The sequence below is a fragment of the Corynebacterium sp. BF-R-2 genome (assembly GCF_024586525.1).
GTDB classification, from domain to species: domain Bacteria; phylum Actinomycetota; class Actinomycetes; order Mycobacteriales; family Mycobacteriaceae; genus Corynebacterium; species Corynebacterium singulare.
This window is the reverse complement of record NZ_JAMFTP010000007.1, coordinates 87,817-145,487: the sequence shown is the minus strand read 5'-3', so window position 1 is coordinate 145,487 and position 57,671 is coordinate 87,817. Positions and strand designations below refer to the sequence as shown.

The 57,671-nt window shown below is 58.9% G+C and carries 45 protein-coding genes, 1 tRNA gene and 3 pseudogenes (1 of these 49 running past the window's edge); 25 read left to right on the top strand and 24 right to left on the bottom strand.

The window, feature by feature from the left end; translation table 11 throughout:
- On the bottom strand, window positions 1-705 hold the start of the coding sequence (locus M5J09_RS06510; RefSeq protein ID WP_257157333.1) for an ATP-binding protein. It extends 1,026 nt beyond the left edge of the window; only the first 705 of its 1,731 coding nucleotides appear in the window; its start codon is at window positions 703-705; its stop codon lies beyond the left edge, outside the window.
- Window positions 706-1,096: 391 nt separating this feature from the next.
- Between M5J09_RS06510 and M5J09_RS06505 the strand changes: the two genes are divergently transcribed.
- The gene (locus M5J09_RS06505; protein WP_257157332.1) at window positions 1,097-1,909 is read left to right on the top strand and encodes an HAD family phosphatase; all 813 of its coding nucleotides are present in this window, start codon (window positions 1,097-1,099) and stop codon (window positions 1,907-1,909) included.
- A gap of 15 nt (window positions 1,910-1,924) precedes the next feature.
- On the opposite strand, the gene M5J09_RS06500 is transcribed toward M5J09_RS06505, so the two are convergent.
- Window positions 1,925-2,614, bottom strand: coding sequence for an oxidoreductase (locus M5J09_RS06500; RefSeq protein WP_239180252.1), 690 nt, complete (start codon window positions 2,612-2,614; stop codon window positions 1,925-1,927).
- A 105-nt stretch (window positions 2,615-2,719) separates the two neighbouring features.
- Here M5J09_RS06500 and M5J09_RS06495 point away from each other — a divergent pair, with 105 nt between their 5' ends.
- The 6 genes from M5J09_RS06495 to M5J09_RS06470 all read left to right on the top strand — a co-directional run bounded on the left by M5J09_RS06495 (window position 2,720) and on the right by M5J09_RS06470 (window position 9,816).
- Window positions 2,720-3,214 carry a phage holin family protein gene (locus M5J09_RS06495; protein WP_257157331.1) on the top strand — a complete coding sequence of 165 codons (495 nt, stop codon included), beginning with the start codon at window positions 2,720-2,722 and terminating at the stop codon, window positions 3,212-3,214.
- A gap of 90 nt (window positions 3,215-3,304) precedes the next feature.
- Complete coding sequence (locus tag M5J09_RS06490) at window positions 3,305-4,207, top strand: alpha/beta fold hydrolase (protein WP_257157330.1); 903 nt, start codon at window positions 3,305-3,307, stop codon at window positions 4,205-4,207.
- Between the two features lie 222 nt (window positions 4,208-4,429).
- Window positions 4,430-6,025, top strand: coding sequence for an ABC transporter substrate-binding protein (locus M5J09_RS06485; protein ID WP_257157329.1), 1,596 nt, complete (start codon window positions 4,430-4,432; stop codon window positions 6,023-6,025).
- Window positions 6,026-6,228: 203 nt separating this feature from the next.
- A complete protein-coding gene (locus M5J09_RS06480) occupies window positions 6,229-7,155 on the top strand; it encodes an ABC transporter permease (RefSeq protein ID WP_042528981.1) in 927 nt (308 codons plus the stop codon).
- Entirely contained in the window at window positions 7,148-8,107 is a 960-nt protein-coding gene (locus M5J09_RS06475; protein ID WP_070538495.1) for an ABC transporter permease, read from the top strand. Before M5J09_RS06480 ends, M5J09_RS06475 begins: the two co-directional genes overlap by 8 nt.
- Entirely contained in the window at window positions 8,107-9,816 is a 1,710-nt protein-coding gene (locus M5J09_RS06470; RefSeq protein WP_070684484.1) for an ABC transporter ATP-binding protein, read from the top strand. Before M5J09_RS06475 ends, M5J09_RS06470 begins: the two co-directional genes overlap by 1 nt.
- 29 nt (window positions 9,817-9,845) lie before the next feature.
- Here M5J09_RS06470 and M5J09_RS06465 read toward each other — a convergent pair whose 3' ends face one another.
- Together M5J09_RS06465 and M5J09_RS06460 are read right to left on the bottom strand one after the other, a co-directional pair.
- Complete coding sequence (locus M5J09_RS06465; RefSeq protein ID WP_369816007.1) at window positions 9,846-10,499, bottom strand: hypothetical protein; 654 nt, start codon at window positions 10,497-10,499, stop codon at window positions 9,846-9,848.
- A gap of 20 nt (window positions 10,500-10,519) precedes the next feature.
- Window positions 10,520-10,798, bottom strand: coding sequence for a hypothetical protein (locus M5J09_RS06460; RefSeq protein WP_187357575.1), 279 nt, complete (start codon window positions 10,796-10,798; stop codon window positions 10,520-10,522).
- 860 nt (window positions 10,799-11,658) lie between these two features.
- Between M5J09_RS06460 and M5J09_RS06455 the strand changes: the two genes are divergently transcribed.
- The 9 genes from M5J09_RS06455 (at window position 11,659) to M5J09_RS06415 (ending at window position 31,714) form a co-directional block, all read left to right on the top strand.
- A complete protein-coding gene (locus M5J09_RS06455) occupies window positions 11,659-12,258 on the top strand; it encodes a hypothetical protein (protein ID WP_232218841.1) in 600 nt (199 codons plus the stop codon).
- A 42-nt stretch (window positions 12,259-12,300) separates the two neighbouring features.
- The gene (locus tag M5J09_RS06450) at window positions 12,301-13,446 is read left to right on the top strand and encodes a Gfo/Idh/MocA family oxidoreductase (protein WP_042528971.1); all 1,146 of its coding nucleotides are present in this window, start codon (window positions 12,301-12,303) and stop codon (window positions 13,444-13,446) included.
- Window positions 13,428-18,962 carry a non-ribosomal peptide synthetase gene (locus M5J09_RS06445; RefSeq protein WP_070419941.1) on the top strand — a complete coding sequence of 1,845 codons (5,535 nt, stop codon included), beginning with the start codon at window positions 13,428-13,430 and terminating at the stop codon, window positions 18,960-18,962. The genes M5J09_RS06450 and M5J09_RS06445 overlap by 19 nt, the downstream gene beginning before the upstream one ends.
- Window positions 18,955-19,563: a VOC family protein gene (locus M5J09_RS06440; protein WP_014303369.1), complete on the top strand. Its 609-nt coding sequence runs from the start codon at window positions 18,955-18,957 to the stop codon at window positions 19,561-19,563. The genes M5J09_RS06445 and M5J09_RS06440 overlap by 8 nt, the downstream gene beginning before the upstream one ends.
- Window positions 19,560-21,191 carry an AMP-binding protein gene (locus M5J09_RS06435; protein WP_042528967.1) on the top strand — a complete coding sequence of 544 codons (1,632 nt, stop codon included), beginning with the start codon at window positions 19,560-19,562 and terminating at the stop codon, window positions 21,189-21,191. Before M5J09_RS06440 ends, M5J09_RS06435 begins: the two co-directional genes overlap by 4 nt.
- A gap of 12 nt (window positions 21,192-21,203) precedes the next feature.
- Window positions 21,204-28,775 (top strand): non-ribosomal peptide synthetase, encoded by a 7,572-nt coding sequence (locus M5J09_RS06430; RefSeq protein ID WP_042528965.1) that lies wholly within the window; start codon window positions 21,204-21,206, stop codon window positions 28,773-28,775.
- A 91-nt stretch (window positions 28,776-28,866) separates the two neighbouring features.
- Window positions 28,867-29,493, top strand: a complete 627-nt coding sequence (locus M5J09_RS06425; RefSeq protein ID WP_014307391.1) for an MptD family putative ECF transporter S component — start codon at window positions 28,867-28,869, stop codon at window positions 29,491-29,493.
- Window positions 29,493-30,239: an energy-coupling factor transporter transmembrane component T gene (locus M5J09_RS06420; protein ID WP_014303365.1), complete on the top strand. Its 747-nt coding sequence runs from the start codon at window positions 29,493-29,495 to the stop codon at window positions 30,237-30,239. The genes M5J09_RS06425 and M5J09_RS06420 overlap by 1 nt, the downstream gene beginning before the upstream one ends.
- Before the next feature lie 14 nt (window positions 30,240-30,253).
- Window positions 30,254-31,714, top strand: coding sequence for an ABC transporter ATP-binding protein (locus tag M5J09_RS06415; RefSeq protein ID WP_227917020.1), 1,461 nt, complete (start codon window positions 30,254-30,256; stop codon window positions 31,712-31,714).
- 3 nt (window positions 31,715-31,717) lie between these two features.
- Here M5J09_RS06415 and M5J09_RS06410 read toward each other — a convergent pair whose 3' ends face one another.
- The 5 genes from M5J09_RS06410 to M5J09_RS06390 form a co-directional block, all read right to left on the bottom strand.
- The gene (locus M5J09_RS06410) at window positions 31,718-33,442 is read right to left on the bottom strand and encodes an ABC transporter ATP-binding protein (protein WP_042528963.1); all 1,725 of its coding nucleotides are present in this window, start codon (window positions 33,440-33,442) and stop codon (window positions 31,718-31,720) included.
- Window positions 33,442-35,208, bottom strand: coding sequence for an ABC transporter ATP-binding protein (locus M5J09_RS06405; RefSeq protein ID WP_034970331.1), 1,767 nt, complete (start codon window positions 35,206-35,208; stop codon window positions 33,442-33,444). Before M5J09_RS06405 ends, M5J09_RS06410 begins: the two co-directional genes overlap by 1 nt.
- A 27-nt stretch (window positions 35,209-35,235) precedes the next feature.
- Window positions 35,236-36,021, bottom strand: a complete 786-nt coding sequence (locus tag M5J09_RS06400) for a thioesterase II family protein (RefSeq protein ID WP_023018093.1) — start codon at window positions 36,019-36,021, stop codon at window positions 35,236-35,238.
- Window positions 36,018-37,055, bottom strand: a complete 1,038-nt coding sequence (locus M5J09_RS06395) for a glycosyltransferase (RefSeq protein WP_257157328.1) — start codon at window positions 37,053-37,055, stop codon at window positions 36,018-36,020. The genes M5J09_RS06400 and M5J09_RS06395 overlap by 4 nt, the downstream gene beginning before the upstream one ends.
- Before the next feature lie 187 nt (window positions 37,056-37,242).
- The gene (locus tag M5J09_RS06390) at window positions 37,243-37,872 is read right to left on the bottom strand and encodes a sugar O-acetyltransferase (RefSeq protein ID WP_014303359.1); all 630 of its coding nucleotides are present in this window, start codon (window positions 37,870-37,872) and stop codon (window positions 37,243-37,245) included.
- A gap of 436 nt (window positions 37,873-38,308) precedes the next feature.
- Between M5J09_RS06390 and M5J09_RS06385 the strand changes: the two genes are divergently transcribed.
- Genes M5J09_RS06385 through M5J09_RS06375 form a run of 3 tightly spaced genes read left to right on the top strand, consistent with a single transcriptional unit; the run spans window position 38,309 to window position 40,945 of the window.
- Entirely contained in the window at window positions 38,309-39,373 is a 1,065-nt protein-coding gene (locus M5J09_RS06385; RefSeq protein WP_014303358.1) for an ATP-binding cassette domain-containing protein, read from the top strand.
- On the top strand, window positions 39,370-40,131 hold the full coding sequence (locus M5J09_RS06380) for an ABC transporter permease (protein ID WP_014303357.1): 762 nt from the start codon (window positions 39,370-39,372) through the stop codon (window positions 40,129-40,131). The genes M5J09_RS06385 and M5J09_RS06380 overlap by 4 nt, the downstream gene beginning before the upstream one ends.
- Window positions 40,124-40,945 (top strand): ABC transporter permease, encoded by an 822-nt coding sequence (locus tag M5J09_RS06375; protein WP_014303356.1) that lies wholly within the window; start codon window positions 40,124-40,126, stop codon window positions 40,943-40,945. The genes M5J09_RS06380 and M5J09_RS06375 overlap by 8 nt, the downstream gene beginning before the upstream one ends.
- Window positions 40,946-41,487: 542 nt before the next feature.
- On the opposite strand, the pseudogene M5J09_RS06370 reads toward M5J09_RS06375, so the two are convergent.
- From M5J09_RS06370 to nth, 8 genes and pseudogenes are all read right to left on the bottom strand, one after another.
- Window positions 41,488-42,054, bottom strand: a pseudogene (locus M5J09_RS06370) (transposase); the annotation flags it as partial.
- Between the two features lie 67 nt (window positions 42,055-42,121).
- Window positions 42,122-42,424: an RHS repeat-associated core domain-containing protein gene (locus M5J09_RS13300; RefSeq protein WP_158014665.1), complete on the bottom strand. Its 303-nt coding sequence runs from the start codon at window positions 42,422-42,424 to the stop codon at window positions 42,122-42,124.
- Window positions 42,333-42,875: a hypothetical protein gene (locus M5J09_RS06365; RefSeq protein WP_158407792.1), complete on the bottom strand. Its 543-nt coding sequence runs from the start codon at window positions 42,873-42,875 to the stop codon at window positions 42,333-42,335. Before M5J09_RS06365 ends, M5J09_RS13300 begins: the two co-directional genes overlap by 92 nt.
- Before the next feature lie 234 nt (window positions 42,876-43,109).
- A pseudogene (locus tag M5J09_RS06360) lies at window positions 43,110-43,442 on the bottom strand (integrase core domain-containing protein); the annotation flags it as partial.
- Window positions 43,443-43,745: 303 nt separating this feature from the next.
- On the bottom strand, window positions 43,746-44,942 hold the full coding sequence (locus M5J09_RS06355; RefSeq protein WP_257157326.1) for a MarP family serine protease: 1,197 nt from the start codon (window positions 44,940-44,942) through the stop codon (window positions 43,746-43,748).
- A gap of 23 nt (window positions 44,943-44,965) precedes the next feature.
- A complete protein-coding gene (locus M5J09_RS06350; protein ID WP_257157325.1) occupies window positions 44,966-45,643 on the bottom strand; it encodes a CoA pyrophosphatase in 678 nt (225 codons plus the stop codon).
- Window positions 45,640-46,209, bottom strand: coding sequence for a TlpA disulfide reductase family protein (locus M5J09_RS06345; protein WP_257157324.1), 570 nt, complete (start codon window positions 46,207-46,209; stop codon window positions 45,640-45,642). Before M5J09_RS06345 ends, M5J09_RS06350 begins: the two co-directional genes overlap by 4 nt.
- A gap of 9 nt (window positions 46,210-46,218) precedes the next feature.
- Complete coding sequence (gene nth / locus M5J09_RS06340; RefSeq protein WP_257157323.1) at window positions 46,219-46,857, bottom strand: endonuclease III; 639 nt, start codon at window positions 46,855-46,857, stop codon at window positions 46,219-46,221.
- 303 nt (window positions 46,858-47,160) lie between these two features.
- Between nth and glxR the strand changes: the two genes are divergently transcribed.
- A complete protein-coding gene (gene glxR / locus M5J09_RS06335; RefSeq protein ID WP_042528948.1) occupies window positions 47,161-47,844 on the top strand; it encodes a CRP-like cAMP-activated global transcriptional regulator GlxR in 684 nt (227 codons plus the stop codon).
- Window positions 47,845-47,941: 97 nt separating this feature from the next.
- On the opposite strand, the gene M5J09_RS06330 is transcribed toward glxR, so the two are convergent.
- The 4 genes from M5J09_RS06330 to M5J09_RS06315 are packed head-to-tail and all read right to left on the bottom strand — an operon-like array spanning window position 47,942 to window position 49,756.
- Window positions 47,942-48,754 carry an MBL fold metallo-hydrolase gene (locus M5J09_RS06330; RefSeq protein WP_257157322.1) on the bottom strand — a complete coding sequence of 271 codons (813 nt, stop codon included), beginning with the start codon at window positions 48,752-48,754 and terminating at the stop codon, window positions 47,942-47,944.
- A gap of 18 nt (window positions 48,755-48,772) precedes the next feature.
- Complete coding sequence (locus M5J09_RS06325) at window positions 48,773-49,231, bottom strand: RidA family protein (RefSeq protein WP_257157321.1); 459 nt, start codon at window positions 49,229-49,231, stop codon at window positions 48,773-48,775.
- The gene (locus tag M5J09_RS06320; protein WP_010189965.1) at window positions 49,232-49,393 is read right to left on the bottom strand and encodes a DUF4177 domain-containing protein; all 162 of its coding nucleotides are present in this window, start codon (window positions 49,391-49,393) and stop codon (window positions 49,232-49,234) included.
- A gap of 27 nt (window positions 49,394-49,420) precedes the next feature.
- The gene (locus M5J09_RS06315; protein ID WP_201773961.1) at window positions 49,421-49,756 is read right to left on the bottom strand and encodes a WhiB family transcriptional regulator; all 336 of its coding nucleotides are present in this window, start codon (window positions 49,754-49,756) and stop codon (window positions 49,421-49,423) included.
- 175 nt (window positions 49,757-49,931) lie between these two features.
- On the opposite strand from M5J09_RS06315, the gene M5J09_RS06310 reads away from it, so the two are divergent.
- Entirely contained in the window at window positions 49,932-52,367 is a 2,436-nt protein-coding gene (locus tag M5J09_RS06310) for a transglycosylase domain-containing protein (RefSeq protein WP_257157320.1), read from the top strand.
- Between the two features lie 9 nt (window positions 52,368-52,376).
- Here the strand turns inward: M5J09_RS06310 and M5J09_RS06305 are convergent, their stop codons facing one another.
- The gene (locus tag M5J09_RS06305; protein ID WP_042528941.1) at window positions 52,377-52,841 is read right to left on the bottom strand and encodes a GatB/YqeY domain-containing protein; all 465 of its coding nucleotides are present in this window, start codon (window positions 52,839-52,841) and stop codon (window positions 52,377-52,379) included.
- 41 nt (window positions 52,842-52,882) lie between these two features.
- On the opposite strand from M5J09_RS06305, the gene M5J09_RS06300 reads away from it, so the two are divergent.
- Both M5J09_RS06300 and M5J09_RS06295 read left to right on the top strand, forming a co-directional pair.
- Window positions 52,883-53,788, top strand: coding sequence for a metallophosphoesterase (locus M5J09_RS06300; RefSeq protein ID WP_257157319.1), 906 nt, complete (start codon window positions 52,883-52,885; stop codon window positions 53,786-53,788).
- Window positions 53,789-53,898: 110 nt separating this feature from the next.
- Window positions 53,899-53,975 (top strand) — tRNA-Pro (locus tag M5J09_RS06295).
- 78 nt (window positions 53,976-54,053) lie between these two features.
- Here M5J09_RS06295 and M5J09_RS06290 read toward each other — a convergent pair.
- Window positions 54,054-54,629 carry a hypothetical protein gene (locus M5J09_RS06290; protein WP_257157318.1) on the bottom strand — a complete coding sequence of 192 codons (576 nt, stop codon included), beginning with the start codon at window positions 54,627-54,629 and terminating at the stop codon, window positions 54,054-54,056.
- Window positions 54,630-54,819: 190 nt separating this feature from the next.
- On the opposite strand from M5J09_RS06290, the gene M5J09_RS06285 reads away from it, so the two are divergent.
- Both M5J09_RS06285 and M5J09_RS06280 read left to right on the top strand, forming a co-directional pair.
- Window positions 54,820-55,854, top strand: coding sequence for a S1 family peptidase (locus tag M5J09_RS06285; protein ID WP_257157317.1), 1,035 nt, complete (start codon window positions 54,820-54,822; stop codon window positions 55,852-55,854).
- 419 nt (window positions 55,855-56,273) lie between these two features.
- Window positions 56,274-56,726: a hypothetical protein gene (locus tag M5J09_RS06280; RefSeq protein ID WP_257157316.1), complete on the top strand. Its 453-nt coding sequence runs from the start codon at window positions 56,274-56,276 to the stop codon at window positions 56,724-56,726.
- Window positions 56,727-56,822: 96 nt separating this feature from the next.
- On the opposite strand, the pseudogene M5J09_RS06275 reads toward M5J09_RS06280, so the two are convergent.
- Window positions 56,823-57,671, bottom strand: a pseudogene (locus tag M5J09_RS06275) (hypothetical protein); the annotation flags it as partial.

Genomic DNA, 57,671 nt, shown 5'->3' with positions numbered 1-57,671 from the left:
GACAGTCGCGCCGAGAGCAGGTTCAACTGACTGAGGCAGGTAACCGAGCGCGTATAGGCCTCCCAAACGAAGGTTGCCCTGATTGTCGGTTACGTTGGCAATCTGGAGCAGCTGTGGATCATCATCAATTTTGGACAGCCGAGTTCTATATTGGCGCGCCGACTCGATAAACCCCCTCAGCACCTCGCCATCGAGCACACTGGTATCGGTTCCATGAATAATCTGGAAATCGAAGTGCGTTTGCTGGCTAGCCGTTAGTGCGGAGATCTCCAACATCTTCAGATCATTAGAGTTCATCTGGTAATCACCGTCAGCCTGACGCAGGTAAGCTTTGTTCTTGAATCTTGCAGGTTTCTCTGTCGGCATCAACGGTGTGACCTCCACAACCACGACGTTCTTTCCGCCAATCACGTGGTGAAAGAACTCGAGCTGCGGGGCTGGCTCTACTGAAGAACGGTTGACTGAGACTATGGCCTTCTGCATCTCCGCTGGATTTTCAATACCGGTGACTTCAAAACTTTTTCGCTCGCTTACCCCGAGAATGATTGCGCCAGCCTGCGGCATATTCGCGAATGCGCATAGCGTCTCACCGATGTTCTCCGGAACACCTCCTGCCGCAGTTTTACATTCGACGAGAGTCGTGTCGTCTCCGAAGGCACGGAGTTCCCTTATCACTTCCGCAAGTCGTTCGGCATTCCAGCTCATGACAATCAGTCTAGATCACATTTCACACTTTCACTACCTGCCTATTCACAGTTTAACCTTCAAAGTGAGAATGAAAGTGCGAAATGTTTAGCAGTTTCGAACTCTGAATTAGGAGTTTGGGCCTTGTTGAGGCAGAAATAGGTGATGGCCCGCGCCTCGGGGGGTGTGCGCGGGCCATCTGTAACCCGGCATCGGGGGGTGCGCCGGGGCAGGCCGCACTGTATATCGGGGCCTTGCACCACACATTATGGCACGGCTGGGAAAAGATGACAACAGCACGACGCAATATTCCTTGAGAATCTTCTAAGATCGCCTGCCTTCTCCCTCTGTGCGCTGCTAACTGGCTACGATGAGCAGCGTAATCCGCACGCATATTGGCAGGCATTTCTCCATGATTGAACATCCCGTTACCCCCAGCGATAGCACTCGAATCGCTGCGTTCTTCGACTTGGATAAAACCATCATTGCCACCTCGTCGGCCTATGCCTTCGGCCGCGAGTTCATGCATAACGGTCTCATTACGCACACCGAGGCGGTGCAACTATCGCTCGCCAAGGCCAGTTATATGCTTGCCGGGCACAGCAGTGAGCACATGGACGCCACCCGCGACCAGCTGGCCGCCATGGTGGCTGGTTGGTCGGTCAAGGAGGTCCACGACATCGCGGTGGAGACCATGCACACCGTGGTCACGCCTGCCATCTATGCGGAGGCACGTGCGCTTATCGACGCCCACCGTGCCGCCGGCCACGAGGTGGTGATCATTTCGGCGTCGGCAAGCGTGCTGGTCGAGCCCATCGCACAGGAGCTGGGCATCGAACACGTCGTAGCCACCGAACTTGCCGAAGAAGACGGTCGGTTCACCGGGGAAATACTGTTCTATTGCAAAGGCGGCGCGAAGGCAGAAGCCTTAGCCCGTATGGCCACGAAGCTCAACGTCGACCCCAATGCATCCTTTGCTTACTCCGATTCCGCCACGGACATCCCGATGCTGGAGCAGGTGGGCCACCCCATCGCGGTCAACCCCGACCGTCTGCTCAAGAAACATGCAGCGGACAACGGCTGGGAGACGCGCACCTTCAAGCATCCGGTGCCACTGTTCACCGCGCCCAGCGCCAAAGAAGTGGGAATCGGCTCAGCGGTCGTGGCCGGGGTGGCAGCGCTCGTGGTGGGTGGCGTGCTGCTGGCGCGGCAACGCGCGGACTAGGTCTGCGCGTCAGACTCAGGCCGCGCGGGCGATACCGTCAGCTTCCTCAGCACCCGCAGTCCACGCGTTGAACAGAAGCGTGAACAGCTCCGCGGGGGTGTCCTCATAGCCCATCAGCGCCTCACGGTACGCGGCGCGATGCCGGTTGAGGTAGGTCTCGGGAACCGCAAACCCTCGCGGATCAAAGCCGGTGTGGATAGCCGCCGCCCGCGCGGCAACGAGGGCGACGACGGTGCTGTTTTCACCGAAGAGCGAGCGCGCGGCAATCTCGGCATGAAGCACCACCGGCAGTAGTCGGTCAAAATCCACGCCGGCGCCGCGCGTGATGAGCTGCGCCAGCGCCTGCGCCACGGCCGAGTCACGTGCGGGACGCCCAGGACCGCCCGCAGCGACGTCGATTCGGGCCAAGACCTGCAGCGGAGCGCGCGCAAAGGTGCGCACGGTGGAGGCCTGCACCTCCGGGGCAAGGAGGGAGTAGGCGCTGACGGTTGGGGGGACTCCGTCAAGCGCGAGCGGCGCGCCGTCGAGCGCCGCACACGCCCGCGCCCCACGCAGCAAGGACTCCGAGGAGATGACCTCGAACTTGCGCAGACCCGCGGGCCGGCGGTGGACTCGGGCGATGGCATCGACCGCCGCAGCAGCACCTTCCTCTACCCCAGATAGGGTCATCAGCGGGGTCAGCGGGTCAGAACTAGGCATACCCATTACAATAACGCCGTACCCATAATTGCGGGCCGCACCACATGAACTCTGAAAAGTTCATTACTATGGCCGATATAGATTGCGACAAAACAGTAGGAGTTTTTAACCGTGAGCAACGACGGACTATTCACTGACGGGTCCAACCAGTTCGCCCCGAAGGTCGACAGCATCCCCTTGAGCGATGCCGACACCTCCCGCCGCGGCGAAGCATCCATCGGCCAGCTGGTCTCCAATGCCACCGAGCAGATGTCCCAGTTGGTGCGCTCCGAGGTTGAGCTGGCTAAGACTGAGCTCGCTGCGTCCGCCAAGAAGGGCGGCATCGGTGCGGGCATGTTTGGCGTCGCCGGCACCGTGGCGCTGTACAGCTCCTTCTTCTTTTTCTTCTTCCTGGCGGAGCTGCTGGCGAAGTGGCTTGACCGCTGGGCTGCCTTCCTCATTGTCTTCCTGATCATGGTGGTCCTCGCCGCCATCGTGGCCTTTATGGGCTTCAAGCAGATCAAGCAGGTGAAGGCACCGGAGAAGACCATTGAGTCCACGAAGGAACTTAAGAAGCTGGTTCCGGGCAAGGCCGAAAAGTCCATCGAGCGCGGCCTCTACACCTAAATCTTTAGGGTCCTTTCTCTCTCCTCCTCCCCGCCCCAAGCGCACAACCTCGCTGTGGGGCGGATTTCGTCTATAGAAAGGCCTGCGGCAATGACCTCCCTGTCCCCCTCTGTGGTGGAACTCGATGGCCCCTTTGAGCATGAGTTTCTCCACACGCGCGGTATCCGCCTCCACGCGGCAACCGCCGGTGATCCGGACAATCCCCTCGTCGTGCTGTTGCACGGATCCTTCGGCGGATGGTTCGACTTTAGGGAGGTCATCGCACTGCTTGCCGACGCCGGCTTCCACGTCGCCGCCCTCGACATGCGCGGCTTTGGAATGTCAGATAAGCCCCCACTGGAGCCAGGCCAAGACATCCGTGTTGCGGTGGGTGATGTCAGTGGCGCAATCCGAGCGTTGGGGCACGACGACGCTTTCCTCATCGGCGCCGATACCGGCGGCGCGGTGGCTTGGGCGTTGGCCACCGAACGCCCGGAGCGCGTGCGCGGGTTGGTGTCGGTCTCCGCTGCGCACCCGGCAGACCTGCGCCGTGCGGTAGCTGCCCGCCCCTGGGATTTCGGGTGGCTTTTGCTGCGTTCGACGCTGTGCCGCTTGGGTTGGCTGCACGCTCCAAGCCTGCTCATGCGGGAATCCACGTATCGCAGGGAGCTGGACCTCGATGCGCTGGGCTCCTTTGGGGGCGGTGAGCGTGAGGAGACGCTGCGCCTGAGGGTTGCGGCCTCCCAGATTGGTAACGTGCGCCGCGGTATTTTGTGGAACCACCGCCTCCGCACGGCCGCGGTGCCCTTGAGCTGGCTCGATCTGACGGTGAGCGCACCGGTGCTGTTTATCCATGCCGATCAGCTGCTGTGGCGCCCGGTGGCACGCCGTGCGGCGCGGCGCTGCCGCGGGGGTTTTACAGCCACGACCATTCCGGGCACAAAGAATCTGCCGTTCCTGGAGAACCCGCGAAGTTTCGTGCAGACCCTTACCCACTGGATGCGAAGTACGTAACATACACTGACAAGCAGTGCCCTACCCCACACAGGGGGTGGGGTACTTTTTTATTCTCCGAGGAAAACGCAGGTTGTAGGAAAATATCTAGCGAACTATAGCTTTTATCACAGGACATATTTTCCGATTCCTTGTATATAAGGTGCGTCACGCGGTAGCTTCATAGCAAACCAAAACCACAGGTTTTCTACATCTTTCGCACCACGGAGGTCTAAGACCCACATGACGCTCAAGAAGACGCTTGCCGTCCTTTCTGTCGCTTCCCTGCCGCTCACCCTCGCGGCATGCGGTGGCGATGACTCCAGCTCCGCTTCCGGCTCTGGGGCCGGTGACAATTACGTCATCGTTAACGGCTCCGAGCCGCAGAACCCGCTGATTCCGGCGAACACCAATGAGGTCGGCGGCGGCCGTATCGTTGATTCCCTCTACTCCGGTCTCGTCTACTACGACGGCGAGGGCAAAGCACAGAACGAGCTCGCCGAATCCATCGAGCCGAACAAGGACAACACCGAGTTCACCGTCAAGCTCAAGGAGTCCACCTTCTCCGATGGCTCCCCGGTCACCGCGAACAACTTCGTTGATGCGTGGAACTACGCAGTGGCTAACGACCAGCTCAATGCGTCCTTCTTCTCCAACATCAAGGGCTTTAAGGAGGGCGTCGAGAAGCTTGAGGGCCTCAAGGTCGTCGACGATCTCACCTTCACCATCGCCCTCAACAGCCCGGAGCAGGATTTCCCGGCACAGCTGGGCTACAGCGCGTTCTACCCGCTCCACGAGTCTGCGTACGACGACATGGACGCCTACGGCCAGAACCCAATCACCAACGGCCCATACAAGCTCGCCGAGTGGAACCACAACCAGGACGCCACCGTCGTTCCGAATGAGGAATACAAGGGCGGCCAGACCCCGCAGAACGACGGCATCAAGTTCGTCTTCTACGCCTCCCAGGATGCCGGCTACGCCGACCTGCTCTCCGGCAACCTGGACGTCCTCGATGCCGTCCCGGACTCCGCCTTCGACGTCTACGAGACCGACCTCGGCGAGCGCGCCGTCAACCAGCCGACCGCCGTGTTCCAGTCCTTCACCCTGGGTGAGAACCTCGAGCACTTCTCCGGCGAGGAAGGCGCCCTGCGCCGCCAGGCCATCTCCCACGCCATCAACCGCGAGGAGATCACCGAAACCATCTTCAAGGGCACCCGCACCCCGGCCAAGGACTTCACCTCCCCGGTTCTGCCGGGCTACTCCGAGGACATTGAGGGCAACGAGGTCCTCAAGTACGACCCGGAAAAGGCCAAGAAGCTCTGGGCCGAAGCGGACAAGATCAAGAAGTGGGACAACCCGAGCGTGGAGATTGCCTACAACTCCGACGGCGGCCACAAGAGCTGGGTAGACGCCACCGCCAACTCCATCAAGAACACCCTCGGCATCGAAGCCGTTGGCGCTCCGTACCCGGACTTCAAGTCCCTGCGCGATGAAGTCACCAACCGCACCATCAAGACCGCCTTCCGTACCGGTTGGCAGGCAGACTACCCGAGCCAGGGCAACTTCCTTGCCCCGCTGTACAAGACCGGTGGTTCCTCTAACGACGGCGATTACACCAACCCGGAGTTCGACAAGCTGCTCGAGGAAGCACTGACTGCCAAGTCTGACGATGAGGCCACAAAGAAGTACAACGAGGCCCAGGCCATCCTGTTCCAGGATCTGCCGGCCATCCCGCTGTGGTACTCCAACGCCACCGGCGGCTACTCCGAGAACGTCGACAACGTTGTCTTCTCCTGGAAGTCCCAGCCGGTGTACTACAACATCACCAAGAAGTAACGCGCACCGCCGTTCCTTCGCCTGACCCCCGCGGCCCCCGGCAGCGGGGGTCGCCCCGCGTTTTACCCCAGGGTGTGATCCGAAACGCCCTATAGATTTCTCAACGGCATGGATCACACACTAAAATTCTTATGAGCTACGTGGATGCCCTGTTAAGGAGGGCGTCGACAAGCACCTGCCCACAACGAGTAAAGGACCACACTATGCTGCGCTATATCGGGCGCCGAGTGCTCCAGATGATCCCGGTGTTCTTCGGAGCCACCCTGCTCATCTACGCACTCGTCTTCTTGATGCCCGGCGACCCCGTCGAGGCCCTCGGCGGCGACCGCGGCCTCACCGAGGCTGCCCGCGCCCGCATCGAAGCGGAATACAACCTAGACAAGCCGTTCATCATCCAATACCTGCTCTACATCAAGGGCATTTTCATGCTGGACTTCGGCACGACCTTCTCTGGCGTGCCCGTGACCCAGGTGATGGCCAACGCCTTCCCCGTCACCGTGAAGCTCACCATCATGGCGATCATCTTTGAGTCCATCTTTGGCATCTTCTTCGGCGTTGTTGCCGGCATGCGCCGCGGTGGTTTCTTCGATTCCACTGTGCTGGTCATCTCCCTGCTTGTCATCGCCGTGCCGTCTTTCGTCATCGGCTTTGTCTTCCAGTACATCGTGGGCATCAAGTGGGGCGTCCTTCCAGTGACCGTAGGCGCGAACGCCTCGGTGAAATCACTCCTCATGCCCGCCATGGTGCTCGGCGCCCTCTCGCTGGCGTATGTCATCCGCCTGACCCGCCAGTCCGTGGCGGAGAACCTGCGCGCTGACTACGTCCGCACAGCTCGCGCCAAGGGCCTGTCCAACGGCGCGGTGACCCGCCGCCACGTGCTGCGCAACTCCCTCATCCCGGTGGCCACCTTCATCGGCGCCGACATCGGTGCGCTCATGACCGGCGCGATTGTTACCGAAGGCATCTTCGGCATCAACGGCGTCGGCGGCACCATGTACCAGGCCATCTTGCGCGGTGAGCCGACAACGATCGTCTCCTTCACGACGGTTCTGGTGATCATCTACATCATCGCCAACCTGCTTGTTGACCTCCTCTACGCCGTACTTGATCCGAGGATCCGCTATGCCTAACTTCGAGAAAACCACCCATTACCCGGGCCAAGAACACTTCGTCTCCGAAACTGACGAAACGGGTCTCGGCGCCGTCGACGCCGTCAAGGACGAATCCGCTCCCTCCTCCCAGTGGGGCGAGGCCTGGCGCTACCTGCGCCGCCGCCCACTGTTCTGGATCGCGGCCGTCATGATCCTCGTGGCTGTCCTCATGGCCGTTGTCCCTGGTCTGTTCACCAACACGGATCCTCGCCTGTGCGAGCTGTCCAAGTCCCTCGCCCCTGCAGAGCCAGGCCACCCCTTCGGCTTCAACCGCCAGGGCTGCGACATCTATGCGCGCGTCATTTACGGTGCGCGGGCGTCGGTAGCCGTGGGTGTCCTCACGACGATTCTTGTCGTGATTCTGGGCTCCCTCATCGGTGCTATCGCCGGCTTCTTCGGCGGCTGGATCGACTCCGTCCTCTCCCGTATCACGGATATCTTCTTCGCTATCCCGCTGGTGCTGGCCGCCATCGTGGTGATGCAGATGTTCAAGGAGCACCGCACCATCATCACCGTGGTCCTGGTTCTCGGCCTGTTCGGCTGGGTGTCCATCGCCCGCATTACGCGCGGTGCGGTGGTCTCCATCAAGAACGAGGAATTCGTGCAGTCCGCGCGCTCCATCGGTGCGTCGAACTGGCGCATCCTCTTCAGCCACATCCTGCCGAACGCCGCCGCACCCATCATCTCCTACGCCACCGTGGCACTGGGTACCTACATCGTGGCGGAGGCAACCCTGTCCTTCCTGGGCATTGGCCTTCCGCCGACGTTCGTGTCCTGGGGCGGCGACATTTCTGACGCGCAGGCCTCCCTGCGTGTTGCCCCGGCAGTCCTGTTCTACCCGGCCGGTGCCCTGGGCCTGACCGTGTTGAGCTTCATCATGATGGGTGACGTCGTCCGCGACGCACTCGATCCGAAGGCGAGGAAGCGTTAATGACTAAGCCACTTCTTGAAATGAAGGACGTCCATATCTCCTTCACCACCTCCACCGGTGTGGTTGAGGCAGTGCGTGGCGTCAACATGTCCATTTACCCGGGCCAGTCCGTGGCCATCGTGGGCGAGTCCGGTTCCGGTAAGTCCACCACGGCGATGTCCATCCTGGGCCTGCTACCGGGCACCGGCAAGGTCACCGGCGGCCAGATCCTCTTTGAGGGCGAGGACATCACTCACTACAACAACAAGCAATTCGAATCGCTGCGCGGCGACAAGATTGGCTTGGTCCCGCAGGATCCGATGTCCAACCTCAACCCGGTGTGGCGCATCGGCACGCAGGTTGAGGAATCCCTCAAAGCTAACAACGTCGTGGAAGGCTCCAAGCGCCACGAACGCGTGGTGGAGCTTCTGGAGGAAGCCGGGCTTCCCGACGCCGAACGCCGCGCCAAGCAGTACCCCCACGAGTTCTCCGGCGGTATGCGCCAGCGCGCACTCATCGCGATCGGCCTAGCCGCACGCCCGAAGTTGCTCATCGCCGACGAGCCCACCTCCGCCCTCGACGTGACGGTGCAGAAAACCATCCTGGATCACCTAGAGCACCTCACGGAGGAGCTGGGTAACGCGGTGCTCTTCATTACCCATGACCTCGGACTGGCGGCCGAGCGCGCGGAGCACCTCATCGTGATGCACCGCGGCCGCATCGTCGAGTCGGGCCCCTCGCGCGAGATCCTGCGCTCCCCGCAGCATCCGTACACGCGCCGGCTTGTCGACGCCGCCCCCTCCCTCGCCTCTTCCCGCATCCGCGCGGCCAAGAAAGCTGGTGTGAAGGCCAAGGAGCTGAAGTCAGGTGGGGCGATCGGCGCCGCCGTCAAGCAGGGCACCGCAACCGCGGACTCTGCTTCCGCGCAGGCTCCGGTGATTTCGGTCCGCAACCTCACCAAGGAATTCGATATCCGCGGCCAGCGCGGTGGAAAGAAGCTGCTCAAGGCTGTCGACGATGTCTCCTTCGACATCCGCCGCGGCACCACCCTGGCGTTGGTGGGCGAGTCCGGTTCCGGTAAGTCCACGGTGGCCAACATGGTATTGGGCTTGCTGGAGCCGACCTCCGGCACCATCGAGTTCGAAGGCCACGATACTTCGACGCTATCGAAGCAGGAACTGTTCAAGCTCCGCCGCAAGATGCAGGTGGTCTTCCAGAACCCCTATGGCTCGCTGGATCCGATGTATTCGATTTACAAGTGCATCGAGGAACCCATGGCGCTGCACAAGGTGGGCTCGCGCAAGGAGCGCGAGGCTCGCGTGGCCGAGCTTCTCGACATGGTCTCCATGCCCCGCTCCGCCATGCGCCGCTACCCCAACGAGCTTTCCGGCGGCCAGCGCCAGCGTATCGCCATTGCACGTGCGCTGGCGCTGCGCCCGGAGGTCATCGTCCTCGATGAGGCCGTCTCCGCCCTCGACGTGCTGGTGCAGAACCAGATCATCCAGCTCCTCGCGGAGCTGCAGTCAGAGCTCAGCCTGTCCTACCTCTTCATTACCCACGACCTCGCGGTGGTCCGCCAGACCGCCGACGACGTAGTGGTCATGAAGAAGGGACAGGCCGTCGAACAGGGCACCGCCGACGATATCTTCGAAAACGCCCAGCAGGAGTACACCCGCAACCTCATCAACTCGGTTCCGGGCATGCACCTAGAAATCGGTACCGGCCACTAGCTCACGCACCACCCACGCCGACTGACCCGTCAACCGTCCTCCGGTTGGCGGGTCTCGTTCTTTAAGAGCTTAAGAGTCCCGGTACACCCCGCAGCATGTTGTGGCACATTAACCGTGGTCAGGGATCCCCGAAATCCCCGCGTACCTTGTTGTGGTTTGTGGGTGGTGTTGTTTGAAGGATTGAGGTTTGCCCCACGCGATAGCCGCCAAGTGTTGATGGGTCCTTCAATGGGGTGGACGATGGTGGCATAGCCAATTTCGGCAAACTTGTGGGTGAGGAATTCCGCGCCTGTCATGCGCGCACCGTTGGTGAGGTTGAGTTCTATTTCGTCCCCGTCGCCGTTAATGATCTGGTCCAACTCATTCAATGTGATGATGACTTGGGTGCGCACTGCGGGTGTGGAACCAGTGCCTTCTTTGAAGAAGATGTCGTTGGCGGCTTGGAGTAGGTCGGTGGTGTTGGTGGATTCGAGTACTGCGCGCATGTTGGCAATCGTGGTCGCGTCATCGGTAATGGAGAGTGTGTTGGGGCCTTTGGCTCTGTAGGTGATGCGCACTCCTGGTTTGGCGGTTCTTTTAGCACGGAGTTCTTTCAGGCGCGTGGCGGCAACGTGTGGGATGCGGTGTGCGGGTGTGGCGGTGAGTGTGATTCTGAGGTTCCAGGCATCCAGGGTCTTTTTCACCTTGGATGTGTAGGTTTCAATCAGTGTGAGGGTGCCGAGGCTGTGGTGTTGGGCAAGCGCGGATGCACGGGCTGTGCGTTGTTCTGGCGTGGGGCAGCCATCGCATAGAACCATTCGGTGAACGATTGTGCGGGCTGCTCCCACCATTCGTTGTCGAGTGCGTCGTAGCGGCCGCACAAGACTCCGTCGGCGGTGCGCTGCAGGACGGCGTAGTCGTCGCCGTCGATGTACGCAATCGGAAAGAAGTCGCCCAACGTGGGGTACGTATCAAGGGAGGAAGTCCACCACCGCTGTCGCATCCTCTGTGGCGTAGAAAACCAAGAAAAACAGCCTCTACGAAACCCGGAGCTTGATACCTGCACAAGTTCATGGTCAGGGCCCTAGGTGGCTGGATGGACTGTGTGATAACGACCATCTTGCACCGTCTAGGGCCTCTTGCTATGCCACGACACCACCAAAACACCCCCTGCCTATCCTTTTGACCCGGCCCAACGACCCCTACCCCCAGCCAGGTAGCTATGTTGCTACGCACTCTAGATTGGGAAGAGCCGTTTTACCCTCTATCTATTGCAACTCATTGCCGCGCAGGGTAGCCTAACCTAAACAGGCCCTAGCTGGCGTTATGTGCTCGCTAAGAAAAGGACATTGAGTGGTTCGCACAGGAGAGACGGCAAGAGTGGGGGTTCTCGGTTCGCATGGCGAAGTAGGCCGCCAAGTAGCCACACTGTTGCGCGCTAGCGGACATATGGTGAACTGCGGGAATCGGTCTCACCACACATCAGATGAGCGCACCGCTATCGTTGACGCTCACGACGAGGAATCTGTCAACAAATTTTCCCGTGACCTTGATGTCGTCGTCAACTGCGCCGGACCGTCATGTCTTCTCAAGACCTCAGTAGCGTCGGCACTACCAGACTCAGTGGGCTATATAGACCCGTTCGGAGCCAACTCATTCGACAACTATCCCACCAACCGTCCGTGCGTGGTCAACGCCGGCGCTACCCCCGGTCTCAGCGGTCTATTACTACGCCACCTGGCGGGCCTAATCGACGACTGTCAATCGGTAACTCTCTACACTGGTGGACGCGACCGGGGCGGGCTGTCGGGTCTGGTCGATGTGGTGCTAAGTACCCACAACTCCTACGGACATCCTGGGAAGATGATTGTCGACGGCGACCTCGTGGCTTACCAACCTGGGAGCATCCACGCTGAAGATCTGGAACCTTTCCCAAGCGATGACGGACTCATAGCAAGCCCGTTCGTCACCAACGAGCTACGCAAGGTGGCCCAAGATTTCTCTATTCCGCGCCTCATAGGGGTCACGGCCATACCGGACCGGGACACCCAGCAGTTACTTTTACGTGCGCTCTCACAAACCGACATATCAGACCCAACCACGCTCATGAATTTGTGCGCAGACATAGCTGCAGCGAAGACCAAACTCGATGCCGGAAAGAACCACTGGTTTGCCATCCAAGCCACTGTCCACGGCACCCTACGGGGCCGCCCTGTTCGCGTCTCAGGCAGTGTCCACGCACCGGACTCCACCTTCATCACCGCTCTTTTTGTTGCGGAAGCGACAAAAAGCGTTATCCGCGACGAACTACTAACCGGGCCGAAATGGGGCTATGAGCTGCCGGCCCCTCAAACTGTCCTCTCGTCACTGGCCTCTTACAACGTCGACATTAAAATCGTCGGCCCTACAGCAACTACCGACGCACCTCAATGGAGTGATGACGACGATGCAGGCTTCATTTAAAAACCCCGGTATTTCGGCTCAGAACCTAGAAAGGCCCGTCGCATGAACACTGTACGCGTCGTCGTATGCGGCACAACATTTGGCCGTATATACATCAACGGGATAAAAAAGCTTGCGGATAAATTTTCGCTGGTAGCAATCCTATCTCAGGGCAGCGAACAGTCGCGCCGGCTGGCAGAGCAGCTAGGCGTACCTCTGTGTACCAAGATCGAAGATCTCCCCGCTTTTGATCTTGCCTGTGTGGTGGTCAGATCTAGCGTCGTTGGCGGTTCCGGCACGCAGCTCGCCCTAGAGTTTTTAAGCCGTGGCAAGCATGTAGTGATGGAGCACCCGATCCACAAGAAAGACTCTGTAGATTGCTACCGGATGGCAGCGAAAAATAACGTGCAGTTCAAGCTCAACACCTTCTACCGCTGGAATCCAACCATATCCCGGTACTTGGAAATCACAACAACACTAACCAGGCAGTTCAAAATCATCCACATAGACGCCGAATGTAGCATTCACTTTCTATTCTCAACGCTCGATATCATCGGAAGGATTACCGGCGGTTTTACCCCATGGAGCTTTGATGACGACACCCAAGTTACCGGAATATTCACTACGCTCACCGGTTCGATACGCAAAACCCCGCTCTGCTTGCGCGTGGTTAATCACAACGACCCAGAAAAGCCAGACGATTTCGCTCACGTGGGGCATCGAATAACTGTTTTCACGCACGCCGGAAATCTGGTGCTCACCGAGACTGACGGAACCATCATCTGGCACCCAAACACCCCAATCCCACGAGATCAAGCTGGCTTGCTAAGCACTGCTGCCGATGATCGTTTGAGCACTCTACAGTTGCATGAGAATCTCCTTATCGAGCCGTGCGTTACCCGTGTCGCCCTCTACGACCATACCTGGCCTGCAGGCATTGCGGAGTTTCTGAACGAAGTATATGACAAGTTGGCGTGCTCCAAGAACGAAGCGCAAGAAGCCGAATACCTCCTGGCATTGTGCGCAGTCTGGGCGCGCACCGGACAATTACTGGGTCCCACATGTACCGTCCAAGCAGCTATGCATGCCGAACCACTCAGTCTCGAGAGTCTGATGTGGCCGCTGGGGGAGTCTCATACCTCCCCCATTGAGCGAAACAACCCCAACCACCGGAACACAGGAGAGATAACATGGATGTCACAGCGCTGATTAACGACCTTGAATCCCGCGGTATAGCGCTATGGGTGAACGGCGATCGACTCAACTACCGTTCACCCAAGGGTTCCTTGCGCGAGGAAGACCTCGCGGCCTTAAGGTCAAATAAGGAAAAGGTTTTGGCATGGTTGCGTGAGCGGGAGGCCGTTCCGCATGATGAGCAAGCACGGTTCGCCCCCTTCCCCATGACCGATATTCAGCGCGCATACGCAACCGGTCAGAACGAAGGCTATGATCTGGGTGGCACCGGGTGCCACAGCTACGCCGAAATACGAACGGAACGCCTTGATCGCAGCCGCCTTGAACAGGCCTGGCACGAACTCATCCAGCGCCATGACATGCTCTCTGCAGTGGTCGTTCCACCGGATTCGCTGCAGGTGGTTAAATCTCGCAGTTTGCCGGTGCTACAAGCTGTAGACCTCGCGGGCCACAACCCAGATGTCCCGGACGCCGAGTATCTTCGTCACCGCGCAAAATTGGAAAACCGTAGCTACCCGTTGGGCACCTGGCCACTGCACGAATTCCAGCTTTTGCAATTTGACGAATGCAGCATCCTACAGTTTTCGGTGGACATGATCATCGCCGACTTTGTAAGCGTGAGGGTGATGGTCGAGGAACTTCTAACTCTCTACGCAGGTAACGTTCTACCGGAACTAGAGGACACCACGTTTCGGGATATAATCACCTCCCGTAACCACCACAGCCAGAGTGCCGCTGGCTTCGCTGCACGCACCAATGCAAAAAAGTACTGGTCCGAGATCATCCCCTCGTTGTCCGGCAAACCCTTACTGCCGACGCTGACCTCAGCCGATCGCACATCCGAAATGCCGGTGCGTTTCACCCGGCGTACCTGGCGATGCTCGCCAGCAGCATGGTCAAAGCTCACCGACGCAGCAAGCACTCACGGCGTCACTCCTTCGGCGACGCTACTTACCGCCTACGCCGATGTACTGCGCCGTTGGTCCTCCACAAGTGACTTTTGCGTCAATGTCACTTCGATGAACCGAGATTCTGCCATTGCCGGAATCAACCGTATTATCGGAGACTTTACCGAGATGACCCTACATGCTTGCCATCCGCACACTGGAACCTTTAGTGAGCGCGTGCACGCAACCCAGGAGCAGCTATCCGAAGAGCTATCACACGCTGCGTATTCCGGGGTTGACGTGTTGCGCGATATAGCCCGCACTACCGGGCAGCCCGCGGTAATCCCGGTAGTATTCACCAGCGCGTTGGGTGCAGACACACCGCACAACAATGGTCCGGCCTACAACCTTGTCTCCGGCGTAAGCCGAACGCCGCAGGTATGGATTGACTGTCAGGCATTCCAGGACGGAGGCTCTTGCAACGTCAACTGGGACGTGCGAGAGGACGTCTTTGAACCGGCGTTGATCGACGACATGTGGGAGTCATTTACCGACCTACTCGATCGCCTGGTCGACGACGGTTCGGCGTGGCAGGAAACTGATTCAGTCCACTTGCCCGATAAGACGATCGCCATCCGTAACCGCATTCACAAAACCCACGTACAGCAGACCACCCGATGCCTCCACGACGGGTTTTGGGATAACGTCCAGCAGCACCCACACCAGCCAGCGCTGGTGTGTGGCGGAAAAACCTACAGCTACCAACATCTGGCTGGCTACGTCGGGGCATTACAGCATGAGCTCTCTGATGTCGGTCCCGGAGATTACATTGCCATCGTCCTAGGTAACGGAGTATGGCAAATAGCTGCCGCTGTTGCCGTGGTATCAACTGGTGCAGCCTACGTGCCGATCGATCACGAGCAACCCGCAATCCGCCAACGTTCAATGATAGAAGCGTGTCGTCCTGCCAACGTCATCACTAATTCTCATTTCTCCGAAGAAAATACCGATATCTCCAACATCAACGTCGATACTCTCAGCCCGATACAGTACAGTGGCACCATAGCCTCACCGGTTTCCCCCACCGAAACCGCCTACATCATCTTCACCTCAGGCAGCACCGGAATTCCAAAAGGTGTTGTCGTTACGCACTCGGCTGCAATGAACACCATAGATAGCGTGAACAATCTCCTCGGCCGAAATAAAAGACGCACGGTATTGGGGGTATCGAAGTTATCCTTTGACTTATCCGTGTATGACATCTTCGGTACCTTCGCAAGCGGTGGCACTTTGGTCCTGCCGTTAGACGAGGAATCGCGAAACCCCAGCAAATGGATCGATTTCCTTGTTGATAACAACGTCGATACCTGGAACTCTGTTCCTGCACTGTTCCAAATGCTTGTGCGAGAGGTAGAGGTGACCCGTCACCCGAACATCCTCAGCCTAGACCTGGTTATGCTGTCCGGAGACAGGATCCCGGGCACTCTCCCAGCGCATGCTGCACCCCACTTCCCTAATGCTGAACTCATCAGCCTCGGCGGCGCCACGGAGGGCGGAATATGGTCGATTTTCCACCCGATGACCTGTCACACAAATGAAACTAGCATACCATATGGTACCGCGTTACCCAACCAAGGAATGTGGGTGCTCGACGAGGCCTGCAATGAGTGTCCGGACTGGGTGCGAGGGCAAATCCATATTTCCGGGGAAAGCCTAGCCACCGGTTACCTCAACGATCCAACCTCCACAGCAGAGAAATTTTTCTTTTCCGAAAAGCATGGCACACGTATGTACGCTACCGGGGATATAGGAAGCTACCGCCCAGACGGCGTAATCGAGTTTCACGGCCGTCGGGACAATCAACTAAAAATCAACGGCTATCGAGTGGAAACCGGCGAGATAGAAGGAGTCCTCGAATCCAACGACTTCGTCGAACGCGCTATAGTACTCACCCAGGAAACCAGTGACCCAATTAAACTACATGCTTTCGTCACTGATGCACAGAGCGACAAAGATGAGCTCAAGGATGCTGGGCAAATCAGAAACTCGGAGCTCCGTACAATGCTTGAGCAGCGCTGGACACCTGCAGATACGAGCCTTGACACGGGAATATTTGCCACATGGATGCGGCTGGGAAACGAAGCCGCGATGGCTGCTTTGCTCGCGGCTTTCCAACAAGCCGGTGTTTTCCTCGTTGCAGGAAAATACCACACTCTTACGGAAATCACCGCGGCGATCCATCCCTCCGAAGAGTATCGCGAACTCATAACCCGTTGGCTCAATATTCTGACTGGAGAAGGCTTAGCCACTAAGGATGATGAGGGTTGGACTGTCAGCCAACAGACCCTGGACTTCTTCGTGTTCGGAGAGGCCTGGGATCAGTTCGGCAACATGGAAGCGGAAATCAATAACAGTAAGGAATTATTCAATTACCAACGGCACGCAGCTGAGGCGCTTCTTTCCCAGTTGCGCGGAGAGATCAGTCCCACCGAGGTGTTCTTCCCGGAGGGAGATACCCATAACGCCCGCACCATTTACGGCGAAAACCGCATTAGCAAGGCGATGAATGCTGCGGCCGCAGAGGCAGTGATCGGCATTGCCGAGCACCACGCTGATCATCCGGTAAGGATCCTCGAGGTCGGCGCTGGCATAGGTGCTACGACGGAAAAAATTGTTAGCCGACTCCCCGAGAACGTAATCGAATACCGCTTCACCGATATTTCGACATTCTTCCTACATAAAGCCCAAAAAATGTTCGCGCATTGTGGTGCCATGACCTATGGCCTGTTTGATATGAACTCAGACTGCACATCGCAAGATGTAGAGTTCGGCGGTTACGACATCATTTTGTGCGCCAACGTACTGCATAATTCAGTAAATATCGAGGAGTCATTCACCCGCTTAAAGCAGCTGCGCCGCCCCGGGGGCGTGATCGTCATAGTAGAGCCGATCACTGAACTTTACGCAGCCCTTATCTCGGTGTCCATCAAGATGAATCTGGTTGATTTCACGGACCACCGTGCGGAATCACACAAGGTGTTCATCGAGGACGCGCAGTGGGATCAGGTCTTCAGGGATACCCAGATGCACCGCATCGCGGAGTACCCAAACACTAGTGACCCGTTGCGCGAATGCGGGCAACGACTCATCATCGTTGGTGCCGATGACGACGATGTCCCCACGCTCAACAGTGAAGACATTCTGGGCTACCTGCGTGCTCACCTACCGGGTTACATGGTTCCGGCTTCCGTCAATGTACTACCGGAATTGCCGTTAACCTCAAATGGCAAGGTAGACCGCAAGGCCCTAGCGCAACTCTGCTTAGAACCGGTGGGAAGCCCCAACAACCGGATCGATCCTCCACGCAACGAAACGGAAGAGCAGATAGCGACTATCTGGCGCGATGTCCTCGACACCACGGAGGTTGGGCGCAATGATGACTTCTATGCGCTTGGGGGTGACTCACTGCTCATGGCCGAAACGGTAACCCGGCTCCGCCAAGAAATACCTGGCCTACAGCAGCACACGTGGGACGCCCTTATGCGTGGCGTACTCAAGGTGCCAACCATCGCAGGCATTTCCGCGCTAGCACAGGCTGCAGGAAGTAGCTGTCAACCCGAAGCATTAAAAGCCGTTAATTCTGCTAATCATACCTCCCCTGAACTGACTGCTCTGTCTACTGTAGCCAGTGGCTCTCCAACTGGGTCTTCAAATCTGCATGTATACCGATTGCCGAAGGACGCAACGTTCTGCCGCGTGATGATCCACGCTGGCACTGGCCGCCTGAAGGACTACGAGTTCTTGATGCCCGAACTGCTTCAACGCCAGCCAGAGATTGCCCACGTTGGTTTTACCGCTGGTGACGCAGATCGATTCCTGGACTACACAACCCGTACGCTGATCAGGGATCTGGCCCAGAGCTACGCCCAGGAACTTGATGAGTTGGATATGGAATCTTATCAGTTGGTCGGCTACTGCATTGGCGGTATGTTAGCGCTGGAGACCGCGAAGGCGCTCACCGAACTCGGCCGCGACGTGCGCCAGGTAACTTGCATCAGCACCCACCAGTGCCCGCACCGGGTCACTAATGAACTGCTGTGTGAGCTCGCCTATGGGTGCATTTTCAACGCTGACCTAAGTGCAATGGGGGCGAACTTCGACCTCAAAACCCTCGCAGCAGCCCTGGAGCACACCCTTGATGGCATCAACCGCAATATCAGTGACGAAGAACTGTGTACCCTTGAAGGCCCATACGCAGATATCGGGGAATTCTTCCAAAAGATGGCGGTGTTGAGTCCCAGGGCGCGCCGCAAACTCATCTACCGAAGCATCCGTGAATTCGACACAGACTCCGAGTCCACTCGCGGGATGCTGGACATCCTATACGATGTCTTCCGGCATTCGTTACTCGGAACCATCGACTACGTCCCCGATGTCTATTTCGGTGATGTAGTCGTACTGCAGCCTACCGAAGGTGTAACTGGTTTTTACCCGAGCCTAGGCGGAGACATCGATTGGCCAGCGACCGTGCTCGGCAACCTGCAGATACATGCCGTGGCCGGTTCTCATGCCACCTGCCTGCTACAGGAGAACGTACCCTCACTACTTCCGTTCTTCACGGAGAGGGAACAACGAAATGGCTAATGTGGGACACATTATCTATAAAGCAGACGACCTAGAGAACTCAATTAATTACTTCCGTTCGCGCGGCTTTGACGTTGAACCAGGACAACAGAAAAACGCTGCAAGCGCGCTTATTTATTTCTGCGAGGGTCCCTACCTGGAGATACGAGAGCGAGCCGACGTACCACCGTTTTTCCGCCAACTTTTACACCTTACTGGCAATGGAAAATTCGTCGACTCCTATGACAGATTCGCCACCATGTCACAGGGGTACTCACGGGTGGTACTGGAGGCGCAGCGCAAGGAATTTGACCACATAAAGGAGATTTTTGATTCTCATCAAACCAAGAGCCTGACAATCCCGTTCTCCCGCAAGGATCCCGCTGGCAGACGGCTCGCCTGCTGGTGTCTGTCACCCGACGACTGGGCGATCCCGCTTTTCGTGACCCCCTTTGCCATTGATACCCATCGCAGCACCCCGCATCCTAACGGGATTACCCACATAACCGACATCGATTTTGCGGCCAGTGAGAAGACATTAAGCATTTGTAAGCACGTTGGTGTCGACGGCGGCCTCACCTGCCGTTCCGGCACAGGCACGATTGATTTGGAGTTTGCATGAGAGGGCGCGATATCGACCGCAACAGTGTGTTGAAGCATTACGAAGGCACCGGCCACCTGGCCCGAAAAAGCCTGTGCCAGGAACTGTTCGAATCATCCGAGATTTATTCGGACCATGTAGCTGTCATCGCTGACGACGCACACCTGACCTACGCACAACTCGAGCAATCACTTTGTGTGTTCACCGAGGAGCTACGAGAAAGCGGCCTCTCGCCAGGAGACCACGTGCTACTGCAACTGCCAAACACCGCAGCGTATGTGGTGACTCTGCTTGCGCTGATGCGCGTGGGTGCTATCCCAACCCTGCTGCTTCCCGCGCATAGAGAGGCCGAAGTTGCAGCGTTGTGTGAGTCTTTACACCCAGTTGCTTATATCGGTGGCCGCGACCATCTCGGTTTTGACACCGTAGCCATGGTAGAGGCTATGGGACCCGGCGAGCTCGGACTCAAAGAACTGTGGGCCGATAACGGACCCACGCACGACAAGGAGTCCTCGTACCGAGTTCTGCCAGGTCTCTTCACTGCCCCGATTTCTACCAAATGTTCTCCGCCTACTAAGTGGCCGGATCCACGCAGCGTTGCGCTGAATCTTTTGTCTGGCGGAACCACGAACATGCCAAAAATAATTCCCCGGGTACATGAGGCGTATGCATATAACACCCGTGCGGCGGCACAGTGCTGCGGCGTCGGGCCAGATACGGTATACTTGGCGGTTCTATCTACCTCTCATGATTTCGCCTTAGCTCAGCCCGGGATTCTGGGCACCTTGCTTTCGGGCGGCACTGTGGTTCTGTGCACCAGCGCAGCCTTCGATGAGGCGTTTCCGGCCATTGCGACCCACGGGGTCACGCTGACTGCACTAGTTCCTGCGGTAGCCGAGGTGTGGGTGGAGGCCGCAGAGTGGTTTCCCGCAGATTTCTCTTCCTTGGAGCGAATTATCATTGGCGCAGCGGCGCTTAACGACGGCTTAGGTGAGGCAATACAGGATCGTTTCGGTGTGCGTATCCACCAGGGTTATGGCATGGGTGAAGGCATCACTACGTTCACGCGTATTGATGACCCTCCAGCGGTGATTCTTGGCACGCAAGGTCGTCCCATCTCTGATGCTGACGAGTTGGTAATCGATGGCCCGGGAGGCGAGCCGGGAGAGATACTAGAAAAGGGCCCTTATACTTTCTTCGGCTACGAAGGAAACCGCGATACCCCGGACTGTTTCACCGAGGATGGTTTCTTCCGCACCGGTGACCGTGGCTACCTTACCGAGGACGGCAACCTGGTGCTGTACGGGCGCGTGGTTGAACAGATCAATCGCCTGGGCGAAAACGTCTCCCCTTCTGAGGTCGAGACACTCTTGTCTGGAACTCCAGGCATTAGTGCTGCAGCCGTCTTCCCAATGCCAGATAGAGCACTGGGAGAGCGCACCGTTGCAGCCATCGTCGCCCAACCAGGCGTTAACCGCTCCGCCATTCTGGATGATTTCCTCACCCGAGGCGTAGCCCGATACAAGGTGCCGGACCAGGTGATCACTGTCGACGAAATTCCACTGATCAACATCGGCAAGGTCGACAAGAAAAAGCTGCGTGCTCTCGCGGCAGCGCAATTTACTGACCGTGAATCCGAACAAAGCTGAGAGGACAAGACCATGATCAAAGAGGAACAAATTCGCGAAGAACTCCTCGCCTCGCTCCACCAGATCCTCGGCGAAGATGCCGAAATCGGCATCGACGACAACCTGCTCTCCCACGGCCTGGAGTCACTTCCAACAGTCCGTCTGCTCGCTGATTGGATGAAACAGGGACACCGCGTCTCCTTTGGAGATTTCATGCGCGCCCCAACGGTAAGGCAGTGGGCGAAGATGCTTGTAGAATCCACACCAAACCACAGCACTGACGCCATTGAGTCCCCCAAAGATGGGTTTGCCGCTCCCATCGACGATTCCGTACCCTTTGACCTCACAGATGTCCAATACGCCTATTGGATTGGCCGCAATTCCTCGCAGCAACTGGGCGGGGTGGGCACCCACGGCTACGTAGAGGTCGAATCCCGCAGTATCAATATCGACCGATTGCAACAAAGCTGGCTGACGCTGCTACGTTCCCACCCGATGTTGCGCGCCTGCTACACCGAAGATGGCAAGCAATATGTGCTGCCAGAGCCGCCCCACCCCACCATCCTCGTTCATGACCTCACCAAGATGGACGAGTCCACGCGCGAAGAAGCTCTGCTATCCACGCGCGAACGCCTTTCGCACCGACTGTTGGACATAGCTACCGGCCATGTGGTATCTTTAGAAGTCAGCCTCCTCCCTCAGGATGTAGCAGTTATTCACTTCGATATCGACCTGCTTGTGTGCGATGTGCAGAGTTTCCAAATTATCTTGCACGACCTCGCCCACCATTACGCCACCGGTGAAGCCCCCGACGCCGACCCGTCGTGGAGTTTCGCTCGCTACCTCGCTGGACACGCTCGCGAAGGCGTCGCCGATATCGACCGTGACCAGGCATACTGGCGCAATCGCCTCTCCGAGTTGCCGGGTGCCCCAACCTTGCCGATGAGCCACGGCACCAACGAGGAACAAGCACACCGGTTTGTACGCCGCAGTCGATCATTCGATTCGGCAACTTGGTCGCGCTTGCGTGAGGTGTGTGAACACCACGCTACTACCCCAGCAATGGTGTTGCTGACCGCCTACGCCCGCACCATCGGCCAATGGAGCGAGAATAAAAAATTCCTCATGGCCGTACCTCTGTTCAACCGCGGTTCAGACACAGCGATAAAGAATGTCGTCGCAGACTTTACCGCCCTGACACTCACCAGTATCGATCAGTCCACACGCCGCACTTTCAGCGAGGACCTCAAGGATATACAGGCCTCTTTCTATGAGGATTCGTCACATTCACAGTATTCGGCGGTGCGGGTGCTGCGAGACCTACGTGCTTCCAGAGGTGAGCAAGTTTTGGCTCCCGTGGTGTTCTCCTGCAACCTGGGAGACCCACTGGTTGGCCAAGAGTTTATAGATACCTTCGGAGAGATTAGCTACATGATCTCCCAGACCCCCCAGGTGTGGATTGACCTCCAAGTCTTCACCACCGTCAACGGCTTCCTAATCGTCTGCGACGCAGTTGAACAGTTGTTCCCCGAGAAGATGCTGGACGATCTCTTCGCCACCCTAGTGATGGAGATTGACAAGGCAATCACCGACGATCTCTCGCATTCAGACCCGGTAGAGAGCCCAGGAGCGCAGGCCCGTCGAGCGTCACGTGCCGAAGTTGCCTCTTGGCGGCTGCCTGACACCACCCTTGTCGATGAGGTGATTGCCGCTGCACGGTGCCACCCCCAGGCCACGGCCATTCGCAGTGCAAGCGGCGACGTTATTACCTACCAAGATTTGGAAGAGCAAGCCACCACCATCGCCTCTGCTTTGGTGAATTCCGGGGTTGGGCGAGGCGCTTTGATTGCAGTGATGGTGGAGCGTGGTCCTCGCCAGATTATTGGTGCGCTAGCCGCGATGATGGCGGGCGGAGCATATGTACCGGTGAGTCTACAGCAACCGGAATCTCGTATTGCCGCTCTCTTGGGGGCAAGCCAAGTAACGCATCTGATTACTGACCGACCCGATAAGGTTCTGAGCGAAACTGCAGTTCAGGTAGTAGATTTCACGAGCGCTACCGGCACAGCCAATCTTCCGCAGCTGCATCCACAAGACCCAGCCTATGTAATCTACACCTCTGGGACCACTGGAACACCAAAAGGAGTCGAGATTTGCCACGGTGCTGCATGGAACACCATTAGCGAGATCAACCGTCGCCTGGGCGTTGGTCCGACAGACCGCCTACTAAGCGTATCTTCCTTTGATTTCGATCTCTCGGTGTACGACGCCTTCGGGCTCCTTTCTGCTGGCGGCGAACTGGTAACCATCCCAGATGATGCGCGCCGCGACGCCAAGAAGTGGGTATCGCTGGTGGATAGTTTAGGCATAACTATCTGGAATTCGGTGCCTACTTTGTTTGAGATGCTTTTATCTGCGGCTGATCGGACACCGGGCAAGCTCAGCAGCATACGCCATGTTCTGCTATCTGGCGACTGGATTGATACCAGCCTGCCTGAGCGCATGCGCACGGTTACCCCGCAGGCACACCTATTAGCTATGGGCGGTGCGACGGAGGCATCTATCTGGTCCAATGGTCTCGACCTCGATGTAGTGTCACCCGAGTGGACCTCAATTCCCTATGGTCGGCCGCTTGCCAAACAGATGTACCGGGTGGTGTCCAGCAATGGCCAGGACTGTCCCGATTATTCTGTGGGGGAGCTGTGGATTGGCGGCCTGGGCGTAGCTACACAATATGTCGGCGACCCCGGACTCACCGAAACTAAGTTCGTAATCTCGGAGGACTCACGTTGGTACCGCACAGGCGATATGGGCCGGTTCTGGGCCGATGGGACGATCGAGTTTTTAGGCCGCTCGGATAACCAAGTCAAAGTTCGTGGCCACCGCATCGAACTCGGCGAGATCGAGTCCGCGTGTGAAGCGTTGCTGCCAATAGAGCGTGCCGTGTGTATCACGCACCAAGGTGCATCATCGTCACCATCTTTGGTTACGTTTGCTCAGTTCACACCGTCACATGTTGCCCGAACTACTCCGGAGCAGTTTGCGACGTCATTGCGCGCCAAAGTCAACGACGTGCTGACCGAGGGCGACATCCGCACGTCCGTCGAGCACGATGAGCATTTACAGACCGCATATGCCTTCTCAGTGATGCGACGCTGGGAGGAGCAACTCACCGGCGTGGGGACCCCAAACCACCTCCGCGAACACCGTAATCGCTGGCAGACATGGCTAGGCAAAGCAGATGAACACCCGGCTACCGCAGACTTGCTTCTAGACGACGAGTCGTTCGGCGCGTTAGAGCGTTTTGTCACCCCCTTCGAGCAAGCCTTCGTAATGGCGGAGAAGCAGCGCAGTATCGCTGAGTTCATCCAAAGCCCAGATTCGATGTCGGTGGAGCAATTCCTCGCAACCCGTCCGTTGGGTCGGTTGGTTCACCGGGTCCTCGGCGCGGTTGTGCGTGAATGCAGTACCCACTCAACCAGCGAGCTCAAGATTCTTGAGATCGGGTCACGCCGGCCCGAGGCCTCTGCGGACTACGCGGCTATCGCGGGGACGAGCGCATACGTGCTCGCTGATCCCTATCGTCATCACCTCGAACATGCCGGACAACGTGTTGGTAACACCTTCACGTACCGCCAGCTCGGAGTCACTAGCACGCCCCAACCGACTCCTGGGGAGGCAGTGACGAAGGCGGACTTGGTGCTGTGCAACCAGACGCTGCACCAGAGCGAGGACATCGAGAAAACGCTCTGTGAGGCCTGGGGCCTCAGCGCCCCTGGAGCAACGATGGTGGTGGTAGAGCCCACTGCCCCCTCCCCGATGTCCGATATCACCGCCGCATTTATTGCCAACAATACCACGGACGCTCGGGCCGAAACCGGTACAGTACTACTCAGCGCCCGCAGCTGGAAAGAAATCCTGCAGCGCACTGGGTGGAAACCTGTAGAGCATGTAGAGATCACTAAAACGACGGCGCTTATCATCGCCGAACGCGCTAGTTCCAACGAATCGGTCACACTATGCGATTCTGACTATGCCAAGGCTACAAACCTACTGGCCACCCGCCTTCCGGAGTACATGCTACCGAAACGCATCCTGGAGCTAGCGAAGTTTCCACTCACCAGCAACGGCAAGATTGACCGCAAAGCGCTCACAGCATTAGTGCCGGAATACTTCGACAACGAGCCCGCTGTCACCGAACTTCCGCACACCGCCACCGAGAAACGGCTCATCGATATCTGGGATGAGCTGCTGCACACCAGCTCCAACGTGAACTCAGACTACTTTCGCTTGGGTGGTGATTCTCTCACAGCAACACGCCTGCGCCGTACCATCGAACAGTGTTTTGGCGTGGAATTTCCGTTAGAGAATATCTTTGACGTTCCGTTGCTGCGCGACATGGCCGCCCGAATTGACCAGATAGCCGAAGTCCCCCACCAGCAATCGGATCTTCCCAAGATTGTTCACGGGTCTGAACAGTACGCTCCGTTCCCGCTGACTGAGGTGCAGCAGTCCTATCTCATCGGCAGCTCTGGAGCCATCGAACTCGGCGACGTTTCCAGCCACTGTTACTTTGAAATGTCCACTGCCTGCTTAGACCCGGAGCGAGTGGAAGACGCGTTCAATGCCCTGATTAAACGCCATCCCATGCTGCGCACCGTCGTGTGTGAGGACGGATTGAGTCAGCGTGTGTTGCCCGAAGTACCACGCTACCGCATTGCCCTCATTCGCTCCGGCAACGCCGACAATGAGGATACTCTCGATGAAATCCGAGAGGAAATGTCCCGCCAGAAGTTTGATCCCACTCAGTGGCCATGCTTTGACGTGCGCTACGTAGCCGAGCCCGACGCGGGTCGACTGCTTTTAAGTTTCGATAACTTGTTTATCGACGGCTGGAGCATGTTCCACATTTTCCGTGAGTGGAAGCAGGCCTACGACCACGGCGTAGACAGTCTCGATCCGGCAATCCCCTATTCATTTAAAGACTATGTCGAAGCCACGATTGAACTGTCACACAGCGACATCCATAAGCGTGACCAAGCCTACTGGGAATCGGCAGTGGATACTATTTATCCTGCACCGCAGTTGCCGGTGACCGACACAAACGGCGCTAATACCTCGCAGTTTTGCCGCCACCACGCCCTGGTGGACGCTGCGAAGTGGCGCCGTATTAAGCAACGGGTACGTGAGGAGGGGATGACCGAAGCCGTATTCCTAGCCGAGGTATACGCCGAAGTCCTAGCGAGGTACAGCGATGAGCCGCGACTTAGCATCAACCTGACCCGGTTCGACCGCACTCGGTTCGCCCCCGAGGTTGACCACATAGTTGGCGACTTCACCAGCCTATCTATTCTCAGCGTGGATACCCAGTGTGCACCATCGTTCCGGGACCGCGCTGCAGCGCTACACAGGCGCATGTTCAGCAATCTCGATCACGGCAGTGTCTCCGGCGTGTCGGTGCAGCGAATGCTTACTAAGCAACGCGGTGCTCGGGTAACCATGCCGGTGGTCTTCACGTGTGGCCTGGGCGTCGTGGAGCACCCCGAGTCAGATCAGAGTCCTTACCTGGGCGTAATCGATCATGGCCTATCGCAGACGCCACAGGTATGGATGGACCTCCAGGTCTATGAACACGATGGTGGCCTGATGCTGAATATGGACGCGGTCGAGGCGATCTTCCCCGACGACATGGTGGCGGAGCTTTTCACCAGCCTTACAGCCACTCTCTCGCACCTCGCAGAGTCCCCTGAACTCTGGAACGCGCCCACCAGTACCATAGCTCCGACGACCAACGCGCCCACCGCAGATCGAATCAACGACACAGACCGGGAACTCCCCGGAGCGGATAAGAGCCTACTGGGGCTGTATCAGAAGGGACTTGCCGAGCATGGTGACAACCTCGCGGTGATAGACGCCACCACGCAATGGACATACGAGCAACTCAATGAGCAGTCGGATAAGTGGGCCCAGCTTATTGCTGCAACTGACCCGGCGCCTGGTGATCTCGTTGGCATCATGATGGAAAAGTCCGCACAACAGATCGCAGCGGTACTAGGCGCAATGAAGGCCGGATGCGCCTACTTGCCGCTGAGCGTGGACCAACCGGTGGGGCGTAACACTTCCATCATCAACGATGCGGGTGCATCCATTGTTGCGATGGACCATCCGGACGATGATTTCGCTGCGTTAGCCGAGCACTGCACAGTCATCACTCTGGCCGATGTCGCCCGGCATCGGCCAGGTGACCAGGCCTTAAGCGAATCGAGTCCGACACCCAGCTCGCTTGCGTACGTCATCTACACGTCTGGTACGACGGGCACTCCCAAAGGAGTAGCCATCACCCACGAGTCGGCGGTCAATACGATTGTCGATGTCAACGAACGCCTCGGGGTGACTCCGACCGACCGGATATTGGGGATTTCAGAGCTAAACTTCGATCTATCGGTATACGACATCTTCGGGATGTTCGCGCGGGGTGCTACCTTGGTGTTGCCATCTCCAGCAGACAAACGTGATCCGCAGTGCTGGGCAGATGCCGTAACTACGCACTCGGTGACGCTGTGGAACTCTGTACCAGCACTTTTTTCGATGTACGTGGAACACCTCCGCGAACGGAGCCTCATTGGTTCCTCCGTACGGTCGGCACTACTCAGCGGAGATTGGATACCTGTAAATATCGCTTACCAGGTCAGCACCCTCTTCCGGGACTGCACAGTTTTCGCTGCTGGGGGTGCTACCGAGGCATCGATATGGTCAAACTGGTACGAGGTAGGCGTCGATGATGCCTCGCGTACCAGCATTCCCTATGGAACGCCGCTGGCAAATCAGCGAATGTACATCCTCGATGAGGCCCTGAACCCCCGACCCACGCATGTGCCGGGAGACCTTTACATTGCCGGACGTGGCCTGGCCATGGGGTACTGGAAGGACCCAGAGAAGACCGCAGCATCATTCATCACCCACCCCCGCACCGGCGAACGAATGTACCGCACGGGCGACAAGGCCCTCTACAATCACCTTGGTCACATCATCTTCCTGGGGCGCGAGGACGGTCAGGTTAAGGTCAACGGCTACCGCATCGAACTCGGTGAGATCGAGTCAACAGCACGAAAATTCAACGAACTCCGCGATTGCGTCGCTGTCAACGACCATGGCATTGTTCTCTACGTTGTTACGCATGAGGGCTTTAACATGGCAGCACTCAATAACCACCTCGCCGAGTCTCTCCCTGCCTATATGCGTCCACGCGTGATATCACGCATTGATGGGCTACCACGGTCTTGGAACGGCAAGATTGATCGCAAGAGTTTAGAAGGAAAAACCTTTGAACAACCACAAACAAGGGAACGCTCTCGTAATCACCGAGATTCGGGTATCATTACCATCTTGCAAGATCTCCTCGGGCCCAAGGAGATCAGCATCGACGATGACTTCTTCACCATCGGTGCCGACTCGCTCACGGCCGTGCGGCTTACTAACTCGATTCGTCGAGAAATGTCAGTAGAGATCTCCATACGTGACGTATTCAACCATCCAACGGTCCGAGAATTGTCCGACCTGATCGCCGACATCGTCGGCAGCGACGTAGAAGAAGGCGAAATTTAGAGTTCATGCCACACCTGTTTCACTCACCTGACAAGCCACTTGCCCCCAACCCAGTGCTACGCACAAGCAGCCTAATCTGAAAGGAAACATCATGCCCAGTACTCCCCACACCACCCCGAAAGATGCAAAAGCAGGACGGCTGAACATCACCGACCTGATGAACATCGGCATCTTCTTCGTCATCAACTTGGTAGCCGGCGTGGTCATCGCCTTCATCGGCATCACCCCCATCACCTACGTGATGATCACCAGCGTTCAGGCCCTCATCCTGGGCATCCCGATGATGCTGTTCTTGGCCAAGGTGCACAAGCCCGGCATGGTCTTCATATTCCTTCTTCTCAGCGGCCTCGCCAGCCTGCTGCTTGGTTTAGGCATATGGCCACTGCTGCTCAGCTTGGTCATGGCCGTGTTTGCCGAGTTAATTTTGCGCGCCGGCAAGTATACGAGCGCAATACACAGTGTGATCGCCTATGCCTTTATAGCAGTGTCACCCACCGCATCATATATTCCGCTTTTCTTCACCACTCGGCGCTACATAGAGAGCAGCGGCATGCAGACCAAATATGGTGCTAGTTTCGCGGATGGCCTCACCTCTATTGGCCAGATGACTTGGCTATTCCTCATCATTGTGATAGTAACCTTCGTCTGCGGGATCCTCGGCGGGATCCTCGGCCGGCGCATCTTCACCAAGCACTTCCAGCGAGCAGGAATCGCCTGATGTCGCCCACTTTGCCCGGATCAGGCACGCACACAGCGGGACTCCATCTGGACCCACGCACCACGGTGCTGGTCATCCTCGTGGTGTCCTCGGTGCTCATCTCACCGGCCGGGTCCAGTGGGGCGCTGGGCAGCACCGCCCGGTGGATGCTCATTGCCGTTCCCGGGGCACTTTTCCTCGCCTCCGGCATGGTGGCCGCTGCACTGCGATACGCACTCACCTTCGCGGTGCTCGCCGGCTTTCCTGCGGTGGTGGTACAGGCCCTGCCCGAGCGCCACATCATCGTGGACGTGTGCGCTACGTGGTTCGCAGGGCTTTCGCTCATCCTCCCTGGCATCACGTGCTGCTGGTACCTACTACGCACCGTCTCGGCCAGCGAATTCATGGCCGCGATGCAGCGCATGCGGAGCCCCGACGCCCTGACCATCCCCACGTCCATCATGTTCCGGTTCTTCCCGACGATTCTCGAGGAATACCGCGATATCCGCACCGCCATGCAGATGCGTGGCATCTCGGGCCTGCGCAACCCGATCGCTATGCTCGAATACCGCTTTGTGCCACTGTTGGCGTCCGTTGTGAGCATCGGCAACGAGCTGGCTATGTCTGCAGTGACCCGCGGATTGGGCTCGCCTCGCCGACGAACCACGCTGTGCGAGATAGGCTTCCGCGTAGGCGACGCAATAGTCATAAGCGTGCTCGTCGTGTCCCTGATCCTACTACTGGTAAATATAGTGATGCTGCCGTGATAAAGCTGCACGATGTGTCACTATCCTATGGTCAAAACACAGCGGAGCCGGTGCTGCACCACGTAAATCTCACCGTGGCGAAGGGCGAACTAGTTCTAGTGTGTGGCGAATCAGGCTGCGGTAAGTCCAGCCTGCTACGCCTGATAAACGGCGTGGCGCACACGTTCTGCGACGCCCAGATTTCGGGGGAGGTGCTGCTGGACGACGAAGACATCACTCATGCCCACCCACACGACATCGCCGAACGCGTAGGCTCAGTGTTCCAAAACCCCAAGTCGCAATTTTTCACGCTGGAAGTAGCCAGCGAACTCGCCTTTGGCTGCGAAAACCTCGGCGTGGCGCCCAACGAGATTCGACAGCGTATTGGGGAACTTTCCGCAGATTTCGGCATGGTTCATCTCCTCGACCGGCACCTGTTCACACTTTCCGGCGGCCAGAAACAAAAAATAGCATGCGCTTCAGTGGCCGCGATGCACCCACAGGTACTACTACTAGACGAACCATCATCAAATCTCGACCTCGCCGCCGTCGATGAGCTGCGCCGCATCGTCGCGCAGTGGAAGACACAGGGCCGCACCGTCCTGATCGCTGAGCATCGGCTTTCCTACCTAGTTGACATCGTGGACCGAGTGCTGGTTATGCAGGACGGGCAGATCGCTCATGATCTCAGCGGCTCGGAGTTTCGCACCCTAGACAAGGCCGAACTGTACCGCATGGGCTTGCGCTCAGCGCAGCAGGTCCCCGAGGTGACCCGCGAGCCACGCCCTTCAAGTGGCACGATGGTGCTCAAAAAGCTACAGTTCACCTACCCCAAGGCTACAGAGCCATCCCTGAGCATCAGCCACACGGAGTTGCCGCAAGGACAAGTCATCGGCGTGGTAGGACGCAACGGGGCCGGAAAATCTACCTTTGTGCGCGTTCTGACTGGCCTGGAATCTAAGGCCACCGGCGTGGTGGACATCAATAACCGCTCGCTCTCGGGTCCCCGGCAGCGCCTGCGCCAGTCCTATTTAGTAATGCAGGACGTAAACCACCAGCTTTTCGGGGAGAGCGTGGAGTCCGACGTAATCATCGGCACCAGTGGACCGGATGGGAAAAACGAAGCGCGCCTTACCGAGGTGCTTGGTGCACTTGATCTCGCGGACAAGCGGGCCCGGCACCCGATGTCGCTTTCGGGCGGCGAACGCCAGCGCGTGGCCATCGCCTCAGCAGTCCTAAGTGAGCGCGAGGTAATCGTCTTCGATGAACCCACCAGCGGGCTGGACCTGTGCCGCATGCACCGGGTGGCCCACCTGCTAGACGCCCTAGCCCGGCAGGGCAAGACCGTTTTGGTAGTAACCCATGACATGGAGCTGGTGGCGCGGTGCTGCGATCTTCTCCTGCGCGTGGAAAAAGGCCGCCTTACCGCCTGCGAACCGTGCGATGATCTCGCACTGGCGCGCACGGTGCGGTATCTACGCGGCCGCGACAGCTAGTCCCTACAGCTTCCAGCTGGTGGCGTCGCTCTTTTCACCCCAGAAGCTGCGGTAGCGTGGGGAACTCTCCATGAGTTCCTCGTGGTTGCCGATAGACTCCACGGTGCCGGAGGGACTCATCATCACAATCTGGTCCGCGTCGCGGATGGTGTGCAGCCGGTGCGCAATGACGACGATGGTGCGCTCGGCAGAAAGCGTTTTCATACCGCGCATCACAAGGTGCTCATTCTGCACGTCTAGAGAGCTAGTCGCCTCATCAAGCAGCACGATCCGCGCGTCCTTCAGTAGCGCACGAGCGATGGAGACACGCTGACGCTCACCACCGGAGAGATTCTGCCCGCCCTCGCTAATCAGGGTGTCAAACCCCTGCGGCAGCTGCCGGGCAATCTCGGTGACACCGGCCAACTCCGCTGCGCGGAGCACCTCCTCCCGCGTTGCATTGTGGCAGCCCAGGCGGATGTTTTCATACAGTGTGTCCTCGAAGAGGTACACGTATTGGAACACCATAGCCAGCGAATCCAACACCGACCGGGAGCCAAGATCGCGAATATCCACACCACCGATACGGATGGTCCCCTGGTCAACGTCATAGAAGCGTGCCGCAAGTTTTAGCAAGGTGCTCTTGCCGCAGCCGCTGGGACCCACCAACGCAGTAGTAGTTCCGGGCGCCACGCGGAAACTCACGTCGCGGACCACTGGGGTGTTGGGTTCGTAGCCAAAGCCCACCCCATCGAACTCGATGCCATAGTCGCGTGGCGCCGCCGGAACCGCAGGCTCCGGCAACACCCGCGCATCGAGGATCTTTTGGATCTCATCTAAGGTATTGCGCGCGGATTCCAAGCCCTCGCCGTAGGGTATGCCCGACATAGCAACGCGAGCCAGGATGAACACCAACACAATGACGCCAATGTAGGTGCCTGCTTCTAGCCAGTGGTTGAGAAGTAGCACGGTGGCCAGGGCATCAATGACCACGGTACCGACCATGATGATTAAAGCCAGACGACCCATGATCATCTCACCTGTCTTCTGGGTGTGCTGCTGGGCGCTAAGCTGCTCTCGAATCGAGGCGCGCACGGCGCGCTCCCCCAGCGAATCCGGCCCAGCCATGCGCAGCACCGGCTGCACCTGGGCGAACTCCAGCACCTCCGCGGCGCCGTGCTCGTTGCGCTCGCCCTTCTGGCGCTCTGCCACGCGGTACTGCCGCATTAGGCGGTTATAGGCGAACCACACCACGGCAGCCACTGCAACGGTAACCAGCCCCAGCCGCCAGTCCACGGCGATGAGAAACACGCAAGCCAAACCGGCCGAGGCAGCACCGTGCAGCATGGGCCGCAGCATCATTGCCGGCGCGTTAGCGGCAAACAGCGCACCGCTGGTGGCTACAACACCGATCTGGCCGGCGCGATCTTCTTCAAAATAGCCCAGGGGTAGCTGTGCCGTGCGATCGGCGATAAGCCGGTGGATGCGCAGCACGTAATCATGCCCCAGGTCCTGGGCAATAACCTCAGTGGGCCAGTCTGCGGCGGCGTAGACGAGGACGGAGATAATGATCCAGGGCAACCATGCTGCGGCCTGCGCGGGATCTTCGCTAAACAGCGTGTCCAAAAACAGTGCAATGAGGATAAGGCCAATGGCCAACGCCACCGCGGAAATCCCAATTAGCGTAAGGACCAGCACCAGACGGCGACGATCAGCCGGACTGCCCAGTGAATAGAGCGTGCGGATCATTATTTTTCCTCCCCTTGGATGCCCGCCTGCGCGGTTTGGTAGCGTGCCCACATCGTGGCGTAGCCCTTGCCTGCCGCCACTAACTCTTCGTGAGTGCCTGCTTCGGTGACCTCACCGTTTTCCAGCATGAGGATCCGGTCAGCGCCGGTGATCGTGTGGAGCCGGTGTGCGATAACTACTAGCGTGCGCCCGGCCACCAGCTCGGTAATGGCCCGCTGGATCGCGGCCTCGGAGTCCGGATCCGCAAAAGCGGTGGCCTCATCCAACACGAGGATCGGCGCGTCGAGCAAGATGGACCGGGCAATAGCCAGCCGCTGCTGCTCGCCACCGGAAAGCTGCGCGTCCTCTCCCACCACCGAGTCGTAGCCGCGCGGCAGATGGGTAATGCGCTCATGAATCTGGGCGGCGCGGGCGGCGCGAACCACGTCTGCGTCGGTGGCCTCCGGGTGAGCGAGGCGAATGTTATCCCGCACGCTCATCCGCATAAGGTAAGGGTCCTGGAAGACGAACCCTACCCTACGGTAGAGCTGGTCAGATCGGAGATCAGTACTAGGGACGCCACCAATGCGCACCGACCCCTCCGTGGGGTCTAATAGCCGGGGGATGAGCGCGGCTAACGTGGACTTCCCCGAGCCGGAAGGTCCCACCACCGCAGTGATGCTGCCGGCGGTAAGTTTTTGGTTAATGCCGGAAAGCACCGGGGTGTCCGGCACGTAGGAGAAGCTTAAATCTTTCAACTCAATTCCGGCGTTTGCAGGCTCCCTGCCGCCAGCAGCGGGCGGCAATACCGGGATGTTGAAGAACTCGGTGAGATCCGCCGCGGCAGCCTTCGCCTCCGAAAACATGATGTTAGTGCGCGAAAGCATAAGCAGAGGCGCGGCGATGTTGTTGATGAACAAAAACGCTGCCAGCACATCGGCCACTGGTACGCCCGCAGACGTGATGAGCCACGGGCTGGCCGCGGCTACCACCAGCAGGCCAAACCCGGTGGAGGTGAAGATCTTCATCAAAGCGGTGGGGTGTACGGTGGCGTGCAACCACTCGCGATAGAACCCACCAAAACTCCGGGAACGACTAAGGAAAATGCTCTCGTCGTAGCCTTCCGGAACAAACACCTTGATAACCGGGATGCCGCGCACCAACTCTACGACGGCGGCGTCTAGCTGCTTCTGGCTGGACTTAAATTTCTCCGCCTTTTCTTGAAACTCGCGCATCATAAACGGCATGGTGGCCACTGCCAACAGCAGTGGTACCAGGCCCAGCAGGCCTATCCGCCAGTCCACCACGAACATGTATCCCAGGCTCAATAGCGGTACGAGTACACCGGCCGAATAATCGTGCGGCGCGTGGGCGATGAGCTGGTGGATCTTGGTGACGTCGTCTTCGATGTAGGTTTTCACAGTCCCCGAAGGTGTCCGCGTAAACCAAGACAGCGGGAGCCTACCCAGCTTGGTAATCTGCTGCTGGCGTAAGTGCTCGCCCAAAAGGCCGTCGGCCTGGTGGCTTACCTGGAGGCTCTTCACGGTTGCCTGTCCATGTAGGACGGTGGCCACCATGAGCGCCGCGACTAGCAGCCACAGCTTTGACGCATCTATCGGCTCTCCCTGGAAGGACAGCATTACGGTGCGCACCAGCTCAACCAGCACGATTACCGGCACCAGCGACAAAACCGCCGCCAGCACCGCCAATAGCAGCGACACCGTGATCTGCCGGTGGGCAGGTTGAGATATTTGCCTAAATGTAATGGGTGGTTTTTGTTCGGTCATCGGGGCCTCTTTACTTAACAGTCACAATCACGCATTGTTCCGCGCTAACCAGGCAGTGTTCCCAGTAATTCCCGCTAGAAAACCGGCAAGCAGGTCGAGGAACTCGGTTCCAGTATCGAGCGGGAAGAAATGCCCACCCGGCAGGACCTTCAGTTCAAAACTACCGCTGGTAAAATTTTCCCACCGGGAAAGCATCTCTGGGCTGACAGCTGGGTCGCTATCCCCCGCCAATGCCAGCACAGGAGAGCGAAGCACCGTGGTTGCATGGTGAAAGCCCTCGTGTAACACATAATCGCGACGAATGTCAGCGAGCAGCAGCTTCATCACATCATCATTGGCAAGGATCTCAGGTGGTGTGCCACCTACCTTCTCAAACTCCCTGCGCAGCGCACCGAACCCCATTGACGAGTGGTATTCCCCAGGCACGGTTTCTCCGGGCGCCTGCCGTGCGGCCACCACCACGGCTTCCGGTATAGTGGGCCGATGCATCTGCTGCAGGCAGGCAGCAACCTGGTAGGCCAGCGCTGCCCCCATGGAGTGGCCGTACAACGCAATCGGCGCGCCCGCCGCCAGATCTACTATCTCGGTTGCGCACATATCGGCGAGCTTGTCAAAGTCGCTTACCCATTTCTCTCGGCGACGGGTTGCCTTTCCGGGAAGCTCCACCGGCACCACGTCAATGCTTGGGTTGACCCCCACCCATCCACGATAGACGGAAGCGCTGCCTCCTGCGTGATGGAAGCAAAACAAGAGGGTTCCAGTGCGATGTCCGGCCACAAACGGAAAGACTCCCTCGCAGCTGATTTCTGTCATTTTTCGCCTTTCGCTAGGTCGGACTGATTAAGCACGATTTCTACTGCTGCGACGGTACCCGGGTCTGTGGCAAGCAACTCGGGCATCCTGCGGGCTGCGGAGTCGTATGCTCCACTTACCAAATCGGCAATTCCGGCGGCCAGGGACTGGGCACTCAGTTCGCCTCGCTGGGCGTCAATATAGTTCGGCCCGGCACCGTTTCGACAAACTGCGTTGGCATGGAAGTGTTGGTCACCACCGAATGCAACCGCAAGGCACGGCTTGCCGGCGCGCAGGATCGCCCCGGTGGTGCCCAGTGAGCCGTGGCAGATGCCTGCACGGCACCACGGAAGCACAGTCGCGAACGGGACCCGGGCGACGGTGAGGATTCCTTCTCTCACACCAGGCTCATGATCGGGATCGACGATTATCGCCCGCAGACCATGCTCGATGCACGCGTCTCGAGTCCATCGTTGAAGGTCATAAACGCGATCTGAGACCATACTCCCAAAGCTTGCCAGAACCGGGGCCGAGCCGGCAGCCACAAACTCCTCGACTGCTGGGTCTAGGGCGAGTTCACTGTGGTGCGGGTCAAGCCACTCGCCAGTGACGTGAATGTGGTTTTTCCATTCCGGCGCCGGCGGACTCAACGCGGGACTGAATTGGTAGATCGTGGTTGGTGGAGAGGAGAGCGCTCGCTGACGCAGCCCCAACCTACGGCGCCATGCCGCTATCACTGGGCGCATCGCCCAAGCCATCAGAGTATTGGACATCCAGTGGGTGACCAGAGCTCCGACAGAGCCGTCCAGTTTTCGCGGATCCACGAGGCTGTAACGGAGGCAGGGTTCGGTAGGGAAAACCTGCACCCGAACGCTGGGGACTCCGCGTGCAGCCCCTAACAACCGAGCAACTTCACTGAATTGGGTGTACATGACCACGTCAACGCCATCCATGGCATGCTCTAACACATCGAAAACGTGGGCGTCAGATATCATCTCACGGATACCTAAGACAGTGTCCATCATGCCTTTACTATCGCCCAAAAGGCGCTTCATTAACGCCCGGTAATCACCGGGTAACTCGATGTAGTCCACCCCGTTTGCACGAAAACTCCCGCCGAATTCGCTAAACCCAGCCAAAACAAACTGGTGGCCACGATCTCGAAGTGCGACACCAAGGTGCGCAAATGGCAGCATATCACCCTCAGAACCCAGGACGACCGCGAGAACTTTCACAGCCGTCTCAATCCGTAATCCAACTAGGCCACTCAGGAACCCAAGACTCCCCCATGAGCTTATCTTCCGGGCCAATATCACGAATGACTCGGCACGGATTACCGGCTGCGAGTACCATGGGCGGAATATCTCTTGTCACAACACTGCCAGCACCAATTACTGCACCATGCCCAATCGTGACACCCGCAGTTACCGTGCAATTGCCACCAAGCCACACATGGTCTTGTATGGTGATCGCACCCCCGGTACACACCATGTATTGCCGCTCTACGGGGTCTAAGGCGTGATTGCCAGCAAAGAAGGAACACCATGGACCAACCATGACCTCATTGCCAAATGTCACCGGGGCCATATCAAGTACCGTCGTTCCTCGATTGAAGGTCACGCCATCTCCGACCTTGATTTTCGAGCCATATTGGACATGAAATGGCAGGAAAACCATTAAGCGCTCCCCCAGTTCACCAAGCAGGTCTGCCATCACTGCCTGCTTCTCCGCTGTTTGAAGTGGACGAAGCTGGTTGAGATCGTGACACTTCTCCGCCGCCTCCATCATCTCGTAATAGAGATCCGGGTCCTCAATAGGGCGGAAGGGCTGACCGCAGAGAATCTTATCTTCGATTTGCTCTCGAGAATCCATGGATACTCCTTTGCGCTTGAGAGGCGCGAGCCACAATACGAATTACGGTCAGCCACGCGGTTTGACCCTGACTAGTCGGAATACCCAGATTCTTAGCTCACACTTGGTAGCTTACAGGCCTTCGACTTAATTGTCAAGCATGCCATGCCTAATTATTGTCAAGCATGCCATGCCTAATTATGGTATGCTCAACTTTGCAGCAACCTGCAGCGTCGCCGCCGATCAGCCGACCTGTGCAGCCCTCTCCTGCGGGGCGCTGTGCACGACCCGGTGCCGCTAGACATACATCATTTTCTAAGGATTAGTTGGCACTACCCCAGGCGCTTGCTCCGTGGACCACAATCCATCGTTCGCGGGCAATAATCGGTTTTCCTTCTGCGGTAGGAGAATCGGTGCGCCGTCTAATAGACCGTTGACGTATATCCAGGGATGAATCATGAAAGAAAACCCCACCACGGCAACCGCTAGCGGTGACCCCAGCGCCACCGCAGTCCCCTCAACCAGCGCCCACGCAAAAGGCCGCGACCTGGTGCTTGATGTCCAAGATCTGCGATGTAGCCTGGGAAAAGTCAAGAAGCGAACGGAAATCCTGCGCGGTGTGACCCTCGCCATTCCGCGCGGGGGCATCCTCGCCGTCCTAGGCGCCAATGGTGCCGGCAAGACAACCTTGGTCAATGTCCTTTCCACGCTGCTGCCCGCCACGGGCGGAACCGCCATCATCGATGGCCACAACTTAGCCACGGATCCTTCCAAGGTGCGCGCTTCCATCGCGCTGACCGGGCAATACGCCGCAGTGGATGAGGAGCTTACCGGCAAGGAAAACCTCATCTTCTTTGGCCGCCTGGCAGGGCTTAAAGCTAGCGATGCGAAGGCCCGCGCCGCGGAACTTCTTGAGCGCTTCGATCTGGTTGGCGCCGCCGACCGCCTGGTTTCGGCATACTCGGGCGGCATGCGCCGGCGGTTAGATATCGCCGCCTCCCTCACTGTCCCGCCCGCGCTGCTGTTCCTCGACGAGCCGACCACGGGCCTCGACCCCGCCGCGCGCAGCTCCGTGTGGGATACCGTCCGCGGGCTGGCGGCCGACGGCACCTCGATCCTGCTTACTACCCAATACCTGGAAGAAGCTGACCAGCTCGCAGACCGCGTCGCCGTGCTCGCCGGAGGCAAGGTGCTCGACGAAGGCACCCCCGCCGAGCTCAAGGACCGCTATGGCACCACGGTGTGCCTCATCACGATGTCTAGCCCGGACGATGCCGCACGCCTCACCCACACCTTGCAAGAACACCGCATCGACTGCCGCCAAGAGGACACCGTATTGCGCGTCGATGCGCCCGATGGCCACCGCACCCTAGTCCGGGCGCTGGCCTTGTGGGATGGCGACGACACCTCGGTCGCGGACGTCTCCTTGGTTCCGCCCTCCTTGGACGATGTCTACTTCGCTATCGCCGGGTCCGGCGACATCGCGCAGCAGGCTCCCCACACCGGTGGAGGCTCCCAGTGAACGCGCTCGGAGCAGTCGCTGCCTCGTGGCACCGCAATGTCCTGCGCACCGTCCGCAACAAGGCCGTAATGGTTTCCGCCGTGGCAATACCCAGCCTGTTCATGGTCATCTTTTACGCCACCTTCGCCAAGGCTTCGACGGAACTCGGCATCGATTACGCCGCCTTCCTCCTGCCCGCCGGCGTTATTCAGGCGATTGTGTTCGCCGCCGGGGGCTCCTCCTTGGCGATTACGCGTGACGCCGAAAACGGCATCCACGACCGCATCCGCGCCACCGGGACGCCCGCCTGGGCCACGGTCGTCGGCCGGCTGCTGGCAGATCTCACCCGCGCCGCGTGGTCGTGCAGCATCGTCGTCCTCACCACGATCCTGCTCGGTGCCCGCTACGCTGCCGGACCGGGTCGTATTATCCTTACCATCGCCCTTTTCGCCGCCCTCACCATCATCCTCTCCGCGTTTATCGATGGCTCCTGCCTGTTGGCCCCCAAGCCCACCTCGGCGTCCTTGCTCTTCCAAAACCTCGTGCTGGTCATGGTGATGTTCTCCACCGCATTCGTGCCTGCGGATGCGCTGCCCGGCGGCATTGGCCCCATCATCCGGCACGTACCGCTATCTCCCATCTTGGACACCGCCCGCAACCTACTAGGTGGCGCTGCCCTGGGGGCGCGCGGAGTCGAAGCACTGTGCTGGCTCATCGCCATGACCGTCGTTGGCGTATGGGGCTTTATCACCGCTTTCCAGGGGAGGAAACATGACTAACCACACCACCGCCACCGTGTCGCACGACACCACCTGGCTGTCCACTGTCGCCACGCATTTTGGAAGGCACCTGCGCGCCGCCCGCCGCGATAGCGCGGTAATTACCAATACCGTGGCTGGTCCCGTTTTGATGTTCCTGGTCATGCGGTGGCTGTTTGGCGACCTCATGGCGGCCTCGCAAGGCTCTGCCACGCTCGACGCGTTACCGCTTACCATCGCGCTCATCCTTTCCAGCGAACTGATGAATGGCACCTCCGCCGCCGCGCAGATAATTAAGGAACGCCAACGCGGTATCACCACCCGCATCGCGACCACGCGCTACGGCACCAGCCCGGAGATCTTCGGCCGCTGGTGTTTCGATTCCTTACGCAGCCTTATCTCCGGCTGCGCGGTGCTGCTGGCTTCCGTGGCTTCTGGCCTGCGTATTCACACGCTGGCCGGGTTTGGCTGGGTGCTGTTAGTCATCATCTTCGGCGCGGTGGTGGCCGCCTCGCTATCGGCCATGGTGGGCGCGATGTGCGCCACCCCGGAGGCCGCCATTGGCCCGGCCCCCATCATCATGGCGGCCATGGCACTTAACGGCGGCCTCGTGCCCGTGGAGCAATTCGCTGGTGTGGTTCAACCCATCGCCCGGTGGAATCCGCTTACCTTCGCCGCCCGCGCCGGCGCCGCCATCGACGGCACGCCAAGCGCCGAAATCCTTGCCACCGGCCAGCCCGGCACCGCAGTCTGGGCTTTCGTGGCCTGGATGGTAGCACTCACCGTAGTGCTGCTAGCCGCCGCAGCTGCGTTCCGCCGCCCCACCATGTCGTAAATAGCGCCGGTTAGCGCGACAGTGCTACTTGTCGCGCGGCGGCGTCCCCAGCGGCGCGGTAGCGCTACTTGCCGCGCAGGGCGCGCCGCCGCGATAAAGAGCTGCGAATCTTTACCCGCGGCCGCGCTAAGGCGGGTAGTGTCGCCGCCGGTTACCGGCAACCAGGCGGCCTCGCCCGGGGCTAGCTCCAGGTCGTTTACCGTGACCACACCAGAAGTAGCCAGGGCGATGGCCGGTCCGGGAAGCTGCGTGGAAACCGTGGTGCCGGCGGGCAAATCGTAGCGGGTCACCGCAAACTCCTGCACCGGCAGCGGGTACTCTACTACCGTCGCGGTGTTGGGCGCGGCATCGGCAACAGCGGCGCTCTCCGCGCCTGCACCATCGCCCAGGGAGGTGTTCCTATATAGTTTGTCAATTCCGTGGGTGAGTTTGTTGGGGGGTGTGAAGGGTTTCTGCTTTTCCTTGTGGATGTTGTTTTCGGGCACGGTGAGGAGCCGATTGGGCTTGCTGTGCAATCGGCTTGAGGTGAGGGTCTGTTGGTTCTAGGCTGCTGCGGCCTCCTGGACTGTGGAGATGTCTCGGTAGAGCTCGCCGTTTCGCATCATGGCGAAGAGAACGTTGAGGCGCCGGCGTGCGAGTGCGACGACTGCGGCGTTGTGTCTTTTGCCTTCTTTGCGTTTTCGTTCATAGAATTGCCGGGAACGCTCGTGGAATCTGATCGATGCAAAAGACGATTGCCATAGGGCGTTCTTTAATTTTTTGTTGCCAGCCCGGTTAGGCGAATTCGACATGATAGACGTTCCTGACTGATTCGTCCGCGGTGATAGCCCTGCATAGGATGCTAGGTGCGCTGCATCGGGGAAGTCGGACATATCGCCAACAGTCATGAGGATCTGCGCTGCGCTACGCGGGCCGATACCAGGCATGGATAAAAGAATCTCGGTCTGCGGAATGTCCTGAATCAGCTTGAGTACCTGCGCTTCGATTTCTTTACGATGCTCGAGTTTGGTTAGTGCATCTGTGGCGGACATTGCTACGCCAAGTTCGGCGTATTCTGCGCCGGCAATGGATACGGTCTGTTCGTGGATGGCAGCAAGCATGGCATCGAGCTTTTGGAATTCTGGCATTGACTGAAGTTCCTTGACCGTGACCTGGTGGCATTGAAGTCCCAGGTAGTCATGCCAGTTCGCTGCGTGGTCGACGTAGCCTTGTGCGCTGGCTGTGCGTGGGACAACACCTAGGGGGGTCTTGGGCGTTGTAGATGCCAGCATCCGGGTGGTAGTAGCGGAAGCGGTTGTATGCCCACCCGGACTCGTCGTCCAGGTATTGGCCGGCAAACAACAGTGGCGAGGTCTCGTCGCCGGTCCAGGTGCGAGTGCCGTAGAGACTATGGCGGGCTGTACCTACGATGTTCCCGGTGGTGGGGTGGATGAGTTCTTGTGGGCTGCCGGTCAGATCGGTGACAAGAGAACTCGGCATCGACCAGTGCCTGGTCGACCGTATCAATGTCGCTGAGATTGTTTTCTGGGTGGCCACCACCATGCGCAATGGCTTCGCTGGTGTTGTTGGTGGTGGTGTTGATGGCTTCCTTGGCGACGCGGCGTCCATAGGGGTCGTAGATGTAGCGCCACCCGAGGTGTTTGTTGTCGGAGGAGATAAAACCGATGGGTTGTTCATTGGTGGCGTAGAAGAATTCGTGCACCAAGGGTTTGCGGGATAGGCGCTTGGTGACGGTGCGCACCACACGCCCAGCATCGTCATAGGTGTAGGCGGTTCGTCCTACACGCACCGGCTTGGTGCCGACAAAGTCAACAGCCGAGTCCGCTGCAGCACTCGTTGCGTTGTGGTTAGCGTGACCGTTGAGCCCTGGGCGACTGGTAGCCCCGGTGACTGGTGAAGCTGCAGCAGTCGAGCCGGTCGTGGTGGTCACGCTGGTTGTGCTTGGCGTATCAGCGTGGAGTGCAGTGAGTACGCCTGCCAGGCTGAGACCATAGAAAATCCGCACTCACACGCTTGCCGATGCCGCGGAAAATCTGCGTCTGTTTCTACCACGCGTTGTGCGTGTTGGAAGCGTTAGTTGTAGAGGATGGCGGTTGCGTGGTTTTTGGTGGCTGCGGTGGTGTAGAAGTCGATGAGGGTGTCGAGTGAAGTGCCCCGGGTTTTCCTAGGCATTTGCCTTAACTTCCATTGTTTCTCGGGCCGGGTGTCGGTTCCAAAATTCTGATTCAACCTCCGTCGGCGTGCGGTACCCCAAGGACTGGTGGAGTCTGGACTCATTCCACCAATTCACCCACTCAAACGTTGCGATCTCCACCTCAACCACGTCGGACTATTTCCGGCTATGAATGAGCTCATTCTTGTACGAACCGTTGACGTTCTCGGCCAAGGCATTGTCATACGAGTCACCGACGGTGCCGATAGAAGCGGTAATACCATGTTCGGCCAAACGTTCGTTGTAGATGATGCTTACGTACTGCGACCCATGATCCGAATGGTTTGCCGCTAAAGCGGGTGGGGCCGAAGTACACCTGGTTAAGGTGTGAAAGCTCGGTGGCATCGGCGGCATCGGCGCCGAGCGCGCGGAGCTTATCGGGTGTGCCAGGTATATGTTCCACCAGCGCAATCCCCGAGTTGCGTAGGCGGAGGTAGGTTTCGATATCCCCCATGAGCACAGAGACTAAAACAGCACCAGCCACCCCGCAACCGGAGGAAGAAAATCCCTGCTTAGAAAGGTGAGAGGAGAAAGTATCTCACAGGTGGGGTTAATGCCGACCAAGGGGAAGAAAAGCGCACGCGAGAACTAGCCGACGCAGGAGCCGGTGGGGGTGGCGTCGACAAGCTGCGTGACGTCACCCACGTGGCCGCGCACTTCGTCGGCGGTGAGGGCATAGCCGGTATCGGAATCCTCCACGGACGCACCGAAGACCACGCCGAGGACCTGGCCCTCCGGGGTAATCATGGGCCCACCAGAATTACCTTGGCGGATGTTGCCGCGCACCGTGTAGGCATCACGCTCCACGCGGCCGGTGGAATAGATATCCGGGCCGGCGATGGTGAGGCGATCCCTAATACGCGCGGTCTCCGCACTAAACGGCCCGGACTGCGGGAAGCCCATAACGATGGCATCGTCCCCGGTCACAGCATCATTTTCCGCCCACGGCAGGGGATCTATTCCCAAGTCTGGGCTGTGTAGCACCGCGATATCCACGTCCGAGTTGTAGTACACCACGTCAGCCTCCTTCAGCCCCAGGACCGTATCGAGGCGCACCTTATCCGTGCCGGCCACAACGTGCGCGTTCGTGATCACATAATCCGGTTCCGTCACAAATCCGGAACCCATAAGGCGCCGCGAACAAGCCTCCGCGTCACCCAAAACGTGGATGACAGACGGTCGGACGCGCTCCAGCAGGCCCGGATCCCCAATCTCGAGCTCCGGAGCTTCCACCTCAATATCCGCGCCCGAGCGCTCCCACGGCGAGACAAGAGGTGGCAAACCGGACTCGTTGAGCATGGCAGCGAGGCCATTGGGCAACGCCGCTAGACGGTCCGGAGCGGCAGCGTTAAGTTCGCTGAGGATGCGGGACTCGCGCAGTGCCTGGCCCGGCTGCCCGCCTAAATTGGAAGCCAGCGGCAGCGAGACCAGCCAGATCACCACGATGGCGGCGACGGCCTGAAACACCGCGCCGATGGAAGAATCCACGCGCTGGCCCGAACGGGTACGCATGCGGTCCCGCAACGCGGCCCCCAGGGACGCTCCGACCAGCTGCCCCAACCCCACCAGCAAAATCACCACACCAACAGCCAGGAGGAAGCGCAGGGCAGGTTGGTCTGTCAACTGCATCGCCGCCGGCGCCACCGCCGTCCCCAAAACCAAGCCCGCAATAACGCCGACCGCCGCAAGAATCGCCGTCCACGCGCCCTGACGCCAGCCCACCCACACGGCGAGGAGCACAGCAATCACAATGGCGATGTCAACAGCTAGGGACACGGAGAACACTTTCTCAGGAAAGACGGAACAAACTAACCCATCTTCTCATTATTCAGCGAGCGGGTCAGTGATTCACGCAGATCATGAACCTTATTTTTGTCCCACTCTACGGCCCACCCCGCGTGATCCATGAGTCCTGACAGCACACCGGCGGTAAATCCCCACACCACATAGCCGCGCGCCCGGAAAGCCGGACCCTTCCACCGACTGAAACCCACCATCATGCGGTTTGTTGGATCCGCGAGCTCGCGCAGGGGAACGGTAAAAACATCATCGGTTTCTTCGGGGCTGGCCGGCCACACAGTTCCCGGCTGGTGCCAATAGGCCAACACTGGACTCACGGTGTTACCGGTGGCCCGGATGTCCAGCTTGCCCCACTGTTCCAACGGAGTCACCGTGGAGCGATCGAGGCCGGTTTCTTCTTCGGCTTCGCGCAAGGCAACGTCGACAAGCGAGGCGTCTCCATCGTCGCGCCGCCCACCGGGGAAGGCAATCTGACCCGAGTGCGAACGCATCGACGGCGAACGGTGTGTGAGCAGAACCTCACCATCCTCGAAGCTCTCCCCCTTAAAGAGCACCAACACCGCAGACTCTCGGCGGCGCTTGGCGGCAGGGACATGAGTAACCAGTCGCTCTTGAACTCTGCGGGTATCCACGCCCAGCGCCGGGCGCAGCCATGCTGGGGCGTGGGCGGGCTTAAGCCGGCTCACTTGAGCACCTCATCGATAGCTTGCTCCAGCTCATCCGCCGAGGTAAACGGCTTAACAAACTTCTTCTCCACCTCTCCATCGCGCACCACCAACGTGATAGGAATGACGTTGGGCAACCCGAGCTCGCCCGCGAAGGTGCCATTTTCATCCAGGTAGCTAGGCAAATCAACACCAAGGTCGTCGAGGAGCGCGGCACCGTTCGCTGCATTGGCGTCTGCATGCACACCCACAACGTTCCACGTGGAGTGCGAACGCGCGATGTCCTGGAAGAACGGCAGCTCCGTGCGGCAAGGCTCGCACCACCACGCCCACACGGTGACGATCTGGATGTCCTTGGCCGCTGCTGTGCTCGCTGCACCAAGGCACGGCAGGTCTACCCCGGCGATGGGCCCTTCAGGGCACTTAGGGCGCTTGGCCACCTCTTGTTCTTGAGATTGAGGCACGGCGACTTCCGGCTCATCATCCTCAAGAAGATTAACCACGCCAACCAGCGCGAGGGCCGCCAACATGAGGACGGCTGCGATGCTGGCCTTCACGTATCCAGGCCACCGGGAGTATTGGCTCATTGTTCCATCCTAACCCCGTGACGGACACCACGAGGCAAGCACGCAGACGCCACATTGGGGCTTGCGTGCGGTACACACGCGGCGGCCGTGGAGGATGAGTCGGTGTGAAAAGACTGTTTGTTCTTCTTCGGGCACGAGCTTGGCGACGTCCCTCTCAATCGCCCGTGGCGTCTTCGCTCCTGTCAGCCCGAGTCGCTGACTCAGACGGGTGACGTGGGTATCCACCGTGATGCCCGGCACACCAAAGGCATTGCCGCGGACAACGAGGGCGGTTTTGCGCCCCACCCCGGGCAGGGAGGTGAGCTCCTCGATGCCGCGGGGAACCTCACCGCCAAAATCACCGACGAGCTTTTCGCCGATACCGATGAGATGGCCGGCTTTCGCGCGCTGGAACCCAAGGGGCCGCAGGATGGCCTCGAGCTCGGTGCGGTCAGCAGCGGCATAGTCGGGCGCGGAGGGGTAGGTAGCGAAGAGCTGCGGGGTGACCTGGTTGACGCGTTCATCGGTACACTGTGCGGAGAGCACCGTGGCGACGAGCAGCTCGAGAGCGGTAGAGTAGTTCAGTTCGCAGTCTGCGTCCGGATATTCCGCAGCGAGGGCCGCACGAATGTGGCCGATGCGAGAATGGTCGCTGTCAAGGTCAGACATATGGCCGATTCTACTGAACGAGCAGGTAGAGTGAAACGCATGATTTCGCTTGTTTTGCTTGTCCCGCTGGGCTTGGCACTCTTCGCCATTCTGATGGAGAAGCTCGAGGCAACTGCATTCGAGAGCTAATACCCATCACATCCCCTGTGACTATTTTTCAGACGGCTGGAAAAAGTGACAAATTGCACTGTATGATGTTGGGCAGTGCCTCGTGGCGCACTGGAGAGTAGGTGCGTCATCAACAAACTAAACCTGCTTGCGTTTGTCTCACCTACCCTACTGCGCAGGCTTTAAGGAGTAACAGTGGAAGGCGTACAGGACATCCTCTCCCGCGCTGGAATTTTCCAGGGCGTTGACCCGGTGGCAGTCCAGAACCTGATCGAGCAGATGGAGACTGTACGTTTCCCACGCGGCACCACCATTTTTGATGAGGGTGAGCCGGGTGACCGCCTCTACATCATCACGTCGGGCAAGATTAAGCTCGCCCGCCACGCCCCGGATGGCCGCGAGAACCTTCTGACCGTGATGGGCCCGTCCGATATGTTCGGTGAGCTGTCCATCTTCGATCCGGGCCCGCGCACCTCGTCCGCTGTGTGCGTTACCGAGGTCACCGCTGCGACGATGAACTCTGACATGCTCAAGCAGTGGGTTGCTGATCACCCGGCCATCGCCCAACAGCTGCTGCGCGTGCTGGCTCGCCGCCTGCGCCGCACCAACGCTAACCTGGCGGACCTCATCTTCACCGATGTTCCGGGCCGCGTTGCGAAAACCTTGCTGCAGCTGGCTAACCGCTTCGGTGTGCAGGAGGGCGGCGCACTGCGCGTCAACCACGACCTCACCCAGGAAGAGATTGCGCAGCTCGTTGGTGCATCCCGCGAGACCGTCAACAAGGCCCTGGCTACCTTCGCGCACCGCGGCTGGATTCGCCTCGAAGGCAAGTCGGTACTCATCGTCGACACCGAGCACCTCGCCCGCCGCGCCCGCTAGGCGTCGCGTTTACTGCTGCACCGCCCCGGCCGCGCAGCAAGTCAGACGAAAAATCCCCCGAGGAAAACTCGGGGGATTGAGTCGTTTTCTTGAGCCCTTACTGCTGCGCCGCCAGGTACTTCAATGCGGTACGCGTGGACTGCTCAGCAGCATGGCGCAGGACCGGGTCGACGTCGTCGTACATCTCATCAACGAGCGTCTTGACATCCACATCCTCACCCAGGCGGGAGCGGATCTCCTTGATCTGGTTGAGGCGGTGGTGACGGCGGTCAATATACTTACGTGCGAACGCGGAGGTGTCCTCGAGGTCCGGACCGTGGCCCGGGAAGAGCGGCACATCCTTGCCGCGCTCTTCCAGAAGGTCCAGAGTCTTGAGGTAAGCCCCCAGGTCACCGTCGGTCTCAGAGAGAAGAACAGTGTGGCGGCCGGCGATGGTGTCACCGGTGAGGATGCCCTCCAGAGTGGAGTTCTTTGCCTCTGCGGACCACACGAAGAAACACGTGGAATCAGCGGTGTGGCCAGGGGTGTGAACAACCTCCAGCTGGGGGGTGACGCCGTCGATGTCGACAATTTCACCGTCGACAAGCGCGTCGGCGCCGTTGCAGTAGTTGGGGTCGAACGAGCGGATGGGGGCGCCAGTGAGCTGACGCAGGCGCTGGGCGCCCGACGCGTGATCATCGTGACGGTGAGTGAGGAGGATCAGCGCAACCTCGCCCGCCTTCGCGGTCACGACGTTGAGGTGGCCCTCATCTTCCGGGCCCGGATCAACGACGATGGCGCGGGAATCCTCCCCCGCACGGATGATCCAGGTGTTAGTACCTTCCAGGGCGGTGTAGCTGGGATTATCACACAGCACGACACCGACGGACTGGCTCACGGGACGCAATTGGCTATATGCAGGATGCTCCATGCTTCTTACCCTATCCGATTACTCAGCGATTTCTACGATAACTTCGATCTCAACGGGGGAATCCTTCGGCAACACTGCCACCCCCACCGCCGAACGGGCATGCACGCCGGCCTCACCGAAGACGTCACCCAAGAAGTCCGATGCGCCATTAATAACTGCGGCCTGCTCCGTGAAAGAAGGATCTGAGGCAACAAATCCGACGACCTTCACCACGCGGGTAATCTTGTCGAGGCCAACGAGGGCATCAATGGCGGCAAGAGCATTGAGCGTCGCGGTGCGCGCCAGCTCTTGGGCGCGTTCCACCGATACCTCAGCCCCCACCTTTCCGGTAGCCGGCAGCTCGCCACCCACGACAGGCAGCTGACCCGAGGTCCATACCTGGCTGCCTACACGGGTAGCCGGAACATAGGACGCGAGCGGAGCTGCGACGGAAGGAAGTTCGACGCCGAGTTCCTCAAGGCGTTCCTGCACGCCCATTTAGGATTCCTCCAGCGGACGCTTGAAGTAGGCGACAACATTTTCCGGGTTCATGCCCGGGGTGATGGTGACGAGCTCCCAGCCGTCTTCACCCCAGGAATCCAGGATTTGCTTCGTCGCGTGAGTAAGGACTGGCGCAGTGGCATATTCCCATTTAGTCATGGGCTCCATGCTACTAAACTCCAGCGCTTAAATCCCGACGAGTTCTCCGCCTTCAGCAAGGTAGTGTGCCCAGCTGGTGATGTGCGGGTTCTTACGCAGCAGGGCGCGGCGCTGACGCTCGGTCAGGCCACCCCACACGCCGAACTCGACGCGGTTATCAAGGGCATCGGCGCGGCACTCATTAAGCACAGGGCAGTGGCGGCAGATCACTGCAGCCTTGCGCTGCTCAGCACCACGTACAAACAGGGCATCGGGATCGCCATTGCGGCACTTAGCTTGGGTAACCCACTCACCACGCTCCGTGGTCGTCGAGGCATTCTTTACCATCGCGGACCGTCCTGCACCGTTCACATTGACTGTCATGGCTAGGTAACTCCTTCCAAGCTCCCATCCCGCCCCGCGAAAAGTGAATAACCCTCTAGGCGGCGGAATATTATGTACTAACCGTAAGTCTATTCACAGACCGGTATCCCTGTCTAACACGTCACACTTTAGGGGGGTCTCCCGGATCTGGTCTCAAGCAACTAGTGTGTGGAGGGTGACTGTCATCAAATCCCTGGGAAAGCTCGTCCTCTCCACTGCGCTGGTCGGCCTCCTCATCGCCCTAGCACTAGCCCCCATCGCGGGTGTCAGCGGCGTCGCCGTGGCCAAAACCAACGAGACGATGCAATCGGATATCCAGGATCTCACCTCCGGAGACACCCCCGGCGTGAGCACCATCCTCGACGCTAAGGGCAACACCATGGCGTATATCTTTGAACAACGCCGCCACCCAGTGAAGCCGGATGAGATTTCAGATGCCATGAAGCAGGCCGTCGTCGCCATTGAGGATCGCCGCTTTTATGAGCATGAAGGCGTCGATCTCCAGGGCAATTTCCGCGCGCTGTGGACTAACTTGGCAGCCGGCGGCGTCTCCCAAGGCGCGTCCACCATTGACCAGCAGTACGTGAAGAACTACCTCCTGCTCGTCAATGCCACCACTGATGAGGAGCGCCAGGCCGCCACCGAGCAGTCCGTACCGCGCAAGCTGCGCGAGATGCGCATGGCTACCGATATCGACGCGCAGCTCTCCAAGGATGAGATCCTCACGAATTACCTCAACCTCGTCCCCTTCGGTAACCACTCCTTTGGTGTTGAGGCTGCTGCCCGCACCTACTTCGGCACCGACGCCGCTCACCTCACCGTGCCGCAGGCAGCGATGCTCGCCGGCATGGTGCAATCATCTGAGTACCTCAACCCCTACACCAATGAGGAGGGAGTGCGGGAGCGCCGCAACGTGGTACTGCAGGCCATGGTGAACAACGGAACCCTGGCCCAAGAGGACGCCGATAGTTTTGCCCAGCAGCCCCTGGGTGTGCTCGATAGCCCAGCCACCCTGCCCAATGGCTGCATCGGCGCGGGCGACCGCGGTTTCTTCTGCGATTATGCAGTGAGCTACCTCGCGGATAAGGGCATTGACCGCGAGCACCTCGCCCGCGGCGGCCTCACCATCAAAACAACGCTGGATCCGGACATCCAAGACCAGGCCCTCAACGCGGTGCGCAGTCACACAGCCCCGGATGCAGAGGGCGTGGCTGAAGTGATGAACGTCATCAAGCCCGGCGCCGATTCCCGCAAGGTCCTAGCCATGGTTTCTTCCCGCACCTACGGACTCGACTTGGACAACCACGAAACCCTACTCCCCCAGCCCAATTCACTGGTGGGTAACGGCGCGGGTTCCGTGTTCAAGCTCTTTACCGCCGCAGCAGCGTTGGAGTCCGGCTACGGAATTAAAGACCGCCTCGCCGTGCCCAACCGCTACGAGGCCGAGGGCCTTGGCTTCGGTGGTGCGGAGAACTGCCCGCCGAATAAGTACTGCGTGGAAAATGCGGGCAACTATGCCGCCACCATGACGCTGCAGGACACCCTGGCTTATTCCCCTAACACCCCATTCATTGAGCTCATTGAGCAGCTCGGCGTCGAACAGGTAGTGGATATGGCCGTCAAGCTAGGCCTGCGCTCCTACGAGGACCCCGGCAGCTACGACGGTGACGCATCCATCGCTGATCACATCAAGAATGCCAACTTGGGTTCCTTTACTTTGGGGCCAACGGCCGTGAATGCGCTGGAGCTGTCTAACGTGGGCGCAACAGTGGCCTCAGAAGGCATGTGGTGCGAGCCGAACCCGATTGAGGAGGTCACGGATGCGCATGGCAATGAGGTGTACCTCAAGCACACGCCGTGTGAACGCGCGGTAGGCAAGGAAGTAGCCAAGGCGCTGGAGAACAACATGACGGCCGATACCCAGAAGGGCACAGCGTCGGCGTCAGCCCGCGCAGCAGGGTTCACAGGCCAAGCGGCGGCCAAGACGGGAACGACTGAGTCCAACCAGTCCTCGGCCTTCTTGGGCTTTAACTCAGCCGTGGCGGCCGCACCGTATATCTACAACGACGGCACCACAACGACACCGCTGTGCACCGCCCCTGTACGCCAGTGCCAGAACGGCAACCTCTTCGGTGGCAAGGAGCCGGCCTCGACGTTCTACACCATGGCGGCACGCATCCCAGAGGCCGCCAATGGCACGGTTCCGGACTACGACCACGCCTACGATTCTGGTACGGTCTCGCCGCTTATCGACGGCCTGAAGGGCAAGTCCGAAAAGCAAGCCCGAGAGGCCCTGGAGAAGGCGGGCTATACCGTCAAAACCACGGAAGTCGCAGCACCTGGTGTGGGCTATGGCAAGGTGGTGCGCGTCATCACGGGCGCGTCCGGCACCAAGAAGGGTGCGGAGGTAACGCTGCAGCTTTCCGACGGCTCCTCCGCCCCAAGCAGTCCCAGCACCGGCGCCGACACCGGCGCCGGCACCGACTACATCTACGCGCCGCCCGCCACCGGCGGTGGCGGCGACCAGTCACCTTCCCAGCCGGAGCCATTGTTCAACCAGGAGGATGTGGACCGCCTCACCAACGACGTGAGGGACTTCTTCGGGCTATAACGCTGAGCGTTAGTTCAGGGCCGCCTTCACAGCACCCGACAGGCGCTTGCCGTCGGCACGGCCAGCGGCCTTAGCGTTGGCCACCTTCATGACATTGCCCATCTGTTTGATGGTGACCGGCTCGCCAGATTCTTTCTCTACCTCGGCGATAGATTCGGCGACGAGGGCGTTCAGTGCGTCGTCGTCAAGCTGCTCAGGCTGGTAGGCCTCGAAGAAGGGGACGTCAACAAGCTCGGCCTCTGCCAACTCCGGGCGCCCGTTCGCCTCGTAAACTTCGGCGGACTCGCGGCGCTTCTTGATCTCACGGGCAATGACCTTGAGCACGTCCTCATCGGTGATCTCGTGGCGGGCACCGGTGGTCTCCTCCGCCTGGATGGCGGACAGGAGGGAACGGATCGCGGAGGTGCGGGCCTTGTCCTTAGCCTTCATCGAGGTCTTGAGGTCTGCGCGGATAGTTTCTTTCAACTCACTCATGCCCTTCAATCTACGCTAGCGAGCCAGGTAGGGTGGTGAGGGTGAAGATTTTTCCCATCCTTGGCGGACTCGCCGCCGCAGGCCTCGGCACTGCCGCGTGGGCGCACTCGGAGCTCACCAAATTTGAGCTCAAGGAGTACACGCTGCCCCTGCTGGCACCCGGTACGCTGCGCGATGAGTCTGAATTCCGCCTCTTGCACGTGTCCGACCTCCACATGATTCCGGGCCAGCGCGCCAAGATCGAGTGGGTCTCCGACCTCGACCGGCTCGACCCGCACCTCGTGGTCAATACCGGCGATAACCTCTCGGATAAGGGCGGCGTTCCCGACGTCCTCCGTGCCCTCGGCCCGCTACTGAACCGCCCGGGCCTGTTCTGCTTTGGCACTAACGATTACTGGGCTCCGCGCATCCCGAACCCGTTCAACTACCTGATTGGTAAGAAGAACACGCCGTCCTATGTAAACCTGCCGTGGAAGGGCATGCGCGCAGCCTTCCTCGAACATGGCTGGCATGACGCCAACCAAGCCCGCGTGGAGTTCAAGGTAGGTGATGTCCGCCTGGCCGCCGCCGGTGTGGATGACCCGCACCACGACCTGGATGACTACGCTGAAATCGCCGGCGCCCCGAACGAGGATGCCGACCTGGCCTTGGCACTGCTACACTCCCCCGAGCCCCGCGTGCTGGAGAAGTTCGCCGCCGACGGCTACCAGCTGTCCCTCTCTGGCCACACACACGGCGGCCAGCTGTGCCTCCCGTTCAAGGTCGCCGGCTCGCGCTCCATCGTGACCAACTGCGGCATCGACCGCGCCCGCGCCCAAGGCCTGCACAAATTCGGCCCCATGTTCATGCACGTCTCCAACGGCCTGGGCACCTCCAAGTTCGTCCCCTTCCGCCTATTCTGCCGCCCGTCCGCCACGCTGCTGCGCATCACCGAGAAGAACACCTAGCCTTCGCACAGGAGGTCAAGCCCCGCCCCACGAAAGAGCCCCCACGCTGGCGTTTTGCCCTTTCGAACCGGGGTGCGTTAAAGTAATCCGGTACCGCTTAGAGCGGACACCGGGATATGGCGCAGCTTGGTAGCGCGCTTCGTTCGGGACGAAGAGGTCGCAGGTTCAAATCCTGTTATCCCGACCACTAAACCCGCAGGAAACTGCGGGTTTTCGTCGTTAAGCTCGGCCCCCGGAGTCTAAGTGACCTTAAGGCCTAAAGCCTCTAAAACGGCACAAAGACCCGGGAGACGAAGAAAAATCCTTCATCGGTTACTACATACGCAAGACCGTACTGGGTTCCACTCCTGTAGCCTTTTCCGTACTTGTCTGCTTGCTTCTCTAAGGGCCCTTGCAATTCAGAATGCGTCTTGCCGGAGGTAGGAACAAACAGTACGTCCACGGTTAAGAGTCCCGCGTGACGCTTTTCCAGATAAGTCTCTCCCCGCATTTCTTTCAGCCCCTGGGGAAACGCGGTACCTGAGAAAACGCGAGAATCACTAACGAAATAGGCTAGTCTTTCCGCTTCATTGCTTTCTTCCTGTGAACGAGTACCGCCCGCAGATTCAATTCTTTGGCGAACATCCATCTCATACCGTTGCGCAATCTCTTTGGTTGCGCGGTAAGAGTTGGCTACACGGATAGGGTCAGTCATCGGTTGACCAGTTAGGCTCGAAAGCAGTGAAGACTCAGAAGACATGGATGAGAGATTGGCCAGCGGTGATTGCGCGGCGGCCAAAGGAGAACCACACAAAGTAAATGCAAGCGTAGCGGCGATAGCGCCTGAGTGAATCTTGTTCATACCCAAGACAGTACGTTAGCCATTACTTTTCGACTGGTGTTTTGCTCATGATCTTAAGCATTCATCATCACAAAGGTTTGGGAGTTTTGCTCAACATGACTGACCATTACCCCCACAGCGGATACCCAGCGCGTCTCCAGATTTTGGTTTAGAATCCTTTCTTATCTCTGCTCTCTCGAAAGGATTCTTCGTGTTCTCTCTGCACTCTTTACGAGGCGCTGCACATAAAGCTTGTACAGTTCTCGCCGCCGTAGCACTCGCCGCTGCCGTCTCACCTACTGCCCTGGCGCAGTCTTCTTTCTCAAGTAGTTCTCCCGGCGGGCGGCTTACCACACCTGCTAACCCGAATGATGGCAGCTTTCAGTTCCCAGATTTCCCTTCCTTCCCGGACAACCCAAGGCGGACAAACCCACCTTCCGGTAATAACGGGACCTGGAATAACCAGGAACGCTCAAACTACCAAGAACGCAACGTGAATGGCGTGCGCACCTGCACCTATGAGTACTCGGTGTCTGAGACTATCAACGGTCAACTCACTAAGAGCCACCGCGAAAAAATCACCCGCCACGGGTCCGATTGCGACCTCGAATGGCCAGGCCGCCCTGCCGAGCGACCAAAGAACCAACCGTCCACGCCAACCCCGCCAGTTACCAAGCAGGTCAAACTGACGCAAGGCGATCGTGTGATTCTTCAACGCCCCGACGGAAAAACCAGTGCATGCACTTTATCTTATGTAGGAGCAAATTCCGTTGCCGTCATTGCGGCACATTGCGGTCAACCTGGGACCGTCGTCTACACGAAGCAAGGAGGCTACAAGCTTGGAACGATGCGTAGCGCAACAGCACAGTTATTCGATTACAGCACTTCCTTTATCAGTAATCCCGACACTGACGTAGCATACGTCGACCTGGAACCATCCGTATACAGCGGCGGAAATATCTATTCGGGCGACAAAATCGTACGCGACATCCGGGCGGCACGGCCAGGAAGTGAAGCTTGTTGGTACGGGTCGAGTACCCGGGGAGTTCGCTGCGGAACTCTAGTGACCCCACAATCGGCAGGCATATCGGGCACTCGCGCCCTCGTTATAAGAAACGCCGAAGCCATTCCAGGTGATTCAGGCGGCCCCATTTGGATTAAAGGCCTCGGATACATCGGCGTTCTTTCCGCAAGTGCTTACAGCGACGATAGCGTTACCCAAACCATCGGAGTCATGCTCCCCTAGCGTCTTCAGCCAATATCACACAGAGCCAACCCGCAGGAAACTGCGGGTTCTTTTCGTTTTCACCGGGCGGCGGGCTGAAGCGTCCTGGATTTAGTTCCGCTTCTTTTACGGCCCTGTGTTGATGGGCTGGGTGAGATAATATTCGGTGAGCTCGATACCGCGAGCTACTACGACCTCGACGAGATGAACAAGGTTGCTGAAGCCTAGATGGCTGGATTGAGCTCAGAGAAGCTACCTGGGGCCTCAGAAAGCTCCTAAGTCGCTGGCGCGCCGATAGAGCCTCTGCTGATAGGGACACCCGCGAGCGCGCCAAAGAGTTCAAGGCACACGCGCTGAAGTATCGCCATGCCTGGGAGTTCCTCTCCCCGACCATTGTCTACGCCGACACCGACGTTTCACGCCGCGCCATGCTGTGTGGCGTGCTGGTGCCGAACCTGCATGTAGCGGAGCTTGACGACGCCGAGAACCTCCTCACAGGCGTTGCCCTAGCGGGTGTGGCCATCGCCCAACGGGCCGCAGAAGAAGACCACAGCCTCACTGACGGTAAAGCAGGCCCACTAAACGTGCCAGAGTCCACGGTTCGTCTTGGTAAGCCACACTCACCGCTGCACACCGCATCCGACGAAGCAGTTGAAAAGGTCAACAACATCTTCTCCATGGCGAGCGTTAACGCTAACAGCGATGAAACCGCGCACATGATTGTCGCCGCCTGGGGCACGCTGTTTACCCTCCCGGAGGCGGCGCGTCGCGGCAAAGAGAACAACCGCGACCAGCTTAAACGCTCCCGCAAGTTCCAGAAGGACGCCACTAAGGCGAGCTTTAGCGGCATCGAAAAGCGCATACAGTACGACGCATTGCTCACCGCTGGCTAGGCACAAGCGTTTAACGAATATACGAAGAAGCCCTCCAGTGTGCATTCACATACTGGAGGGCTTCCTGCAGAACCTAGGTTCTGCTAGCGCTACAGGCTACTTAATGTAGCTCTGCATGCCCGGTTCAAGCTTGGTCGCACCAGACGGTACGTGCTTGATTTCGACACGCTCGGCGTTGGACGGCAGCGGCTGTCCAGCGTCCTCCGGCGCAGTGGCGTCCAGGGCATTCTTATCACGGTCACCGTGACCGGTGTCCTCGACAGACTCGTCCTTGACGCTGTTGTCACGGTCGTTGTCCTCGGTCACGTCACCGTGGTCATTGCCACCCTCGTGGTCGCCATCGTTGACGTTATGACCGCCATCATGGCCGCCATTGAAACCGTCGGCGATGATCTTGACGAGTCCCAGACCCGGGATGAGCAGCAGCCACCACGGCAGGTCAGACTTGCTGGAACCGTTGTGGCCATCGCCATTGCCGTGGCTGTCGTCCGGGGTATCGGAAGGCTTGCCCGGCTCAGGCGTCTTAGCCGTCGAAGACTCACCCGGCTCAGGCGTCTCAGTCGTCGTAGACTCACCCGGCTGAGGCGTCTCAGTCGTCGTCGTAGGCTCACCCGACTCAGGCGTCTTAGTCGTCGTCGTAGGCTCACCCGACTCAGGCGTCTTAGTCGTCGTCGTAGGCTCACCCGACTCAGGCGTCTTAGTCGTCGTCGTAGACTCACCCGACTCAGGCGTCTTAGTCGTCGTCGTAGACTCACCCGACTCAGGCGTCTTAGTCGTCGGCGTAGGCTCACCCGACTCAGGCGTCTTAGTCGTCGGCGTAGGCTCACCCGACTCAGGCGTCTTAGTCGTCGTCGTAGACTCACCCGACTCAGGCGTCTTAGTCGTCGTCGTAGACTCACCCGACTCAGGCGTCTTAGTCGTCGGCGTAGGCTCACCCGACTCAGG

What these genes read in the sequence shown, in the direction of transcription:
- M5J09_RS06320 (WP_010189965.1), bottom strand. Translation starts at nt 49,393, where the DNA reads ATGACTAAATGGGAATATGCCACTGCGCCAGTCCTTACTCACGCGACG.
- nth (WP_257157323.1), bottom strand. Translation starts at nt 46,857, where the DNA reads ATGTCTGACCTTGACAGCGACCATTCTCGCATCGGCCACATTCGTGCG.
- M5J09_RS06390 (WP_014303359.1), bottom strand. Translation starts at nt 37,872, where the DNA reads ATGGATTCTCGAGAGCAAATCGAAGATAAGATTCTCTGCGGTCAGCCC.
- M5J09_RS06480 (WP_042528981.1), top strand. Translation starts at nt 6,229, where the DNA reads ATGCTGCGCTATATCGGGCGCCGAGTGCTCCAGATGATCCCGGTGTTC.
- M5J09_RS06505 (WP_257157332.1), top strand. Translation starts at nt 1,097, where the DNA reads ATGATTGAACATCCCGTTACCCCCAGCGATAGCACTCGAATCGCTGCG.
- M5J09_RS06385 (WP_014303358.1), top strand. Translation starts at nt 38,309, where the DNA reads ATGAAAGAAAACCCCACCACGGCAACCGCTAGCGGTGACCCCAGCGCC.
- M5J09_RS06500 (WP_239180252.1), bottom strand. Translation starts at nt 2,614, where the DNA reads ATGGGTATGCCTAGTTCTGACCCGCTGACCCCGCTGATGACCCTATCT.
- M5J09_RS06375 (WP_014303356.1), top strand. Translation starts at nt 40,124, where the DNA reads ATGACTAACCACACCACCGCCACCGTGTCGCACGACACCACCTGGCTG.
- M5J09_RS06435 (WP_042528967.1), top strand. Translation starts at nt 19,560, where the DNA reads ATGAGAGGGCGCGATATCGACCGCAACAGTGTGTTGAAGCATTACGAA.
- M5J09_RS06425 (WP_014307391.1), top strand. Translation starts at nt 28,867, where the DNA reads ATGCCCAGTACTCCCCACACCACCCCGAAAGATGCAAAAGCAGGACGG.
- M5J09_RS06470 (WP_070684484.1), top strand. Translation starts at nt 8,107, where the DNA reads ATGACTAAGCCACTTCTTGAAATGAAGGACGTCCATATCTCCTTCACC.
- M5J09_RS06445 (WP_070419941.1), top strand. Translation starts at nt 13,428, where the DNA reads ATGGATGTCACAGCGCTGATTAACGACCTTGAATCCCGCGGTATAGCG.
- M5J09_RS06400 (WP_023018093.1), bottom strand. Translation starts at nt 36,021, where the DNA reads ATGACAGAAATCAGCTGCGAGGGAGTCTTTCCGTTTGTGGCCGGACAT.
- M5J09_RS06315 (WP_201773961.1), bottom strand. Translation starts at nt 49,756, where the DNA reads ATGACAGTCAATGTGAACGGTGCAGGACGGTCCGCGATGGTAAAGAAT.
- M5J09_RS06405 (WP_034970331.1), bottom strand. Translation starts at nt 35,208, where the DNA reads ATGACCGAACAAAAACCACCCATTACATTTAGGCAAATATCTCAACCT.
- M5J09_RS06475 (WP_070538495.1), top strand. Translation starts at nt 7,148, where the DNA reads ATGCCTAACTTCGAGAAAACCACCCATTACCCGGGCCAAGAACACTTC.
- M5J09_RS06345 (WP_257157324.1), bottom strand. Translation starts at nt 46,209, where the DNA reads ATGAGCCAATACTCCCGGTGGCCTGGATACGTGAAGGCCAGCATCGCA.
- M5J09_RS06325 (WP_257157321.1), bottom strand. Translation starts at nt 49,231, where the DNA reads ATGGGCGTGCAGGAACGCCTTGAGGAACTCGGCGTCGAACTTCCTTCC.
- M5J09_RS06455 (WP_232218841.1), top strand. Translation starts at nt 11,659, where the DNA reads ATGATTGTCGACGGCGACCTCGTGGCTTACCAACCTGGGAGCATCCAC.
- M5J09_RS06395 (WP_257157328.1), bottom strand. Translation starts at nt 37,055, where the DNA reads ATGAAGCGCCTTTTGGGCGATAGTAAAGGCATGATGGACACTGTCTTA.
- M5J09_RS06460 (WP_187357575.1), bottom strand. Translation starts at nt 10,798, where the DNA reads ATGCGACAGCGGTGGTGGACTTCCTCCCTTGATACGTACCCCACGTTG.
- M5J09_RS06330 (WP_257157322.1), bottom strand. Translation starts at nt 48,754, where the DNA reads ATGGAGCATCCTGCATATAGCCAATTGCGTCCCGTGAGCCAGTCCGTC.
- M5J09_RS06490 (WP_257157330.1), top strand. Translation starts at nt 3,305, where the DNA reads ATGACCTCCCTGTCCCCCTCTGTGGTGGAACTCGATGGCCCCTTTGAG.
- M5J09_RS06430 (WP_042528965.1), top strand. Translation starts at nt 21,204, where the DNA reads ATGATCAAAGAGGAACAAATTCGCGAAGAACTCCTCGCCTCGCTCCAC.
- M5J09_RS06290 (WP_257157318.1), bottom strand. Translation starts at nt 54,629, where the DNA reads ATGAACAAGATTCACTCAGGCGCTATCGCCGCTACGCTTGCATTTACT.
- M5J09_RS06305 (WP_042528941.1), bottom strand. Translation starts at nt 52,841, where the DNA reads ATGAGTGAGTTGAAAGAAACTATCCGCGCAGACCTCAAGACCTCGATG.
- M5J09_RS06410 (WP_042528963.1), bottom strand. Translation starts at nt 33,442, where the DNA reads ATGATCCGCACGCTCTATTCACTGGGCAGTCCGGCTGATCGTCGCCGT.
- M5J09_RS06485 (WP_257157329.1), top strand. Translation starts at nt 4,430, where the DNA reads ATGACGCTCAAGAAGACGCTTGCCGTCCTTTCTGTCGCTTCCCTGCCG.
- M5J09_RS13300 (WP_158014665.1), bottom strand. Translation starts at nt 42,424, where the DNA reads ATGCCGAGTTCTCTTGTCACCGATCTGACCGGCAGCCCACAAGAACTC.
- M5J09_RS06450 (WP_042528971.1), top strand. Translation starts at nt 12,301, where the DNA reads ATGAACACTGTACGCGTCGTCGTATGCGGCACAACATTTGGCCGTATA.
- M5J09_RS06420 (WP_014303365.1), top strand. Translation starts at nt 29,493, where the DNA reads ATGTCGCCCACTTTGCCCGGATCAGGCACGCACACAGCGGGACTCCAT.
- M5J09_RS06440 (WP_014303369.1), top strand. Translation starts at nt 18,955, where the DNA reads ATGGCTAATGTGGGACACATTATCTATAAAGCAGACGACCTAGAGAAC.